This window comes from Mycobacterium alsense (genome assembly GCF_002086635.1).
Taxonomy (GTDB): Bacteria; Actinomycetota; Actinomycetes; order Mycobacteriales; family Mycobacteriaceae; genus Mycobacterium; species Mycobacterium alsense.
On record NZ_MVHD01000007.1, the window covers coordinates 57,672 to 115,342 of the forward strand.

At 65.0% G+C, this 57,671-nt stretch carries 48 protein-coding genes, 1 tRNA gene and 4 pseudogenes (2 of these 53 cut by a window edge); 27 read left to right on the forward strand and 26 right to left on the reverse strand.

The features are described from left to right. A protein-coding gene (locus BST11_RS06780) for a cytochrome P450 (RefSeq protein ID WP_207544293.1) crosses the window boundary here: on the reverse strand, positions 1-109 show its start. The gene continues 1,112 nt to the left of window position 1, outside the view; the window shows 109 of its 1,221 coding nt (coding positions 1-109); its start codon is at positions 107-109; its stop codon lies beyond the left edge, outside the window. Between the two features lie 324 nt (positions 110-433). On the opposite strand from BST11_RS06780, the gene BST11_RS06785 reads away from it, so the two are divergent. From BST11_RS06785 to BST11_RS06810, 6 genes are all read left to right on the forward strand, one after another. Further along, positions 434-1,123 (forward strand): TetR/AcrR family transcriptional regulator, encoded by a 690-nt coding sequence (locus tag BST11_RS06785; RefSeq protein WP_068214359.1) that lies wholly within the window; start codon positions 434-436, stop codon positions 1,121-1,123. 217 nt (positions 1,124-1,340) lie between these two features. Next, positions 1,341-3,689 (forward strand): CaiB/BaiF CoA transferase family protein, encoded by a 2,349-nt coding sequence (locus BST11_RS06790; protein ID WP_083137207.1) that lies wholly within the window; start codon positions 1,341-1,343, stop codon positions 3,687-3,689. A gap of 5 nt (positions 3,690-3,694) precedes the next feature. Beyond that, a complete protein-coding gene (locus BST11_RS06795) occupies positions 3,695-3,895 on the forward strand; it encodes a ferredoxin (RefSeq protein WP_082958428.1) in 201 nt (66 codons plus the stop codon). After that, complete coding sequence (locus BST11_RS06800) at positions 3,892-5,007, forward strand: NDMA-dependent alcohol dehydrogenase (protein WP_083137208.1); 1,116 nt, start codon at positions 3,892-3,894, stop codon at positions 5,005-5,007. Before BST11_RS06795 ends, BST11_RS06800 begins: the two co-directional genes overlap by 4 nt. A 1-nt stretch (position 5,008) precedes the next feature. Continuing rightward, positions 5,009-6,091, forward strand: a complete 1,083-nt coding sequence (locus BST11_RS06805) for an NAD-dependent epimerase/dehydratase family protein (RefSeq protein WP_068214403.1) — start codon at positions 5,009-5,011, stop codon at positions 6,089-6,091. Positions 6,092-6,158: 67 nt separating this feature from the next. Further along, complete coding sequence (locus tag BST11_RS06810) at positions 6,159-6,545, forward strand: nitroreductase family deazaflavin-dependent oxidoreductase (RefSeq protein ID WP_083137258.1); 387 nt, start codon at positions 6,159-6,161, stop codon at positions 6,543-6,545. Between the two features lie 208 nt (positions 6,546-6,753). On the opposite strand, the gene BST11_RS06815 is transcribed toward BST11_RS06810, so the two are convergent. Next, positions 6,754-7,173 carry a limonene-1,2-epoxide hydrolase family protein gene (locus tag BST11_RS06815; protein WP_082958429.1) on the reverse strand — a complete coding sequence of 140 codons (420 nt, stop codon included), beginning with the start codon at positions 7,171-7,173 and terminating at the stop codon, positions 6,754-6,756. Between the two features lie 62 nt (positions 7,174-7,235). Continuing rightward, entirely contained in the window at positions 7,236-7,886 is a 651-nt protein-coding gene (locus BST11_RS06820; protein WP_068214408.1) for a TetR/AcrR family transcriptional regulator, read from the reverse strand. A 112-nt stretch (positions 7,887-7,998) separates the two neighbouring features. Here BST11_RS06820 and BST11_RS06825 point away from each other — a divergent pair, with 112 nt between their 5' ends. The 6 genes from BST11_RS06825 (at position 7,999) to BST11_RS06850 (ending at position 13,997) form a co-directional block, all read left to right on the forward strand. After that, the gene (locus tag BST11_RS06825) at positions 7,999-8,958 is read left to right on the forward strand and encodes an oxygenase MpaB family protein (protein ID WP_131806043.1); all 960 of its coding nucleotides are present in this window, start codon (positions 7,999-8,001) and stop codon (positions 8,956-8,958) included. Further along, a complete protein-coding gene (locus tag BST11_RS06830) occupies positions 8,959-9,765 on the forward strand; it encodes a CbbQ/NirQ/NorQ/GpvN family protein (RefSeq protein ID WP_068214365.1) in 807 nt (268 codons plus the stop codon). 124 nt (positions 9,766-9,889) lie between these two features. Then, the gene (locus BST11_RS06835; protein ID WP_068214367.1) at positions 9,890-11,026 is read left to right on the forward strand and encodes a spirocyclase AveC family protein; all 1,137 of its coding nucleotides are present in this window, start codon (positions 9,890-9,892) and stop codon (positions 11,024-11,026) included. Next, positions 11,019-11,900: an SDR family oxidoreductase gene (locus BST11_RS06840; protein ID WP_083137209.1), complete on the forward strand. Its 882-nt coding sequence runs from the start codon at positions 11,019-11,021 to the stop codon at positions 11,898-11,900. Before BST11_RS06835 ends, BST11_RS06840 begins: the two co-directional genes overlap by 8 nt. Before the next feature lie 37 nt (positions 11,901-11,937). Continuing rightward, complete coding sequence (locus BST11_RS06845; protein ID WP_068214370.1) at positions 11,938-13,149, forward strand: cytochrome P450; 1,212 nt, start codon at positions 11,938-11,940, stop codon at positions 13,147-13,149. A gap of 62 nt (positions 13,150-13,211) precedes the next feature. Beyond that, positions 13,212-13,997, forward strand: a complete 786-nt coding sequence (locus BST11_RS06850; protein ID WP_083137210.1) for a spirocyclase AveC family protein — start codon at positions 13,212-13,214, stop codon at positions 13,995-13,997. A 22-nt stretch (positions 13,998-14,019) separates the two neighbouring features. On the opposite strand, the pseudogene BST11_RS06855 reads toward BST11_RS06850, so the two are convergent. The 9 genes and pseudogenes from BST11_RS06855 to BST11_RS06895 form a co-directional block, all read right to left on the reverse strand. Further along, positions 14,020-15,269 (reverse strand): annotated as a pseudogene (locus BST11_RS06855) (cytochrome P450). A 168-nt stretch (positions 15,270-15,437) separates the two neighbouring features. Beyond that, complete coding sequence (locus BST11_RS06860; protein ID WP_068214375.1) at positions 15,438-16,550, reverse strand: ABC transporter substrate-binding protein; 1,113 nt, start codon at positions 16,548-16,550, stop codon at positions 15,438-15,440. A 111-nt stretch (positions 16,551-16,661) separates the two neighbouring features. After that, entirely contained in the window at positions 16,662-18,512 is a 1,851-nt protein-coding gene (locus BST11_RS06865; RefSeq protein ID WP_083137211.1) for a flavin-containing monooxygenase, read from the reverse strand. Next, on the reverse strand, positions 18,509-19,831 hold the full coding sequence (locus BST11_RS06870; protein ID WP_158086769.1) for a cytochrome P450: 1,323 nt from the start codon (positions 19,829-19,831) through the stop codon (positions 18,509-18,511). The genes BST11_RS06865 and BST11_RS06870 overlap by 4 nt, the downstream gene beginning before the upstream one ends. Positions 19,832-19,851: 20 nt before the next feature. Next, positions 19,852-21,435 (reverse strand): AMP-binding protein, encoded by a 1,584-nt coding sequence (locus tag BST11_RS06875; RefSeq protein ID WP_158086770.1) that lies wholly within the window; start codon positions 21,433-21,435, stop codon positions 19,852-19,854. Between the two features lie 101 nt (positions 21,436-21,536). Beyond that, positions 21,537-21,935 (reverse strand): nuclear transport factor 2 family protein, encoded by a 399-nt coding sequence (locus BST11_RS06880; protein WP_142276223.1) that lies wholly within the window; start codon positions 21,933-21,935, stop codon positions 21,537-21,539. A gap of 29 nt (positions 21,936-21,964) precedes the next feature. After that, the gene (locus tag BST11_RS06885) at positions 21,965-22,834 is read right to left on the reverse strand and encodes an enoyl-CoA hydratase/isomerase family protein (protein ID WP_082958433.1); all 870 of its coding nucleotides are present in this window, start codon (positions 22,832-22,834) and stop codon (positions 21,965-21,967) included. Positions 22,835-22,866: 32 nt separating this feature from the next. Continuing rightward, complete coding sequence (locus tag BST11_RS06890; RefSeq protein ID WP_083137215.1) at positions 22,867-24,039, reverse strand: acyl-CoA dehydrogenase family protein; 1,173 nt, start codon at positions 24,037-24,039, stop codon at positions 22,867-22,869. Further along, complete coding sequence (locus BST11_RS06895; RefSeq protein ID WP_068214387.1) at positions 24,023-25,021, reverse strand: acyl-CoA dehydrogenase family protein; 999 nt, start codon at positions 25,019-25,021, stop codon at positions 24,023-24,025. Before BST11_RS06895 ends, BST11_RS06890 begins: the two co-directional genes overlap by 17 nt. A gap of 276 nt (positions 25,022-25,297) precedes the next feature. On the opposite strand from BST11_RS06895, the gene BST11_RS06900 reads away from it, so the two are divergent. Then, complete coding sequence (locus BST11_RS06900) at positions 25,298-26,506, forward strand: FAS1-like dehydratase domain-containing protein (protein WP_083137216.1); 1,209 nt, start codon at positions 25,298-25,300, stop codon at positions 26,504-26,506. 118 nt (positions 26,507-26,624) lie between these two features. After that, positions 26,625-28,214, forward strand: a complete 1,590-nt coding sequence (locus BST11_RS06905; protein WP_244897554.1) for a class I adenylate-forming enzyme family protein — start codon at positions 26,625-26,627, stop codon at positions 28,212-28,214. 77 nt (positions 28,215-28,291) lie between these two features. On the opposite strand, the gene BST11_RS06910 is transcribed toward BST11_RS06905, so the two are convergent. Beyond that, positions 28,292-29,023, reverse strand: a complete 732-nt coding sequence (locus BST11_RS06910) for a TetR/AcrR family transcriptional regulator (protein ID WP_372509739.1) — start codon at positions 29,021-29,023, stop codon at positions 28,292-28,294. Positions 29,024-29,162: 139 nt separating this feature from the next. Then, complete coding sequence (locus BST11_RS06915; protein WP_083137219.1) at positions 29,163-30,188, reverse strand: RNA polymerase subunit sigma-70; 1,026 nt, start codon at positions 30,186-30,188, stop codon at positions 29,163-29,165. A gap of 182 nt (positions 30,189-30,370) precedes the next feature. Between BST11_RS06915 and BST11_RS06920 the strand changes: the two genes are divergently transcribed. Together BST11_RS06920 and BST11_RS06925 are read left to right on the forward strand one after the other, a co-directional pair. After that, complete coding sequence (locus BST11_RS06920; protein WP_083137220.1) at positions 30,371-30,664, forward strand: YciI family protein; 294 nt, start codon at positions 30,371-30,373, stop codon at positions 30,662-30,664. A 78-nt stretch (positions 30,665-30,742) separates the two neighbouring features. After that, positions 30,743-31,153, forward strand: a complete 411-nt coding sequence (locus BST11_RS06925) for an SRPBCC family protein (RefSeq protein ID WP_083137221.1) — start codon at positions 30,743-30,745, stop codon at positions 31,151-31,153. Positions 31,154-31,325: 172 nt separating this feature from the next. Here the strand turns inward: BST11_RS06925 and BST11_RS06930 are convergent. Both BST11_RS06930 and BST11_RS06935 read right to left on the reverse strand, forming a co-directional pair. Next, positions 31,326-32,343, reverse strand: a pseudogene (locus BST11_RS06930) (IS256 family transposase); the annotation flags it as partial. Positions 32,344-32,346: 3 nt separating this feature from the next. Beyond that, a tRNA-Ile gene (locus BST11_RS06935) sits at positions 32,347-32,423 on the reverse strand. A 351-nt stretch (positions 32,424-32,774) separates the two neighbouring features. Here BST11_RS06935 and BST11_RS06940 point away from each other — a divergent pair. Then, positions 32,775-33,848 (forward strand): PE family protein, encoded by a 1,074-nt coding sequence (locus BST11_RS06940; RefSeq protein ID WP_082958434.1) that lies wholly within the window; start codon positions 32,775-32,777, stop codon positions 33,846-33,848. Between the two features lie 13 nt (positions 33,849-33,861). On the opposite strand, the gene BST11_RS06945 is transcribed toward BST11_RS06940, so the two are convergent. Genes BST11_RS06945 through BST11_RS06955 form a run of 3 tightly spaced genes read right to left on the reverse strand, consistent with a single transcriptional unit; the run spans position 33,862 to position 37,649 of the window. Then, positions 33,862-34,698 carry a carboxymuconolactone decarboxylase family protein gene (locus tag BST11_RS06945; RefSeq protein WP_083137222.1) on the reverse strand — a complete coding sequence of 279 codons (837 nt, stop codon included), beginning with the start codon at positions 34,696-34,698 and terminating at the stop codon, positions 33,862-33,864. Positions 34,699-34,705: 7 nt separating this feature from the next. Further along, positions 34,706-36,079, reverse strand: a complete 1,374-nt coding sequence (locus tag BST11_RS06950) for a TldD/PmbA family protein (RefSeq protein WP_083137223.1) — start codon at positions 36,077-36,079, stop codon at positions 34,706-34,708. 49 nt (positions 36,080-36,128) lie between these two features. Next, positions 36,129-37,649 carry a TldD/PmbA family protein gene (locus BST11_RS06955; RefSeq protein ID WP_083137224.1) on the reverse strand — a complete coding sequence of 507 codons (1,521 nt, stop codon included), beginning with the start codon at positions 37,647-37,649 and terminating at the stop codon, positions 36,129-36,131. Between the two features lie 46 nt (positions 37,650-37,695). Here BST11_RS06955 and BST11_RS06960 point away from each other — a divergent pair, with 46 nt between their 5' ends. The 4 genes from BST11_RS06960 (at position 37,696) to BST11_RS06975 (ending at position 41,815) form a co-directional block, all read left to right on the forward strand. Beyond that, a complete protein-coding gene (locus BST11_RS06960) occupies positions 37,696-38,580 on the forward strand; it encodes a carbohydrate ABC transporter permease (protein ID WP_083137225.1) in 885 nt (294 codons plus the stop codon). Continuing rightward, entirely contained in the window at positions 38,567-39,391 is an 825-nt protein-coding gene (locus tag BST11_RS06965; RefSeq protein ID WP_083137226.1) for a carbohydrate ABC transporter permease, read from the forward strand. The genes BST11_RS06960 and BST11_RS06965 overlap by 14 nt, the downstream gene beginning before the upstream one ends. A gap of 82 nt (positions 39,392-39,473) precedes the next feature. Further along, positions 39,474-40,811 carry an ABC transporter substrate-binding protein gene (locus BST11_RS06970; protein WP_083137259.1) on the forward strand — a complete coding sequence of 446 codons (1,338 nt, stop codon included), beginning with the start codon at positions 39,474-39,476 and terminating at the stop codon, positions 40,809-40,811. Between the two features lie 38 nt (positions 40,812-40,849). After that, positions 40,850-41,815 (forward strand): SPFH domain-containing protein, encoded by a 966-nt coding sequence (locus BST11_RS06975; RefSeq protein ID WP_083137227.1) that lies wholly within the window; start codon positions 40,850-40,852, stop codon positions 41,813-41,815. Between the two features lie 28 nt (positions 41,816-41,843). On the opposite strand, the gene BST11_RS06980 is transcribed toward BST11_RS06975, so the two are convergent. Continuing rightward, positions 41,844-42,722, reverse strand: a complete 879-nt coding sequence (locus tag BST11_RS06980; protein WP_083137228.1) for a universal stress protein — start codon at positions 42,720-42,722, stop codon at positions 41,844-41,846. After that, positions 42,719-44,158 (reverse strand): amino acid permease, encoded by a 1,440-nt coding sequence (locus tag BST11_RS06985; protein ID WP_372509738.1) that lies wholly within the window; start codon positions 44,156-44,158, stop codon positions 42,719-42,721. Before BST11_RS06985 ends, BST11_RS06980 begins: the two co-directional genes overlap by 4 nt. 125 nt (positions 44,159-44,283) lie before the next feature. On the opposite strand from BST11_RS06985, the gene BST11_RS06990 reads away from it, so the two are divergent. Next, on the forward strand, positions 44,284-45,435 hold the full coding sequence (locus BST11_RS06990; RefSeq protein ID WP_142276225.1) for an alpha/beta fold hydrolase: 1,152 nt from the start codon (positions 44,284-44,286) through the stop codon (positions 45,433-45,435). On the opposite strand, the gene BST11_RS06995 is transcribed toward BST11_RS06990, so the two are convergent. The 4 genes from BST11_RS06995 to BST11_RS07010 are packed head-to-tail and all read right to left on the reverse strand — an operon-like array spanning position 45,399 to position 50,570. Continuing rightward, positions 45,399-47,207, reverse strand: a complete 1,809-nt coding sequence (locus tag BST11_RS06995; protein WP_083137230.1) for a sulfatase-like hydrolase/transferase — start codon at positions 47,205-47,207, stop codon at positions 45,399-45,401. The genes BST11_RS06990 and BST11_RS06995 overlap by 37 nt on opposite strands. Further along, entirely contained in the window at positions 47,200-47,652 is a 453-nt protein-coding gene (locus BST11_RS07000) for an SRPBCC family protein (RefSeq protein WP_083137231.1), read from the reverse strand. The genes BST11_RS06995 and BST11_RS07000 overlap by 8 nt, the downstream gene beginning before the upstream one ends. 21 nt (positions 47,653-47,673) lie before the next feature. Further along, on the reverse strand, positions 47,674-48,525 hold the full coding sequence (locus tag BST11_RS07005; protein WP_083137232.1) for a CbiQ family ECF transporter T component: 852 nt from the start codon (positions 48,523-48,525) through the stop codon (positions 47,674-47,676). After that, complete coding sequence (locus tag BST11_RS07010) at positions 48,522-50,570, reverse strand: ATP-binding cassette domain-containing protein (RefSeq protein WP_244897555.1); 2,049 nt, start codon at positions 50,568-50,570, stop codon at positions 48,522-48,524. The genes BST11_RS07005 and BST11_RS07010 overlap by 4 nt, the downstream gene beginning before the upstream one ends. A 118-nt stretch (positions 50,571-50,688) precedes the next feature. On the opposite strand from BST11_RS07010, the gene BST11_RS07015 reads away from it, so the two are divergent. The 3 genes from BST11_RS07015 to BST11_RS07025 all read left to right on the forward strand — a co-directional run bounded on the left by BST11_RS07015 (position 50,689) and on the right by BST11_RS07025 (position 55,661). After that, on the forward strand, positions 50,689-51,186 hold the full coding sequence (locus tag BST11_RS07015) for a MarR family winged helix-turn-helix transcriptional regulator (protein ID WP_067319900.1): 498 nt from the start codon (positions 50,689-50,691) through the stop codon (positions 51,184-51,186). Positions 51,187-51,290: 104 nt separating this feature from the next. Beyond that, positions 51,291-53,639, forward strand: a complete 2,349-nt coding sequence (locus BST11_RS07020) for an ABC transporter permease (protein ID WP_083137234.1) — start codon at positions 51,291-51,293, stop codon at positions 53,637-53,639. An 81-nt stretch (positions 53,640-53,720) separates the two neighbouring features. Then, positions 53,721-55,661 (forward strand): acyl-CoA dehydrogenase family protein, encoded by a 1,941-nt coding sequence (locus BST11_RS07025; protein WP_083137235.1) that lies wholly within the window; start codon positions 53,721-53,723, stop codon positions 55,659-55,661. 27 nt (positions 55,662-55,688) lie between these two features. Here the strand turns inward: BST11_RS07025 and BST11_RS07030 are convergent, their stop codons facing one another. Continuing rightward, positions 55,689-56,159, reverse strand: a complete 471-nt coding sequence (locus BST11_RS07030) for an LppP/LprE family lipoprotein (protein WP_142276228.1) — start codon at positions 56,157-56,159, stop codon at positions 55,689-55,691. Positions 56,160-56,512: 353 nt separating this feature from the next. Between BST11_RS07030 and BST11_RS29230 the strand changes: the two are divergent. Then, positions 56,513-56,572 (forward strand): annotated as a pseudogene (locus BST11_RS29230) (hypothetical protein); the annotation flags it as partial. Between the two features lie 84 nt (positions 56,573-56,656). Continuing rightward, a pseudogene (locus BST11_RS28385) lies at positions 56,657-57,671 on the forward strand (molybdopterin-dependent oxidoreductase) (its annotated part continues 206 nt past the right edge of the window); the annotation flags it as partial.

Below are 57,671 nucleotides of genomic sequence, written 5' to 3' on the forward strand. Positions count from 1 at the left end.
CGCTCTCCCGCATCACTTCGTAGACCTCATAGAGGAATTCTTGGTCGTTGAAATCCTCGTGACGAAGATCGAAATTCCGGGCGTGTTCCTCCGGTGATTTGCTCACCATGGGTAGTCCCTTCCGCACCCGGACGCGGGCATCCCGACCCCGGGACAACGCCAGCGGTCAGCCCGGACAGACAGCCTCCACCGAGGGACCGTCCACATTGCAGCTACACCGCAATCGTGCCACCGTCCACGTGCCATCTGCGCCGGCCCTCGGATTTCTCGCACACGCCGAAATTAGCTTTGGCAGCACAGTAAATCGTCGGCTACAGGGAGGTCAAGTCGCACTCGATAACTACCTGAGCAAGCCTACGATCCGCGCGCCGGCGTGGAACGGCGCGCGTGCGAGTTTTCCCTCAGTCGAAGGGTGCTCGCTAAAGTATGTGTGATGACTGCAGGCGCGCGGCGGCGAGTTCGCGATAAGGACGGCAAACAACGAGCCCTCCTTGAAGCGGCTGCTGAGGTCTTTGCCGAAGCGGGATACGCGGCCGCGGCGACAAAAGAGATCGCTCGTCGCGCCGACTGCTCGGAGGCAATGCTGTTCCACTACTTCGGGGACAAGCGAGGCATCTTCGAGCAAATCGTTTCTCGACAGATCGCGGACCTCGTCAGTGAGGCCGAAGAGCGAGTCGTGGCGGCCCTGCCTGCCCGCTTCGAGGAGTACATCGAGCAGCTTTTCTTTGCGAGACTAAGGATCGATGACCGGGACAGCGGTGTTCCCGGCTGGGACATCTCCGGTCGGGCGTTATCAGATCCGGACTTCTCGCTGCGGGTGCTGCAACCCAATCACGCACGTCGTACGGCCGTTATCGCCGAAGGCGTTCGCCACTACCAAGCCGCGGGACAGATCAGGGCCGACGTCGACGCCAACCTGTTCGCCGAACTGCTGGCTAATTTCATCATCTTCACAACGAGCCTCGGACCTCGCTGGTTTGGTACGGGCGAGTCAGACATCCGCGCGCAGATCGAACTAGGTTCGCAGATCCTCGCCAGAGGCGTAAGCACGTCAACTTCGAAGCCGCCCGCCAACCGAGGCGAGCGCCTCGCGCGGGCCCGTAAGGTGCGTGCTGCCGACTAAGGCTCCGGCGAACCCCGCGCGCGACCAAAGTTATCGAGTCACACTTGACACCCTAGCTTTCTCGTCGCTAGCGTCGTTCCCAGCCAGGGCGCAGCCATGCGGATGCAGAGCACCCCTGCTCGATCGGTACGAGCGTGAGGACAGAAGGTGGCGTGTGTGCACTCAGCGGCGCGAGTAACTCACTTTCGACAACATTGACTCGGAAAGTCGCACAGCGATGAACCCCCTGCGTGGGGTTCGCGTTGTCGAGCGGGCGACTGAAATCACCGGTCCGTACTGCACCAAGTTGTTTGCCGACCTCGGAGCAGAGGTCATCAAGATAGAAACCCCAGACGGGGATCCGTTCCGCCGCAGAACGTCTGGTGATCGAAGCGAAGACGGCGCGCTGTTCAATTTTTTGAACGCCGGCAAGCGTTCGGTCGTTGGCACTTCGCTGCCCGACCTGGAGGCGCTGATCGTTTCCGCCGATGTGTTCGTTGATTCTCTGGGCCCTGGGGCGCTCGACCATGAGGCCCTCCTACGGCGTGCGCCGCATCTGGTGATCGTGGCGTTGTCTGCCTACGGGTTGACCGGACCGTACCGGGACCGACCCTCGACGGAGTTCACGATTCAGGCCGAGAGCGGCACCCTGGCGCTGCGGGGTCGTCCGGACCAACCGCCCATTCAAGCGGGCGGTCGGGTCTTCGAATGGGTCATGGCCAGTTATGCCGCCGTCGGGGCGCTTGCCGCTTTGCGTCGGGCTCAACTCGGCGGACCGGGTGAAATCATCGACTGCTCGCTGTTGGAGACGTGTCACCTCAGCGCCAGCGGATTCGCTGAGCTCTACCACGAGCTGGCCGGTCGCCCCCCTTTGACCGCGCCGGCGCGACAGGTTGAAATCCCTTCCATCGAACCGACCGCGGACGGATGGGTGGGCTTCAACACCAATACCCGGCAACAATTCGAGTCGTTCCTGGCAATGATCGGCCGACTGGACCTGCTCGATGAGGACCAAGCCTGGGCAGTCGCCACGACGCGGTGGGAGCGCCGCGAGGAGTGGAATCAGATGGTGCGGGAATGGACGACGCGACGTTCCACCGACGAGATCGTCGCGTTGGCCTCCGATCTGCGGATCCCCGTCTCACCAGTCAACAATGGCCAGACCGTGTTGGACCACCCTCAGTTCGCGGCGCGCGGCGTGTGGGCCACGTACGCCGACGGCAGCTTTACCCACCCGCTGGCGCCCTACCAGATCAATGGCGAGCGGCCCGCCCCAACCGCCGGTGCTCCTCCACTCGGCGAATTGGCAATAGCCGGCGCCCACAACAGGATTGCGACCGCTGCCGACCGTGCACCGAGACTTCCGCTGGAGGGCGTACGGATCATCGACGCGACAGTATGGTGGGCGGGCCCCTCCTCCACCCACATTCTCGCCGCGCTAGGCGCTGACGTCATCCACCTGGAGTCGACGGACCACCCTGACGGCGCACGGATGGCGGCCGCAGCGTTCGCCAATCAGCCTCAGTGGTGGGAGCGGTCGGGGATGTACCTGGCGACCAACGCCAACAAGCGAGGACTCACTCTGGACCTGTCCTCACCCGAAGGACGGGAGCTGTTGTTCGGACTCGTCGAATGCTCGGACATTCTGGTCGAGAACTTCTCGCCCCGCGTCTTCGACAATTTCGCCATCACGTGGGAGGCCGTCAGCGAGCGGAACCCTCGACTAGTGATGGTCCGTATGCCTGCGTTCGGGCTGGACGGACCATGGCGCAACAACGTGGGTTTCGCGCAAACGATGGAACAGATGACCGGAATGGCGTGGGTGACCGGCCACGTGTACGACCAGCCGCGAATCCCTCGCGGCCCGTGTGACCCACTGGCGGGAATGCATTCCGCTTTCGCCATGCTCGCGGGACTCCGGCGACGCGACGAGACCGGCCAGGGGTGCTTCATCGAAGTATCGATGGTTGAGTCCGCGCTCAACGCGGCCGCCGAGCAGGTTGTCGAATTCACCGCCTACGGGAATCTGATATCGCGACTGGGAAATCGCAGCCGTGACGCCGCCCCACAAGGGCTCTATCAATGCGCGGGGACCGAGCGGTGGCTGGCGATTTCGGTCGCCACGGACGAGCAATGGGGCCTATTGAAGTCGGCTCTGGGTGAACCGGATTGGGCGAATGACTCCACGCTGGACAGTCACGAAGGGCGTGTGCGGGCACACGATGTTATCGACAAGCATCTCGAGCAATGGGCCGGCGACCACGATTCCGCGGCCGCGGCAGAGTTACTCGTTGAATATGGTGTTCCTGCCGCGGATTTGAAAGACGCCAGGGTCGGTTCGATGCACCCTCAGCTGGCCGCACGAGGCGTTTTCGAGAGCCTCGACCATCCCGTCGTCGGACGGCACCATGTGCCGGCAATTCCCTTCAAGTACCGCAGCGTCGACAAGTGGTATCGATCAGCAGCGCCGACATTGGGGCAGCACAACGCGAGCATCCTCGGCGACCTACTCGGCCTCGACGCCGCATCCATCGCAGTGCTCACAGAAAAAGGAGTCATCGGAACCAGGCCGGGCGGATTGGATTAGACAACGTGAAACTTCATGTCGACAGGGAAATGTGCCAGGGCCACAGCCGTTGTCACGCAACGTATCCCGAATTGTTCGACATCGATGACGAAGGGTACGCCTTCGTCACCATGGAAAATGTTCCCCCAGGATGGGAAGACCGGGCGCACAACGCGATTGCGAACTGTCCCGAGCGTGCCATACACATCGTCAAGGAGTCGCCGTGAAGACCAAGGGAGCAGTTCTTTGGGGGCTGAACGAGAAGTGGTCGGTGGAAGAGATCGAACTCGATCCGCCGCAGGAAGGTGAGCTGCTCGTCGAGTTCGAAGCCACCGGTCTATGCCATTCCGACCACCACATCCGCACCGGCGACATGTACGGGGTGAGTTTTCCCTTGATAGGTGGACACGAAGGGGCGGGCGTCGTTCAAGAGGTTGGCCCGGGAGTGCGCGATGTAGCGGTGGGAGACCACGTGGTCACATCTTTCCTGCCGGCGTGCGGCCGCTGCCGCTGGTGCGCCACCGGCCGTCAAAACCTCTGTGATTACGGGGCGATCATCCTCGCCGGAGTTCAAGCCGACGGTACCTTTCGGCGCCGAGCCAAAGGACGGGGCATCGGAGCTCTGTCAGGTGTCGGCAGCTTCGCGCAATGGGGCGTGTTATCGGAAGCCTCAGTAGTCAAGATCGACAACGATGTGCCGCTATCGCGCGCATGTCTTCTCGGCTGCGGCGTAACCACCGGCTGGGGTTCGGCCGTCAATACCGCGAATATCAGTCCCGGCGACGTGGTGATCGTGTTGGGCTGCGGAGGGATCGGCAGCGGCGCCATTCAGGGCGCGCGGCTGGCGGGAGCGGAGCACATCGTCGTGGTCGATATTGAGCCGAGCAAGCGCGACAAAGCGTTTCAGTTCGGAGCCACTCAGTTTGCCACCTCGATGGAGGAAGCAACGCAGTTAGTTGGCGAGATCACGCGTGGAGTCATGGCCGACTCGGCGATCCTGACGCCAGGCGTGCTCGAAGGGCCGATGATCAACGACGCGCTCAATGCGGTGCGGAAGGGCGGTGCCGTGGTGGTCACCGCCCTGGCATCGATGTCCGACGTGACGCCGACGCTGCCGCTGACGTTGTTCACGCTGTTCCAAAAGCGCCTCCTGGGCAGCCTGTACGGCGAAGCCAACCCGCGGGCCGACATCCCTCGGCTCATAAGCCTGTACCGAAGCGGCAAGCTTTTGCTCGACGAAACCGTCACCACCGAGTACAAGCTCAACGACATCAATGAGGCCTACGACGACATGCTCGCCGGCCGCAATATTCGAGGAGTAATAATCCATGAGCACTGAGCTGAATGGAACTGTCCTCGTCACCGGCGGCTTCGGCCTGGTGGGATCGGCAACCGTCCGGAGACTGGTCGAACTCGACCGCCGCGTGGTGGCGACGGACCTCGATACGCCCGCCAACCGGAAGGCGGCTCAGAAACTACCGCGCGGCGTCGAGTTCCGGTGGGCCGACCTCACCGATTCCGAGCAGGTGCAACGTCTCGTCTCCGAGATCGCCCCGGACGCGATCATCCATCTCGCAGCGATCATCGCACCGGCGATCTACCCGATACCCAAAGTCGCGCGACGGGTGAACGTGGACGCGACTGCAAATCTGGTTCGCGTCGCCGAGGGGCAACAGAAGCCACCGCGATTCGTCCACGCGTCGAGCATTACCGTGATGGGTCCCCGTAACCCGCACCGCACGACCCCGCCTCTGAGGGCGGAGGATCCGATGCGACCCTACGACGTCTACAGCGGACAGAAGTCTGAGGGCGAGGAGATTGTGCGGGGATCGACGCTGGATTGGGTGGTCCTGCGTTTGGGGGCCGTGGTCGGCCCGGACCTGGGGGCGCTACCGGTCAGCGCCGACATGGCGTACCTGCAATCCGTGGTGCCCAGCGACGGTCGGGTGCAGACAGTCGATGTTCGCGACGTCGCCTGGGCGTTGGCCGCGGCGACCACCGCCGACGTCGCTCGCGAGATCCTGCTGATCGGCGGCGACGATTCCCACCGATTGACCTACGCCGAGGTCACCTCAGACCTCGTCGCGGCTTTGGGTCTACCGGGCGCCATGCCACCGGGCCGGCCCGGGGATCCGAACAGCGACGACGATTGGTTCGTCACCGACTGGATGGACACCACCCGCGCCCAAGAGGCGTTGCAGTTCCAGAACCACTCGTGGCCCGAACTGCGGGCCGAATTGTCGAAGAAGTACCGATTGTTGCGCTATCCGGGCCCGCTCATGGCCCCGCTAGTGCGAGTGGTCATGGCGCGCCGGTCGCCGTATCGGAACGCACCGGGTCAGTACGCGGACCCGTGGGGGAAAATACGTGCCAAATTGGGCGAGCCGTTATGGGATCGGCCCAAAGAGGTTCCGGCGACGTAGGTTTCGCGCCAAGCCCACTACAGTCTTCCCGGGTGGACCAGAACTGCATGTGGTGAGAAAGGATTTCATGCGAGTGCCTCGTGCTGTCGCACAGTTCAATCGCCGTGTCACTAATCCTGTGGCTCGCTCGCTCACACCGTGGCTTCCATGCCTAGGCACGCTCGAGCACACCGGGCGCAAGTCAGGCAGGCATTATCGAACGCCCCTCTTGGTATTCAAGACCCGGGAGGGCTTCGTCATTCTCATCGGCTACGGGCCTGAAACGGACTGGCTCAAAAACGTATTGGCCGGCGGGCCGACCGTACTGCACAAGCGGGGCAACGCCCTCGCGTTGGGCAGCCCGCACATCGTCAGTAAGGCTGAGGCCGCGCCCCTTGTCACGCCGGCACCCCGACTGTTCTACCGTCTGTTTCCCTACAACGAAGCAGCATTGGTGTTGACGAAAACCGACTGAACGGACTGATTCAATCGCTCGTCGCGGGACGACGCAGGACCCCGAGTATTGCGGTGCGTCGTCCAAGCTCATCATCGCGGCGAACTCGTCGCGGACAAGCGGTTTTTGTTGTGCAGTCCTCAGCAGCCCGCTGGGCAGCAACAGTGAGTGCGGTTGCTCCGAGATTTGTTGTTATATCCCAGCTTTGCGAAACGCCGTCGCTCATCGTTCATGTCGCAGACGCGGATGGAACCAGCGCGCTGATGTCTTCACCTTGAAGGAGTTTGATTGTGAGGTTGAGATCGAAGTAGTCGGTCCACCTGGTGATCTTGCCGTCATCTCCGACCACGAAAGTTCCCATCACCGGAATGGCCGGCTTGGCTCCATCGGGGGTCTGGATGTAGTCGAGGCGTTCGGTCAGAACGACTGAACCGTTATTGGCGATGTTGACGATTTCGAATGCATAAGCGTCGGGAAACATCGAGAACTGGGCACCCAAGTTCTCCACGATGGCATCGACGCCGGTGCAGGCCGGCATACCGACATTTTGATAGACGGCGTTGTCAGCCAGCAGCGGGCGCAGAGCGTCGGGATCGCGACGTTCCATCAGGGCGCAGAACTCGCGGACCACATCAACGGGATTAGACACGGGGAAACCTCCAACTCGAACGGACCACACACCAATACGATCTTTTTCTTCACATCACGCGGCTATCTGGGCTGGCTCACCGATTCGGGGAGTGCTGTGGAGATGTCAGCCGTGGCCAACAGCAAGCCGGCGACAAGGTCAGCGACGTGTTCGCGGCTTGTGTCGAACTCACCGCGTAGCCATGCAGTGGTCACCTCAATTGCACCGCTCACGACTGCAAAAGCAGCAAGATCGGTGTTGAGCTGGCTGGCGGCGTTGTGACCGAGAAGTTCCCTGGTGCCTGCGGACATCGCGGCGGCGATCGCGCGGGTGCTTTCCAAGCGGGCGCGCTGTAGGGCGTCGGAGGTGTTGGACCCGATCAGTAATTTTGCGAGCCGGGGGTCGGCGGTCAGAAATTCGAGAGCCGCGTCCGCAGTGATGCGAATCTGCGCTCGAATGTCAGCCGGGGCCTCACGTGTGGCGGCGCCCACGGCCTCCAATCCCAACGCGGTGAGATCCCGCACGATAGCTTCTAGCAACGCATCTGAGTCGGTGAAATGCTCGTAGAAATAGCGATCATTGAGGCGTGCGCGTGCGCAAACCGCACGTTTCGAGACGGCTCGGACGCCACCTTCGGCAAACAGATCGAGCGCAGCCTCGACCAGGGCGCCGCGCCGAGTAGCGCGGCGCTCCTCGGCCGTGATGCCGCCGTAGCTGCGAGTCGCACTAGCCATCGACCGCATTGTGCCTCATCTTCTCTTGACCTAACCACGTTTTTGGTGCAGTCTGGCACCACAATAACTTCTGGGGCCGACATGCACCAGAACCAGGGCCTAGGAGGTGCTGATGTCGGTCGGTGCGATCGGCGAGGTCAACCCTGTCCTTATCGGCGACTCCGGGTACCAATGCGCCGGCTCGGTGGCTGATCGGTTCGAGCGCACGATGGGATCGCGCTTCCTTGTGCTGTTCGCCTCAGCCCTCTTCGACGAAATGATGCTGCCGGCCGTGTCGGCATCCCTAGTAGATACAGGGCGGATTCGAAAAGACCCGTTTGCGCGCGGGCGTCGCACGGCCGCATCCTTTCAACTCACGTTTGTCGCTAACGATGTCGATCGTCGCGAAGAGATGCAACGTCTCGTGCGCCTGCACCGCGACATCAAGGGCGTCGGGCCCGACGGAGTTCGCTACAGCGCGATGAGTCCCGAGCCGTGGAATTGGAATCTGATCAGCATCTTCTTCATGTACCGCGGGGCCTTCATGGCGATGACCGGGGAAAAGCTCAGCGCCGCTGACAACCAGGCAATCTGGGACCGGTACCGGGTGCTAACCGAAGATCTACAGATGCCGGGTCGTGCACGACAACTGGCAGATCGCTATGACGAGCTATCCGCGTATTACGACGAGATGGCGACCGAGAAGCTCACGCACACACAGGCTCTCGACATCGTCGTGAATGCCCTGCGGCGGCCGCGGCGACCCGAGCAAATGTCTGTTCTCACCGAACCGCTGTGGAGACTGCTAGGACCACTCGGAGGTCATGTTGCCGCAATCCTGGGGTTCGGCATCATGCACCCCCTTGTGCGGGCGATACTTCCGATGCGGTGGACACGCCGCCATGAGCTGGAATTTGCGGTCCTGACCAGGCTCCTGCAGATCGCCTACCGCTGGTTGCCCCGTGGCCTTACCGACGCGCCGCTTGCGCGGCCCAAGTGCGCCTACGCGCGAGTTATCAATCACTACAAGGGAATCGGCCTGACATCGTTCGCGCCGGGCGTCACGGAAACATGCGGACATTTGGCGGGGTAGATGACGCTGACTGATGGTGTGAAAGTCGACACCCGTCCGTACTACGTCCCTGTAAGCGACGAAGAACGGGTGTTCAAAGCTGCTTATCGCCAGGGTTTGTCGATCCTTTTGAAGGGCCCGACTGGGTGTGGGAAGACGCGGTTCGTCGAGGCAATGGCCCACGATCTCGACCGACCGCTGATCACCGTCGCGTGCCACGACGATCTGACTACCGCGGACCTTGTGGGCCGCTTCCTGCTGCGCGGCGGCGAGACTGAGTGGGTTGACGGGCCGCTCACCCGTGCGGTGCGTCAAGGTGCGATCTGCTACCTAGATGAGGTCGTCGAGGCACGCCAGGACACAACCGTCATACTGCATCCGCTGGGAGATTACCGACGCCAGTTGCCGGTCGAGCGGCTTGGCGTCACGCTCGACGCAGCGCCTGGGTTCTGCTTGGTGGTGTCGTACAACCCCGGCTACCAGAGTGTGCTGAAAGATCTCAAAGATTCAACTCGCCAGCGGATGGTCTCAATCGAATTTGGGTTTCCGCCAGTTGATGTCGAAGAGAAGGTCGTTGCGTGCGAGTCGGGGGTCGGGCCGGAGCGGGCTGGCGAGCTGGTCCGGTTCGCCCAAGCCATTCGTCGGCTGGAGACGGCACGGCTACGCGAAGTGGCATCGACGCGTGTGCTCATCGCGGCCGGCCGCCTGATTGCCGAGGGCCTTGAACCGCGCGTCGCCGCGCGTGCAGCTATCGCCGGCCCGCTCAGCGATGACTCGACGGTCACAAGCGGCTTGGTGGAGATGATCGATGTGTATCTGAGTGGCTAAATCCCACAACGCAATTGCAATCTTTCAGCGGGACAGATATTTGTGAGGATCGGTCGGTGACGACAGAGCAGGCAATGCGTGATCACACACATGCAAGTGAAACAAGAGATTGTGAGGATCGATAGTGACCGCCGAGCAGACAACCGCATCGTCCAAAGGGACGACGACAGTTCCGGCAGGCTCTAGGAAGGGCAATATTTGGACCTGGGTCTTTTGGGCCCTGGGTGCCATCGCGATCGCGGCTGTGGCATGGAATGCCCGCGACTATCCCGACGCGCGGGTCGGTAATCCGGAAGTGACGGGGATACCTCGTCCCGTCAGGCCCCTACTCGGCTTTCGCCACTGGCTCGCCGTTGAACAGGTTGGCACCCTCATCGCGATGATCATCATCGTCGCGGTCTGCGTATGGGGCTGGCGTCGTTATGGCCCGCACCCATACATACTCATGGCGATCGTGACCACGTTCATCGTCTGGCAAGACCCGATTATGAACTGGGCCCCGTACGCGGTTTACGACCCGCGACTGTGGCACTGGCCGGAGTCGTGGCCTTTGGTATCGCTCTCCCCCACTGTCGAGCCGTTCATCGTCTTCGGCTACGTGATGTTCCAATTCGGCCCGTACTTTCCGGCGGCCTGGGCTCTCCGCAAGATTCAGGCTCGACGGCCGGTCGACTCATTCGTCTGGCGCCATCCGCTGATCAGTCTTGGCATCTTGATCTTCGTGGTCGGGTTTATCGTCGACATGTTTCTCGAAGTCGCAGCGATCCGCACAGGTCTGTACAGCTACTCGCAGCTGATGCCGTTCGGCTCCATCTTCACCGGTACACCGCATCAGTTCCCGCTGCTGTGGGAATCCTCCTTGGTCACCCTGGTGATGATTCCCGCGGGGATCTTGGTCTACCGAGATGACACCGGTCGCACGGTGTCCGAGAAGTTGGCAAAGCGCGCACGCATCTTCCCCACCCGCCCGGCTCTCGGTTCATTCATGGTGATGATGGTCATTGTGAATGTCTTCTATTTGTTCTACGGAGGAGCGTTCGCTCTGATGAAGTGGTCACGTGCCACGACGTCCGTCGCGTGCCCCTGGCCGTTCCCGGACGCGAAAGTGTATGACCCACAGGGCTTCTACGAAGAGAACGGCCAGAAGGGGCCTTATTCCTCTGGCATCTGGTCGACATACATGATGTTCCAGCCCGACGGACGTCCGACGGTCACGCTCGGGTCCAAGAGTGATCGCTGTGCGGAGCACAACAATGGGTGAGCCGCGCACCGTCGTCATCACAGGGGCTTCACGCGGACTCGGGCTGGCCTCCGCCGCTCATTTGTACAGACTCGGGTGGCGCGTGGTTGGGGCGATGCGGAGCCCGGACGTCGGCCTGGAACGCCTCTGTGACGCAACTGGTGCACCGCCGGACGACCCTCGGCTGGTCGGGATTCAACTCGACCTCGCCGATAGGGCATCGATCGACGCGGCCGCAAAGAGCATCGAAACCGCAGTCGGCGCGCCGTACGCCGTTGTACACAACGCGGGAATTATGGCAGCCGGCTGTGTCGAGGAGATGGACGTTGATGTCTGGCAACATCTCTTCACTACCAACCTGTTCGGGCCGGTTGCACTGACCAAGGCCCTACTGCCGTCTATGCGCGCTGCCGGTCGCGGTCGAATCGTGGTGATCTCCAGCGAGGGCGGTGCGCGCGGAATGCCGACGATCGCCGCGTATTCCGCGGTCAAAGGTGCATCCGAGCGGTGGGCGGAAGCCATGGCCGGCGAGGTCGCGCCGTTCGGTCTCGGCGTAACCATACTCGTGGCGGGGACATTCGATACCGACATTCTCACCGATGCGGGAGTGCAGGACTACCGCTGCTTGGACGGACCCTACGGCCCAATCAACACCAACATCGACCGCCGAGGCCGCCTTGCTATCCGAATCGCAGGAACGCCACAGCGGTTCGCCCGTGGGCTGGCCAAAGCCCTCGACGACACCGCGCCCCTCACCCGTCACGCCGTCGGCCCCGACGCACACATGCTGCTGATCAGCAATCGGTTCCTCCCGAATCGGCTTCTTCAGCAAGTCACACGAGTCGCGATGGGAATCCCGCGTTTCGGTTCTCTACGAAGCGATTCGGTCGCTTAACCCCCCTGACTGTCAGCAAGATTAAGGAGTCTGCACGATGCAGTTGTTCGACGACCTGGACGATTTCGGATCCTTCGACGATGCGGTCGCTGGGGACGTACGCGATCCCTACACCGAGCTGGCTCGCATCCGGAAATCCGAACCGGTGCAACGGTTGGACTTCTCCGTGATGCCCGGCGAAGAGGGCAAACCGGTCTTCATGGTGTATCGACACGAGGATATTCACGAGATGTTGCGCGACAACGAGACCTACTCGTCGGCCATCATCAAGGACTTCTTCGGTATCGGCAAACACGTAATGGTCGGAATGGACGAGCCCGAACACGGCAGGTACCGGGCGCTCGTTTCCAAAGCCTTCACACCAAAGGCGCTGGGGCGCTGGGAATCGGACCTGGTGGCGCGGGTGGGTACCAGTCTAATCGACAACTTCGCCGGCAATGGCAGCGCAGATTTGGTGAACGAGTTCACGTTTCCCTACCCGGCCCAGATCATCGCCGGACTGTTGGGGTTGCCCGAAAAAGACTATGCGCAGTTTCAACGATGGTCGATATCGCAGCTAGCCTTCGGCATCAACCCTCAGCGTGCCGCGGAGGCGACCGAGGAACTCGGCAAGTACCTCGTGCCGATTCTCGCCGATCGCCGCCAACACCCTCGCGACGATCTGACCAGTGGGCTCGCCGAAGCGGAGATCGACGGCGAGAGACTGTCCGACGAAGAGATCTACTGCTTCTTACATTTGCTGATGCCAGCCGGAGTCGAGACCACGTACCGGTCCCTGGGCAACCTGCTGTTTGGCTTGCTGTCGAACCCCGATCAACTCGACGCGGTGCGTGCTGACAGATCGCTTCTGCCACAGGCAATCGAAGAGGCAGTGCGCTGGGAAGCTCCACTCCTATCAATCACCCGGGTCACCACACGCGACACGGAACTGGGCGGTGTGCAGATCCCAGCCGGCTGCTCAGTGATGCCGATGCTCGGCGCCGCCAACCGCGACGAAACCCGCTATGACAATCCCGATCGTTTCGACATCTTCCGCGAGCCGCGGACGCCGATCTCATGGGGCTACGGCGCACACGTCTGCCTGGGAATGCACCTGGCTCGCATGGAAATGCGGGTCGCGGTGAACCTGTTGCTCGATCGCCTCGACAACCTCCGTCTCGACCCTGATGCCGATGATCCCCACATCCGCGGGCAGGTATTCCGGTCGCCTACTGCTCTGCCTGTTCTCTTCGACGTTCCCAGAAGATAATTGTCCATCGGTGCGGTCGTGTATTTCGACCCGGAGGCGCGGCCCAGTAAAAGAGCGCAGTCGTGAGCACTGAGCTGACTCCATTGGTGACCGCAGGAGTGATCTTCGCCTGGGGAGGCGGCATCGCGTTTACGGCGACCGGTATGTATCTGAGTGTTCGCGGTCGCCGCCCGCACCCACTCCTACTTCTGTGCATCTCGGCGATCTCCTTCTCATGGATCGAGGCGCCCTACGACTGGGCAATGTATGCACAATTCCCGCCTGCGCTCCCCCGCATGCCGCCGTGGTGGCCGTTGAACATGACGTGGGGTGGACTGCCCTCAGCCGTGCCGGTCGGCTATATCTCCTACTTCGTGCTACCCGCCGTGGCCGGCGCTGCACTCGGGCGGTGGTTGAGTGCACGGTTCCGGTGGCGCATTCCGATCACACTTCTGACCGTCGGCCTGGCCGTTGGGTTCTGCTGGGCGTTGTTCTTCAACGCCGTCATCGGCGCGCGGCTCGGAGTCTTCTACTACGCCTACGTGATCCCCGGGCTCGGATTGTTCGAAGGGACTAAACACCAGTACCCGATCTACGACGCGCTCGCGATGGGCGTGCAGATGATGGTTTTTACCTACCTGCTCGGCCGCAGGGACTCCGAAGGACGAAACGTCATCGAGATGTGGTCCGACAAGGTCTCGAAGAGTCGTGCGCAATCGACAATCCTGTCTATCGTCGCTGTCGTCATCGTCGGAAACCTGGTCTACGGCGCCGTTTTCGCGCCTCATCTAATTACAAAGCTGGGCGGCTGGGTGACGTCGGGGACGACCGAGCAGCTGTTCCCCGGCGTACCCAACCAACCCCGTTAACGCAACGATCCTCCGGCTTGCATCAGGCAGGCTTGAATTGAATATGAAGCTCGCGCAGTCCGCGCAGGATGAAGGTTGGCTCAGGGCATCGGCTGGGCCGTGGTGCGCTTCGGAGATGCGCAGGTCGGTCATCCGGTCCAAGATACGGTTCAGCGAGATCCGCGCCTCAGCGCGGGCCAGCGGCGCCCCCGGGCATGAATGGTTGCCGCGGATGAATGCCACGTGTTCGCGCACGTTGCGACGGTCGGGGTGAAAAGCGTCGGGTTCGTCGAACTTGCGAGCATCGCGGTTGCAGGCCCCGGGGAGCAGCATCACGATCGTACCGGCCGGGACGGGTACGTCCCCGATGTGGGTCGATGTCCTGGCCATCCGAAAGTGTGCTTTGACAGGGCTTTCCAGTCGCAGCGTCTCTTCCAGGAACCCCGGGATGAGGCCGCGGTCCTCGCGGAGTGCGGTCTCGAAGTTTGGATTCTCGGCGATGATGCGAACCGCAGTGCTAACCAGTTTTGTGGTCGTCTCCGTTCCCGCTGCGAACAGAAAGGTCGACAAGTTCATTACGTCGACGATCTCCGGCGTAGATCCGTCGGGATATTTTGCCTGGGCCAGCTCGGTAAGCACATCGGCCCGAGGAGCGCGCCGGCGTTCCTCGATGTAGGCATGAAACTTTTGGGCGAGGAATTCCAGCGGATTATGGGAGCTGACTGACTCGTCGCCGATGGCACCGGCGAGTGATTTGTCGAACGTTGCCCGAAACTCGTCGTGGTCTTCGGCGGGGACGCCGAGGAGATCGGCGATGACCAACAACGCGAACGGGTTGGCGTAATCGTGAAGGAATTCACACTCGCCGCGATCGATGAACGTGTCGAGCTGCTGATCGGCCAGCTGCCACATGAAATCTTCATTCTCGCGCAACCTCTTTGGGGTGAGGAGCTTGCTGAGAAGTCCGCGGGTGCGGGTGTGCTCGGGTGGGTCTTGGACGGCGATGTGTTCTGCCATGGGCAGTTGATCGCGGTGTTGCTCGATCAGTTCGGTGACATCATCACCGCCCGGGCCAAAGGGCAGACCAGACAGGGGCCCCGCGAACGAGACGCAGGACGAGAAGGCCGGGTTCTTGTAGACCTCGAGTGCCTCCTCGTAGCCGGTAACAGCTAGGACGCCGAACGGCGTTGCGGTCGTGACAGGGCACTTCGACCGTAAGTAGTCAAAGTATGGGTATGGATCGGGCACAAGGGATTCGTCGGTGAGGAAGTCCACCGATTCGAAGTCGGTCACGAATCACTCCTCGCGTAATTCATGGACAATTGCATTTTGCACTCCTTAACCTGCGGGTAGCCCATCGTCTTAACCTCGGTGGTCGCCGAACCGCGGAAGCCGCAGCATCAACCGCCCACGCCGATCCATCGTGGCGTGGGGGCGCACCGGTGGAGCAGGCCCTCGTCGCTACTCCTCACCGAACCGACCGACCAGATGCGAATTAATCCCGTCTGAGTCAAGTTGCCGCGCAACGAGATAGCCCGCTCCCATCCAGCCTCGCCGAGTCCATTTGCCAAAGGACACTCTGGTACCCGGCGCGCCCGAAGCCGCGGGCATCATTTTCACTTTCTCAAGTGCCTCTTTGAGACCTCGTGGACTCAAGGGGTGAGCTAGGGTGATTGCGCGCACCAAAGTCGAGGCAACATCATGATTCACGACCGGAACGCAATACTGCGGGCGCCGCCCATACACAGCCTCATATTTATCGAGGAATCGCTGGCCTACCGGGTTTTGTTCGTCGTATTGATCAACCCCGGTCCAGTTCATAAAGGCGTTCCACATCACCGGATTCATCCACGCATTTTGAAAAGCAGTGCTGGTGAAACGTGGTGGATCCCACTTGAGCGCCTCAAGCGCTGCGTTGATGAAGACAATCCCGAAACCGAAGCCGCAGTGCACAAGTGCGCTGGGTTTGGCCTCGCACATCGCGTCCACGGCTTTGGTGACATCTTGGGCAGTCTGCGCCAATGACACTTCGGCGACGATACGTATTCCCCTGCGCCGACACTCGTCTTCAAAGTTTTTGCAGTAGTGGTGGCCGGACTCAGACTGCTCCACAAAGACTCCGACCTCCCGGTGCCCGCCCTTTTCGAGAAGATCGGCCCAAAAGATCGGCTCATCGGTGAGGGAGCCCTGCGGAAACGAAAAAGTCCACTCCCCCAGCCAGTCGTCGCTACCGGTGACACTCAACGCAGGAACCCGAAAACGCTCTTCGATAGCCTCCTTGGTCGGTACGCAATTATCGCTGATGTGCGGCCCGAACACGGCAAGGCATCCCTCGTCGACTAACTCCCCATAGGCATCGATCACAGCCTTCACTGAACCTTTGGGAAGGCCCTCGACCTCGCGGTAGATGATCTCGAGCGGGCGGTCGATGACACCCTGTTCGCGCGCCTCGTTGAACACCAAGTCGAACGGGTCGGTGAGGTCTTTTCGCATATCCTCCGGATATACATCCGGAAGGATGAAATCCATGATGTAGCCGATCTTTATGGGTTGAGCGGTGCTTTCGTAGGACATTTCAACTCCAGTAATGTGACGACATAAGTGCGGGTTTGGTGACTCACAGAGCTTGGGACGACGCAATCACCTCGCGTTCAATTTCGAGTCTTTGCGACAACGCTTCTTGGATCACGTTTCGACTACCAGACCCGACAGATCGTCGCTCGAACGCCAGTCTGCTAAAAGCTGCTCCCACGCGTAGTACCCGAGTCCGTAGGTCTCACCGGTATAGATCCGTGGCCGCAGCTCTCCTTGTTCGTCCGCCACTTCCTGACCGTCGTTGTTGAAGTATCCCGGCGTGCATTCCCGGAAGAACGCGGAGGTGTCGACAGCGACTTCGCGGACGTGGTTGACATACGCATCTTGCGCTTCCAGGCTGGGCTCCACCGTCCGAGCTCCGCGGCTGACCGCTTGGCTGATGATCCATGCGATATGACGGCCCTGGTAATTGAAGGTCTCAGTGGTTGAGGCGTTGAATCCACCTTGAAAGAAGCCCACGAAGAACTGATTTGGGAATCCGTGGGTCATCACACCGTGAAGCGTCCGGAACTCATGTGCCCAATGGTCGTACAGTGATTGACCACCCCGGCCCGATACTTTGTCGATCCCCCAACGTCGTTGGAGGTCGCTGGTCACTTCGAACCCGCTCGCGAAAATCAGACAGTCAACCTCGTATTCGGAGGATTCGTGCATGAAGCCGCGGGCCGTTATGCGCTCCACACCTCGCGTAGGAGAAACATCGAGGAGCCGCACATTCGGCCGATTGAACGTGGGATAGAACTCGTCGCTCGACGCGGGCCGCTTGCACATGTGCCGATACCAGGGTTTGAGGATAGCCGCGGTCTCTTTGTCCTTCACCACAGCGTCGACGCGTGCTCGCAAGCGCTCCATGACGCGGAAATCCATCGCCTCGCGCTTTGCCAGGAACTCCTCAGGCGATTGAGGCCAACCCGCTTCGTCGAATTCAGCCGCGAGGTTCCTGTTGATCTCTGTCCAGATGTCACAGATGCGGTCCTGTTCACCCGGTATCAACCCGTCGATCGCGGCATGGTGGAAGTTGATCTGTCGTTCGCGCTGCCAGCCCGGCTGTAGTGTCGCAACCCATGATGGGTCCGTCGGAGTGTTATGGCGTTCATCGACGGTCGAAGGTGTGCGTTGAAGCACGTACAACTGCTTGGCGTATCTGGCCAGGTACGGAACTACTTGAATGGCGGAAACGCCGGTACCGACGACCGCCACACGTTTGTCGTTCAGCCTATCGAGAACTGGTTCGCGCTGGTCCCCGCCGGTATATTCGTAATCCCAACGGGCAGTATGGAAGATCTTGCCCTGGAAGCCCTCGAGTCCCGGCACGTTGGGCACCTTCGGTGTATTGATCGGGCCCATCGCCATGATGATGAATCGAGCTCGTAGAGCGTCACCGCGATCGGTGCTGATACGCCAGCGTTTGATTGATTCATCCCATCGCAATGCGTTGACGCACGTGTGAAACAACGCACCCTTATACAGCCCGAATTTGCGTGCAACGCCTTGGCAATACTCGCGGATCTCGAGACCGTCGGCGAACTTCTTGGAGGGGAAGAACTGCATCTCCTCGAGCAGCGGAAGATAACAAAAAGCGTCGTTGTCACATGACAGGCCAGGGTATCTGTTCCAATACCACACTCCTCCGAAATCTCCTGCCTGCTCGATGATTCGGAAATCGGTCACACCGGCCCTACGCAAGTGGTAGCCGGCAAGGACGCCCGCCCAACCACCACCGAGTACGACGACATCCACGTCATCGCTTACCGCCTGGCGCGACACCCGAGGCGTGTACGGGTCGCTGTAGTCAAGTGCCTCAGCATCTTCGAAAGCAGGTGCGTACTGCTCCTGACCGTCGAGGCGGAGCCGGCGATCCCGCTCCTCGCGGTACTTGTTCTTCAGGGACGGGATGTCTACCGCATGTGGGGCAGGAACGTTAGTGGGATCGCAGTTCATCGGCTAAGTCCTTCGGCGGTCTGCGGCGCGAACCGTAGTGGAAGACGTTCCATTGCAAGCAGAGCGGCATTCGGTAGGTACCGGATGTCTTCGATCGGTATCGCCAGGCTGATGTTTTTCATCCGCCTCGCTGTTTGCTTCGCCGCCACCAGCAGTTGCATACGAGCCAGTGAGATGCCCAAACACAAATGTGCGCCAGCTCCGAATGTCAAGCTCTTTCGTATGTTGATTCGACTCGCATCAAACTGGCGCGGGCACTCGAAGACCGCTTCGTCATCGTTTGCTGAGGCGAACAGAATAAGTAGATGTGCGCCCTCGGGAAGCGGTGTGTCGCCCAAGGTCACCGGCTGGGTTGTCACACGCGATAATGCGCGTACCGGTGGCTCGAGCCGCATGAGTTCCTCGACGAAACGGCCCATCTGCGAATCGTCGTCGGCCGCGGCGTAGAACTGCTGGGCGATCGCGGTGTCCGTCGCGACCTTGAAAAGGATGTTGGTGAACGCCGTCGACATCGAGTCATGGGTGTTGATGAGAAGCATCCGCGCGGTTGCCACCAACTCTTCGAACGTCAGCGGCTCCTCGTCTGGTGTGTCGGCCCTGATGATGTCTGACAGCATGTCGTCTTCGGGTGTCTCCATTCGTTTTTCGACGAGTGCAATCAGATAGTTCTGCATCTCACAGAGCTCTTGAGCCGCCCGGATCATGTCATCACGCGTATTGGTCAGACTGAATTGCGACAGATAAGCGCTGCCCCAGCGCTTGATCGTGCCCATGTCGAGATCGTCAACCTGTAGTTGTTGCATGCTGAAGGCAATCGCCATCGGCAAAGCCAGATCGTGCAAACCGTCCGCCTCACCGCATTCGATGAACTTGTCGATCAGCTCGTCGACGAGCCGCTCAAATTGCGGTTCAAGAGCCTTCATGCGCCGCCTGCCGAATGCCTGCGACAGTAGACGGCGCACGCGGGTATGCCGCGGCGGATCGATGTTCGCCACGTCCGGGAAAAAGCCGCCGCCCTCGCGCGCGAGGATCTCTTTCATCTCATCAAGGTGGCCGTGGGCCATCTGCCGGTAATATCCCAGCTCCTGGGAGAAGACGACCGGATCTCGAAGCACCGCCATCAGGTCCTCGTGTCGCGAGACCAGGTACATCCCGAGGTCGGTTTCGTAGTGCACCGGGTCCCCGTCGCGAAGAGCCCGGTAGTAGGCGAAGGGCTTCACCTGAATAGCCGGGTCGATGAAGGAGACGCCCGCAAGGGATTCCAGTCGCTCTTGGCCTACCGGGCATCCGGCGGTCGAATTGGTGCCTCGTGTCGTCACAATCCTGTCCTTCAACATCACTAGTTGGACAGCGCGGTCGCTTGTCCGCGGTATCCCTGGGTCAGCCTGTCCCAGGTGCGAGGACCTATTCCTCGCTTCCGCAACTCGGCCTTGATGATGCGTAAAGTCGCCTGGGTCTTTGGTAGGTCGTCGACGAACTCGATATAGCGCGGCACCATGAAGCGCGCCATGCGCGACTCGAGGTCCGCGCACAACTCCTCGGGGTCGATGGACGATTCGGAGCGCTTCACCGCGAACAGTAGGATCTCGTCTTCGGCGGTGTCGGCCGGCACTCCCACGGCGGCACACTCGACGATTTCCGAATTGCGCAGCACGTCCGCTTCGACCTCGAAAGAGGAGATATTCTCACCCCGCCGCCGGATCACGTCCTTGAGCCGGTCGACGAACATGTAATCACCGTCCGCGGTGCGGACGAGCGCATCTCCCGTATGGAACCAGCCGTTGCGCCACGCGACCGCCGTGGCGCCGTCGTTGTTCAGGTAGCCCGCGTTCATCACCCACGGCACGGCTGCACGCACGATGCACTCCCCCGGTGTGCCGTCTGGAACCTCGTAGTCATGCTCATCCACCAGGCGAACCTCGAAACCGGGATACCCTTCGCGGAGGCGACCCACAGTGCGCTCGTTCGTAGGGTTCCACCCGGAGCAAATCGCGACACCGCCCTCCGTACTGTTGTAGACGGTGCAGATGCGGGTATTGAATCTCTCGCTGAATTCCTTATAGCAGGCGCCGAGCGGAGCCATGAAGAGATTCTTGAGTGACGTACCATCCGTTGGGCTTTCGGCAACCCTCAACAACAGATCCGCCATTGATCCGACGAGCATGCCAGTCGTTATGTTGAACTCTGAAACGTCCTGCCAGAACCTGGTGAGCGCAAATCGCGGCCTCATGACAACACGCGCGCCGACCATGGCCGCGTGATACGGGATTGACTTCGATCCAAAGTGAGCATGAGACGTGGTGCAATAGAAGATGTCTGACGAGTCGAGATCCTCGAAGGGGAACGTTCCCAGGTTGATCGAGTGCAACTGCGCCCATGGCAACTTTACCGCCTTAGAGGGGCCCGTCGTGCCTGATGTGTAGGTGATACAGGCAATGTCGTGCGGTTCGGGCTCCCGCATCCGTGTTCGCGCAAGGTTGACATCGGAATCGAGCGCATCCACCGTCACGACCGGCAGCTTCGCTCCAGGCTCGTGGTGGTATCCGCCACTGTCGATATTGTCGATTACGAGCACTCGCTTGACCGTTGTCAGTTCCGAGGCAACGGCGTCGACGAACGGCAGGTATTGCTCGGCAACGACGAGTAATTCGGGCTGGCAATTGTTGATCGCATATGCGAGCATGCGGCCCCGGAACTCGGGATTCGTTGCGGCATCTATAGCGCCGACGCTCGAGAGGCCCAGCCATACGACCAACGATTCGACGCCGGCGTCGAGGATGGTGGCAACAACGTCACCCGTTTCCACGTCCAGCGCGAGGAAGCGCGCCGCCCAGAGGATCATCGCCTGTTGGAACTGCTCCCAGGTTGCCGATGCGCCGTCCACCGTATGCAGGAACTCCCTATGGGGATCTGCTTCGGCCATGCGATTCACGATGGCGGGCAGCGTCTCTCGAGAACGCGAGTCAGAAGCCCAACGCATTGCGCACTCCTGCAATGATTCCGACGCGTACCTGCCCGATCGTTTCACGTGTATTTCCAGAAGGCCCGCATCATCGTGATCTTGCCTTCTTGGTTGAACGTGAAGTGATCCACGAGGGGGCCGACATGCTGCATCGCACCGTTGCGAGTCACTACGCCGTGCAGAATGGCAATGGCCTCATTGCCACACACGATCACTTCACGCTCAAGCCATAGCTTCATGGGAGTTAGATCCTCGACCATCTTCCAGAAGGTCGTTCCTATGGCCGCAATGCCGCGAAACGTATCGACTCCCACGGGATCTTCCAGGACGGCGTTGTCATCCCACAGGGCGAGCCAGCCATCTTTGTCGTGATCGCTGAGAGTCTGGCAGTGCGCGTTGATCGCCGCATTTATCGCTTCGGCATCTGGCATCTCTTCCTCGTTTCGGTCCTTCGTTGACACCTCAAAATCGGAACATGTTCGGGCGGAGCTCACACTTTGCTGACCTCGTCGTCCCAACCGGTATCGCGCTCGCGCACGGCGGCCCTAACCCCCTTTTCATGGATCAGCCGTAGGTGATGCTCCTTGGCCACTGCGGCCTCAGCGCTGGGAACGTATGGGTCTCGGCCGACGTCGACCATCGCTGAAAGCCCCGCCGCTTCGTAGAGGCGATGCGTTCCGCGCTTGTTCGCCACCAGGTCACCAATTTCCATGCGTGCGATCTGCTCGGCAAAGCACAGCGCTGTCTGTTCTTCCTGGCCCAACGGGACGACCCGATTGACGTAGAACAGTTGTCGGGCCGTTTGCGCATCCATCCAGCCGCCGGTCATCCACAGCTGCTTCATTACTCGGATGGGAAAATGAAAGGGCATCAACGCATAAGGACCGTAGGGCGCCCCGACCCCGACTCGAGATTCCTCCCAACTGAACCGCGAGTTATCGGCTGCGATCACGACGTCAGCGGCCAGGAGAATGGTATTGGCGTGGGGTCCTACATAACCTTTCGTTGCGACGACCAACCCCTTGGAGAAACGCCAGGGCGGAAGAAGATCTCCCGTGTGGACCCAGTACTTGCCTTGGATCGTCGCCGGCTCCTGACCGCCTATGGTCTCGGCAGCCACTTGTTGAACATCGTGACCAGAAGAGAAGTTTGCGCCCTCAGCAGTGAGCACGACGCAGCTGACATCGGCCATGCGATCACAATCCGCGAGGACCGAGTAGAACTCGTTCTCCATGGTGCTGTTGATCGCGTTCATCTTCTCGGGCCGATTCAGCCGAATCATCACGATGCGCGCGCGCCGTTCCACCTTGACGCACGTCATCGCGGCCCAGTGCGCTTCAGGCAATACGTGTTCTCCCATCGGTCTGTTCCATGCAATTGATGAGCTCTCAGTCAGCCACGTGGAAGACCGAGTACTTTCTGCGCGATGATGTTCCGCTGAATCTCTGATGTACCTCCGGCGATGGTGGCCGCGACCCCCCGGGTGTACCGCTCGAATCTGCTGGCGAAATACTCGTCGGGGTTCATCGGTTGGTATCGCTCGGTTACTGGATGCCGCAGCCCGTCGACGCCCGCTGTACTCAGAGTCAGCTCGGCAGCGCGCATTTCGGCTTCAGAGCCGAGGAGCTTAAGCACAGAGACGGAGAAGGTGTCGATCTCTCCGCGGGCGGCACGAGCCAATGCCGCCGATCCAATCGCCCGAAGGGCGTGGTAGTCGATGACTGTCGACGCGAACCGATCACGTTCGACTTCGGTGCGGGGGCGGCAGTCGGCGATGAGATTGTCTATCCGGTCGGCAAGCATCACCCACATCATCGTGCGCTCATGCCCCAGTGAGCCATTGGCGACTGACCATCCCTGGTTCAGCCCTCCTACGAGGTTCTCCGCTGGAACTCGGACGTCGGTGAAGAACACCTCATTGAAGTCGAGGTTGTCCTGACTGGCGATATCTGCGAAGGGGCGACACACCACGCCTTCGCTGCTCGTCGGAATTATCAGCGCCGAAATGCCCTTGTGCTTGGGGGCATCCGGATCTGTGCGAACAAAGGTCAGCAGAAAATCGGCATCATGCGCGCCAGACGTCCATACTTTCTGGCCGGTGACTACGAACTCGTCACCGTCTCGGACGGCCCGCGTTCGCAGGGACGCGAGGTCGGAGCCCGCGCTGGGCTCACTCATTCCGAGCGAAGCCGTCATTTCGGCGCGAAGGACCGGAACCGCCCAGCGCTGTTGTTGCTCGCGGGTGCCGAAAGTGATTATGGATGCCGCAACGATGTTGACGCCCTGCGGGTTGAAGCTGTGATAGATGCGTCGCCGGCACAGTTCATCTAGGTGGACGAATTGCTGAAGGACACCCGCGTTACGACCCCCGAACTCGGGGGGCTGTGCCGGCAGTAGCCAGCCGTTGTCAAACAGCAGGCGCTGCCACTTCCTCGCCCAGGTCGGCATATGCGAGACCGACCGCGGGCGCTCGAACGTTTCGGCTTCGGTCGGCAGGTTTTCGTCGAGAAATGCGGCGAACTCTGCCCGGAACGATTCGACATCTTGATCAAAAGTCAGCTGCACGATACTCCCTGGCGATGAGCGCGCGATGCTCTGAGGCATCGCCGAGCATCAGTTCCCCCGCCTTCGCGCGTTTAATGGCGAATTGCAGGTCGTTTTCCCATGTGAACCCCATAGCGCCGAAGCACTGCAATCCGTGCTGGACGACGAGCGACTGCGCCTCCCCCGCTGCAGCTTTCGCCATCGCGGCGAACAGGCGGCGACGCGGATCGTCAGCGACGATGGTGAGCGCCGAGAGGTATGCCAATGCTCGCGCCCGCTCGATGGCAACATGCATGTCCGCGGCCTTATGTTGGAGCGCTTGAAACGACCCGATCGGTACCCCGAACTGGTAGCGCTGCTTGAGGTGTTCCAGAACCATGTCGACTATGCGTTGACACGCGCCAACGATTGTGATCGCCATTCCGGTCAGCGCAATGTGCCATGCCCGCTCGGTGTCGGATGCGATCCGGTTCTCATCGCCGACATACACTTCGTTAAAGCGAAGGTCCGCGAGGTGCAGCACGGGATCGATTGCTGCGACCCGACGAGATATCACGGCTTTCGCCTCGACAACGAACACACCGGCGGGCGTCACCACGGCGAGTCGGTCTGCACGGTTCCCGTCGAGGACGTAACGAGCTGCACCGTCGAGAACCCAGCCGGCGCGATCCCTGTATGCCGTGACACCGCTGTACACCGCGGCGCCGGCGCCATCCTGCCCGACCCGGTCGCCAACCAAAGGCGCGAACTGCGTCATTGTCGCCAAGAACGGCGTCGGATCACTCGCGCGCCCAAGTTCTTCGAGGAGGAGTGTGAGCTCGACGAAGCTTTCAGTGCCGATGAGCTCCGTCCAGCCTTCGTCGATGTACCACTGCCATAGCGGGCCGGCGTCGGCGTCACCCTCCGCGATCGCCCGGACAAGGGACGGTGGGCACTGTTTGGTCAGCGCCCCCCGGACCGTTTCGCGCCAAAGACGCTGGTCATCGTCGAGCTCAAGAAGCAACTGGGCCCCATCTTGTCCGAAAACTTTCGACGAGAATATAATTCTCGTATCGCGCAAGTCTAGGTTGACGGATCTTGACAATCAAGATGTGCAGGATAGAACATCGGAAGTTATCCGATCTTGGCGATGACGCCGGGAAGAAGGGGACCACCACCCATAGGCCGTCGACAGGCCCCTTCCGTCGCTTCGGGCCTCCACGCGGCCCTAGGTGCGACGAGGACGGCAGGCGTGGGCCGCGGCGTCGTCAACGTCCATCGCTGAGCAGGAGCACACACAATGGCCAAGCAGTCGACCACAACAGGTCCCACCTCGACGAAAGTCGAGCTCGATCTGTCCGACGTCGACCACCGGGTCGGCAAACCCGTCGGGGGCGGCCAGTTGTGGGATCCCTGTAGTTCCTCCGACATTCGTCGCTGGGTGATGGCGATGGACTATCCGAATCCGATCCATTGGGATGAGGAATTCGCGCGGGCGTCCAAGTTCGGGGGCATCATCGCGCCGCAGTCGATGGCGGTCGCCCTCGACTACGGGCACGGCGCGGGACCCGCGTGCGTAGGGCACATTCCGAACAGCCATCTGATCTTTGGGGGTGAGGAATGGTGGTTCTACGGATGCCCCGTCCGGCCGGGCGACCAACTGTTCCAAGAACGACGGTTCCACGACTACAAGGTTGTGGAGACGAAATTCGCTGGGCCCACCATGTTTTCGCGCGGCGACACCACCCATACCAACCAGAACGGCGTCCTGGTAGCCCGCGAACGCTCGACGGGGATCCGCTATCTCTATGAAGAGGCCAGGAAACGCGGGATGTTCGAAAGCCAGCTCGGCGACATCAAGCAATGGACACAGCTCGAACTGGAAGAAGTCGACAGATTGCGCCGGGACTGGCTGGAATCGAACCGGATGGGCATCTCGCCGCACTTTGACGAGGTGAACGTGGGTGACACGCTACCGCGACGCGTGATCGGTCCGCACAGCATAGCGAGTTTCACCACCGAATACCGGGCCTTCGTCTTCAACATCTGGGGCGCATTCCGGTGGGTTGCACCGGTCGGCGTCGACGATCCGTGGGTCTATCAGGATCCTGGTTTTGGCAAGGATTTCGCGTTCGACGAGGAAGACGCGAAGGTCGATCCCCGCAAGCGCGACGGACTCTATCTCGGCCCGTCACGTGGTCATATCGACGCCGACCGGGCCACCGAGGTCGGAATGGCGCGCGCCTACGGCTACGGCGCAACGATGGGCGCCTGGTGCACCGACTATCTCGCCTACTGGGCCGGCAATGACGGAATGGTCCGGCACACCAAGGCAGACTTCCGCGGACCCGCGTTCGAGGGCGACGTCACCTACTTCGACGCCGAGGTCATCGGCAAGGAAACGGAATCCGCATGGGGGGTGCCACTGGTTCAGGTCAAGTTGCGCCTCAGCAACCAGAATGACGAGGAACTCGTCGCCTGCACGGCCGAGATCGAGCTACCGGTGTAGCGAGGCCAGTGAATAGATGAATTCTGGCGCTGCGAAATCCCTTTCGATCGCATATGGCCCGCCGCTGAGCGACGAGCCGGGACTTGGGCCTCTCACGCTTCCAGGCTTTCTGCGTGACGTGACATCGACCTACAGCGACCGAGAAGCACTCGTCTTGCGCACTGCCAACGACGAAATTCGCTGGACGTATTCCGAGCTGTGGGAGAGAGCAGTCGAAGTGGCATGCGCGTTGCGTGCCTGTGGCGTTGGCAAAGACACTCGGGTCGGCGTCTTGATGACCAACCGTCCCGAGTGGATTTCGGCCGTTTTCGGCGTCTCGCTCGCCGGTGGGGTGGCCGTGACACTTAGCACGTTCTCGACCGCGTCGGAGCTCGAATACCTACTCAGGTCGTCAAGTGCCGCCATGCTGCTGTTTGAGCGGAGCGTGCTGAAGACAGACTTCGTGACCGTCTTGTCCGAGCTGGATCCCGCGATTTGCACGATGGCACCAGGAGCGCTGCAGTCCAAAAGGTTCCCATTTCTCCGTCATCTCGCAACGGTCGGAGAAGCGCCGCCCGGCATCGACTCATGGGACACTTTCCTAGCCCGTGGTCGCGGCGAACCGCGCGAACTGGTACAGGCGACCGCTGAAGCAGTACGTCCGAGTGATGCGGCGGCGGTGTTCTTCTCGTCCGGATCCACGAGCAAACCCAAGGGCATCGTGAGCTCCCACCGCGGCGTAACCATCCAAATGTGGCGCTTCAGAACGATGTGCGGGTTCAGCCCCGACGACAACGTCCGTTGCTGGTCGGCTAACGGCTTCTTCTGGTCCGGCAATTTCGTGATGTCACTTGGCGCCACGCTCGCAGCCGGCGGGTCGCTGGTACTGCAACCAACCTTTGACGCCGCCGATGCGCTAGAACTGATGGTCGCGGAGCGCGTGAACTACCCGTTCGCCTGGCCACATCAGTGGGCGCAAATCGAAAGCTTGCCCAACTGGCTTGAGGCGGACTTGAGGAGCATGCGGTTCGCCGACTCCAAGACAGCGATCGCTCGTCATCCCGCGGTGTCCGCCGAAGTGTCCTTCCCGGAACACGCCTACGGCAACACCGAAACATTCACGTTCTCAACGGGATTTGGAGTCAACGCATCGCGCGAGGTGCACGCCGATAGCTGGGGAGTGCCGTTGCCGGGCGTGACGGTCAAGATCGTGGACCCTGCTACCGGCCGAGTGATTTCGCGAGGCGAAAGCGGCGAGATCTGCGTTAAGGGACCCACACTGATGCTGGGCTACCTGGGTACACCGCTGGACGAGACGCTAGACGCGGAGGGGTTCTTCCACACCGGTGACGGCGGATACCTCGACGACGCCGACCGTCTGTTCTGGGACGGCCGGCTCACCGAAATCATCAAGACGGGCGGCGCGAATGTCTCACCGCTGGAGGTCGACGATGCGCTGGCGAAGCATCCGGCGGTGAAGCTGACCAAAACTGTTGGCCTGCCGCATGACAATCTCGGCGAGATCGTTGTCGCGTGCGTCGTGCCGCACGACGGAGCCAGCGTCGAAGCCGACGAGATCCGCAAATACTTGCGAGAACGGCTGGCGAGCTACAAGGTACCGCGCCACGTACTCTTTTTCTGCGAAGCAGAGATCGCCCTGACAGGCAGCAACAAGATCAAGTCCGACGAGCTTCGAGAGCTCGCCGCAAAACGACTGTCGGTCATATGAGCCTAATGAAGCTGTGCCGGTAGCGTTTTGGTGAGCGGGGCGGGAATAGCCACGTACCGATGGCCCCGGTAGTGCACCTAGTTTATTGTCGACTGTTTGCGCGCGGCAGCGTCATCCGCACGCGTTGCCGCCGAGGGGAGGATTGCTTGGCGACACCAGGACCACACAACCTCTTCGGTCAGGGCAGTCTCATCCATCCCACCGTGCAACGCGTTGTACTGGCCCAGCGAAGTGAGGGTGGAGCCCAACAGCGACGTCAGTTGCTTCACGGTGAGGTCGTTTCGAACGAGGCCCGCTTGCGAACATGCGGTCAAAATCTCTGTCAACAGCTTGCGGTGCGGTTCCCATACCTTCGCAAACGCTTCCGGATTATCCAGTTCAAGGCTCAAGTTGTAAATCAGCACAAGACGACCGCCTACTTCTTGCGATGAGCCGGGACGGGACAGCACTCCTCTGCACCATGCCTCCAGCTGCCCCATCGGGCCTTCTGCCGCCTCGACTTTTTCCCTTATCGCTTCGGTGAATTGAGCAGTGACGTCTTCGTACAAGGCCAACAGAAGTTCGTCCTTGCCGGCGAAGTGCTGATAGAAGGTCCTTACGCTGAGGTTCGCACGATCGGCCAGTGTCTGTAACGTGAAACTCGCTTGCCCGGATTCTTGGACCAGCTCCAGCGCCGTCGCCATAAACCGCGTGCTCCGAGCAACCGCTAAAGCCCGCGCATCGCCGAGGCGACGCTCAATTGCTCGTTCCTGCCACGTGCGGCCCTGATGGCTGTCCTCGTTCGAGGTTCGCGGGCGACCGTTGTCGATTTTGTCGTTCACTGCAGGCAAATATACCGCCGATTCACCTGCGATCAGCCGTCTGCTCCTGACCCACATAGTCTTTTTTCGACGCGCAAAGGAGCAATTGTCAAGACCTGTGGATCGGTACTGCGGCTGGCGCGCGGTGTTATGTGCCGGCTGCCGGACGGGGCAGGATCCGTGACAGGCCGAAACTGGGCAGTACCGCGGCATCGAAGCGGGTGACTTCACGGACCAAGTCACCGGCGAGGGTCAGGACGACGATGCCCACTGATCGCCATACCCCCGCGGTTGGGTCTGCGACGTATGCAGCGAAAGCCGGCTGACCATTGGCACGGGTGTGAACCACGTGCATGGTTCGCCCGCGCGGTGGAGACATGGCGGTGAAAAAGCGTTCGGCCGCTGCGCGCCCTTGATATTCGAACGGCATCGGCGGCATCTTGACCCACGCGTCCTCGCTGAGCAGGGCAACGATCGCGGGAACATCGTGCGCGACGAATGCCTCGACGAACCGTTCGACCGTTTGGCGTTCGGTGGTCGAACCGGCACCCGGCGCTAACTCAAGACTGCCACGGTGCTCAAGCTTGTCGCGGAGCGTGGCACGGGCGCGCTTGAGCGCGCTGGTGACGGATTCCTCGGTGGTGTCGAGGGTGTTCGCGACCTCGCTGGCTCGGTAACCGAGGACGTCGCGCAGGATCAGCACCGCCCGCTGCCGGGGCGGTAGCAGTTGTAGCGCGGTGATGAACGCGAGTGAGATCGCCTCGCGTGTCGCCACCACGGCGTCGGGGCCCGGCGCGTCGTCGGGTAGGTCATCGAGCAAGACATCCGGGTAGGGTTGAAGCCAGCCCACCTCGCTGGTCCTCGTGGGCTCCGGGGGCTCCACACGCGGGACCGTCGTCATCGCAGCGGGTCGCCGGGCGCCTGCGCGCAACGCGTCGAGGCTACGGTTGGTCGCCACCCGGTACAGCCAGGTGCGGAGCGCCGCGCGCCCCTCGAAACCGGCCAATCCCTGCCACGCCGAGAGCAGGGTTTCCTGGACGGCGTCTTCGGCATCTTGAAACGAACCGAGGATTCGGTAGCAGTGCACATGCAGTTCACGCCGGTAGGGCGCGACCAGCGAGTCGAACGCCGTCGCGTCGCCGGCCTGAGCCCGCGCCAACAGATCCGCCGCCATCTCGTCACTATCGCATCGATTCACTCTCATGCCCCTCCGAACTTCACGGTCCCTAATACAGACGTCGACAGGCGAGCGAACTGGGCGACGAATAACCGACCAGTTTGGCATGCCCAGGAGGACTAGATAGAGGACCGCACGATGGATGCCCCGCAGCAGCGGATGGATGAAGGGATCGACCGATGGCTGAGTTTGTATTCGCGTATCGGATGCCGGAGAACTACCAAATGGGCGAAACGGACGTCAGGGAAGCGTGGCAGGCGTGGTTTGCCGGGATGGGTGAGGATCTGCTCGACATGGGCAAGCCTGCCGCGGCCGCCGAGACCGTCGGGCGCTGCGGCAACGCTACGTGGCTGGGCGGCTTCTCGATCATCCGCGCCAACAGCGCTGAGAAAGCCCTAGAAATCGCCCGCCGCTGCCCGGGCCTAGCCTCCGGCGGCGGCGTCGAGGTCGCCACCCTGCTCGACCTTCGCTGACCGCCCTCACAAACACGTCGATCGAAAGGGACATAACTCATGTACGACATCAGACATCGAGTCGGAATCAATACGCCCATGCCGGAAGTACTCTCGGCCGTCTGCACACCCGAGGGAGTCAGCAAGTGGTGGAGCAGTGACGTCCGCGACGCCGGCGACGACCGGCTCGCGATCTACTTCGGCCGACCCGACCCCTCGGCGGTTATGGCCGTCAAACGCAGCGCACAGACCGCAGTGGGGGAATCCTGCATGTGGACCTGCGTGCAAGGGCCCCCCGAATGGGTCGACACCACCATCACGTTCGACTTGCGTCGCGACGGCGACGAGACCGTCGTCGTTTTTACCCACACCGGTTGGCGCGAACCCGTCGAGTTCATGCACCACTGCAGCACCAGATGGGGCTACTTCCTCTTAAGCCTCAAATCGACCCTCGAAGGCGGCCCTTCGACGCGTTGGCCGGACGACATCGCGATCAGTTCATGGCGGTAAACGACGACCTGCGCGGCGCCCACCGAACCAGTCTCGAGAATGACAGAACGTAAAACGTGGCCCCCCGAGGAAGTGACCGGACCCGTGAACTGGTCCACATGGATCAACCGATCGGGGTCCGCCCATTGGCACGGGCGCGAGGAATTGTCGAGACCTGTGAATTGGGGGTGTTTCAGGCGACCTCCGTTCCGGTTGATTCGGTCGGTTCGGGCGGGGTGATATCGATGGGGCGTTCGAGCAATTTGCCTTTATGGAACACCGCCCCGGCACGGACGAGGGCGACCAGGTGTGGTGCGTTGACGGCACACCAGCGGGCTTGTGCGGCATCAATGAGCTTGTGAGCCATGGCAATCCCTGCTGCACGCGAGCCGGGTCCTTTGGTGACCTTCGTCCGCTACCGCACCGAGGCAAACATCGATTCGATCGGGTTGCTGGCGCGCAGATGAATCCAGTGCTCGGCCGGGTATTTGTAGAACTCCAAGAGGACATCGGCGTCGTCGACGATCTTGGCGACCGCTTTGGGATACTTGGCGCCGTAGTCGACCTCGAACGCTTTGATCGCGACCTGAGCATTGTCGACGTCCTCCGCGTTGTAGACGTCCTTGATTGCCGCCGACGCCGCGGGATGCGCTGAGTTCGGCAGAGCAGCAAGGACATTAGCCTGCTTGTGAAACCAGCAGCGTTGCTCACGAGTGGCTGGGAACACCTCGCGCCACCGCTTTCCAGAACCCCAGGGCGCCGTCGCCGACGGCGAGCACCGGGGCGGTCATCCCGCGGCGGCGGCAATCACGCAGCAGATCAGCCCACGACTCGGTCGACTCCCTGTATCCGTCGGTCAGGGCGACGAGCTCCTGGCGGCCATCAGCACGCACCCCAAGCATCACCAACAAACACAGTTTCTCCTGGTCGAGGCGAACTCTGAGGTGGATGCCGTCGACCCATAGGTAGACGTAGTCGGTACCGGAGAGATCCCGACCGGCGAAGGTGTTGGCTTCGTCCTGCCACTGCGCGGTGAGCCGGGTGATCGTCGCTGCCGACAGACCGGCACCTGAGCCAAGGAACTGCTCCAAAGCAGGCCCGAAGTCACTGGTCGACAGGCCGTGCAGGTACAGCAGCGGCAACACCTCGCTCAGCTGCGGTGACTTACGCGCCCAGGCCGGCAGGATCGCCGAGGAAGACCGTTGCCGCTCTTATGGTGGGGCGGGCGGGGCTCGAACCCGCGACCAACGGATTATGAGTCCGCGGCTCTAACCAACTGAGCTACCGCCCCTCGTTCCAACTCCTGCCGAGGGTCCTGCACGCCCCGGCACGACCTCGACATTAGCGCGCGCACCGATGGCCCAGAGCGTCCCGGTGCACGGAGCCCGGCCGGATGGTCCCACAGCAATGCATCGCCGTCGAATGCACTGCGCTATTCCCAGCAATCCCCCCGTGGGACTACCGCGTGCGCTATTAGACACACTAGTATGTCAGGTTTTGGTCGGGGGCCGGCCGCGATTGTCAATCCTCGAGTTGTCTCCGAAATTTTCGTCGCAATGACGCTTTTTGGTGTTAGCATCTGTGCGATTTCGGCTTTCTCCGTGATCGATGTTGTGGCCTTTTCGACGAAGAGGAGGGTGCTATGTCGTTAGTGAGCGTCACGCCGGACGTGGTGGGTGCGGCCAGCGCAAATCTCGAGGAAATCGGCTCTTCATTACGCGCGGCTCATGCGGCTGCGGCCGCCCAGACAACGGCGATCGCCGCGCCGGCCGCCGACGAGATATCGCAGGCGATCACGTCATTTTTCGGTACGGCCGCAAGGGAGTACCAAGCGCTGAGCTCACGAGCAGCGGTTTTTCACGAAACGTTCGTAAGCACCCTGAATGGGGGGGTCGTCCAGTATCTCACCGCTGAAGCCGCCAATGTGCAGCAAACGTTGATAAATGCGGTGAATGGTCCCGCCGAGGCCCTGTTGGGTCACCCGTTGATCGGACCAGCTCCACGTCCCATCGCAACGATGGCGGCCGCCGCCACCGCGGCCGAGAGCCTCAACACACCGTTCGGGCCCATTTCGTTCACGTTCGGCGGGACCCCACCCTCCGGTCCGGACATGACCGGCCCGTTCTCGGGATGGGTGAATGCCACAACACCACTGGGTGCCGCTCAGCTTTCGCTGAGCGGCATGGGATTGGGCAGCAACACGTACCAGGTCACCGGGGGGTCGCTCAACTGGCCCCTGCTGGCCACCCTGCTGAGCACTGCGACTTCGACGGGAGGACCGGCCGTCTCCGGCGGTGGAGCGCTCCTGTCGTCCCTGCAGACCGCGTTCACCGCCGCGGCCCACGGGGATCTGCTGGGCGCGGCGACCGCGGTTGCGTCGGCTCCCGGAAACGTCTTGAACGGCATACTGTTTGGCAGCCAATCCGTCACCATCCCGCTGGATACCTCCTCTTTGGGAGGCCCGACGGTCAACGTGAACGTTCCCTACCCCGGGCTTTTCGCGTCGCCCCAGCCGATAACGGTTTCGTGGCCGGAATTCAGCTACACGCCGACCGGCGGCCCCACCTACACCGTCCTGGGTGCCTCGAACCTTCCGCTTCAAGGCACCGAGGTGCCGGGCCTCGTTCCGTTGGCCGCAAACACCATCGGCGCCATCCCCGCGGGCATCGCGGCCCTCGTCGTTCAGGCCGCCACCGCTATCGTCGCCGCCGTCTAGCGCCCCGCGGCGTTCAGCTGAACACCGTCTGCCCGTCGGCATCGAGCAGGTACCGCTCGGTGCCGTGCTCGACCCGGGGGGCATCGGCACCCAACGAGACGGCGACCTTGTTGCTGGCGTTGCGCATGACGTCGAAGGTGAGCTCCACGGCCTCGGCCTCCGAGAACCGGGAGCGCACCTCGGCGGCGACGTCGGCGACGAGGTGCGCAGGGGTCCAAATTAACCCATCGGTGTAGCGCAGCGCTGCCTTAGCGCGCTGGGTCAGCGACGGCGAGTCCTCGTAGCGCTCGACGTCGCCGTAAAGCTCCTCCGAACCCCCGGCGTCCAGCGCGGTGCCCTCGCGCAACGACTTGCACAGCCGGCAGTTGTGCTGCGCCGCGCCGCGCAACCGGACCAACTCGGCGGTGATCGGATCCAGCGCGCGCATCCGGGCCACCGCCGGCAGGAATTCGTTGAACACCACGTCCGACGGCTCGGTGGTGTGGTCCCACGCGACGGGCCCGCGAACCCAACCGAGATGCTCCGAGCCGACGCCGAGCGCCTCCAGCCCGGCGCGCACCCGCGGCACGAAGTCGGCGATGTACATCTGCACCACGACGTTGAAGGTGCTGTCCCCCAGCTGCTTCCACAGCCGCGACCGCTGCTCGCCGGTGATCGCCGAGACGTCGACGCTGAACTGCTCGGCGAACTCGGCGACGACGGTCTCGGCCTCCGACTCGGGCTCGCCGACCTCCACGCACGCGGGCAACGGCGGCAACGACAACGTCTGCGCACACACCCGCCGGACCAAGCCCGCGATGCGTCCGTCGCCGGGCGACATGGGCGATAGCGCCACCAATTGATCGAGCATCAGAACATTATTGCGCCTGGCTCACCGACGACATGTAAAAGTCGGGTATCCGCAGCGACGGCATGGCCGCCCGGGTGGCCCAGTCGCCCCATTCCCGGGGCAGGGTCTTCTCGCTGATCCCGGCCTCGGTGGCCCTGCGCAGCAGGTCAAGCGGGCTCTCGTTGAAGCGGAAATTGTTGACCGCGGCGGTCACCTCGCCGTCCTCGATGAGATAGACCCCGTCGCGGGTCAGGCCGGTCAACAGCAGGGTGGTGGGGTCGACCTCGCGGATGTACCACAGCGTGCTGAGCAGCAGGCCACGTTCGGTGGCCGCGATCATGTCGGCGAGTTCGGTTGGTCCGCCGGTCATCACGAGATTGTCGGCGGCGACGGCGACCTTGGCGTCGAACTTGGCGGCCGTGGCCCGGGGGTAGGCCAGCGCGTTGATCACCCCGTCGCGGATCCAGTCCACCTGCGCGATCTCCATGCCGTTGTCGAACACCGACACCGTTTCCGAGGAGTTGCTCACCGCGACGAACGGCGTGCACGCCAACCCCGGCGCCATCGGATCGGAGAACAGCGTCAGCGGCAGGTCGGTCAGCCGCTCCCCCACCCTCGTCCCGCCGCCGGGGGCCGAGAAGGCGGTGCGGCCCTCCTGGGCGCCGCGGCCGCTCATCGACCAGGCCAGGTAGATCATCATGTCGGCCACCGTCGACGGCGGCATGATCGTCTCGTAGCGCCCCGCGGGCAGCTCGACGGTGCGCTCGGCCCAGCCGAGCCTCGTCGCCAACTGCTCGAGCAGTGAATCGGTCGGCACCTCAACGAAATCGGCGGTGCCCGTCCCCGCCCACGCGCTGGCCTCGCCGCGCTTGGCGTTGATCTCCACCGCGCCGGTGGGCTGGCTGTAGCGGCGCCGCAGCCCCGTCGACGACGCCAGGAACGTCGTCGAAACGCTGTGGTGGGCAAAGCCATACAGCCGATCGGCACCGCGGAAAGCCCGGCTCAACGAGTCGGCGACGTCGGCGAACACCAGCGGGCCCGTGCCCGGCACCGGCGCGTCCCAATCGGCGGGCTCGCCGGTATCGGCCAGCAGCGGCGCCGCGTCGCCGGCCTCGGGCGCCGAGCGGGCGGCCTCCTGGGACGCGGCCACCAAACCGGGGATCACCCGCGGATCCACCTCGGCGGAGACAACCGTACCGATGTGGGCGCTATCGCCGTGACGCACAACGGAAATCACGGCGATGTTGCGGCTCACCGAAACCCCGTTGGTGGTCATGGAGTTGCCGGCCCACCGCAACGTCGCCTCGACCTTGTCGGTGACCAGCACCATCGTCTCGGTGGCGCCGCCGAGCTTGGCTGCCTCGTCGAGAACAAGGTTGACGACGTGCTGCGCGGTGATCATTCGCGCCACTCCTCAGCATCGCTTCGCCCTGCATCGTCGCCGGCGCGGATCATTGGCGGCCACCCTCGGTGCGCGTGTTGAGCACGTTGACGCCCCGAAACAGCGCCGACGGGCAGCCATGGCTGACCGGCGCGATCTGGCCGGGCTGCGCCTTGCCGCAGTTGAACGCGCCGCCCAGCCGCCAGGTCGACGGGCCGCCCACCGCCTCCATGGAGTTCCAGAAGTCGGTGGTGGTGGCCTGGTAGGCGACGTCGCGCAGTTGGCCGTCCAGCCGGCCGTTGCGGATGCGGAAGAAGCGCTGCCCGGTGAACTGAAAGTTGTAGCGCTGCATGTCGATTGACCAGGATTTGTCGCCGACGATGTAGATGCCGTCCTCGACGTGGCCGATCAGCTCGTCGGTGCTGATGTCCTCGGCGGCGGGCTGCAGCGAGACGTTGGCCATCCGCTGGATCGGCACGTGATGCGGCGAGTCGGCGTACGAACACCCGTTGGAGCGCGGTTGCCCCAGTCTCAGCGCGAAGACGCGGTCGAGCTGGTAGCCGACGAAGATGCCGTCGCGTACCAGGTCCCAGCTTTGGGCCGCCACCCCTTCGTCGTCGTAGCCGACGCTGGCCAGGCCGTGTTCGACGGTGCGGTCGGCCGTCACGTTCATCACCGGCGAGCCGTACCGCATGGTGCCCAGCTTGTCGGGGGTGGCGAACGACGTCCCGGCGTAGGCGGCCTCGTAGCCGATCGCGCGGTCGTATTCTGTTGCGTGGCCGATGGATTCGTGGATGGTCAGCCACAGATTGGTCGGGTCGATCACCAGGTCGGTGGGCCCGGCGGCCACGCTGGGCGCCTTGACCTTCTCGGCGAGCAGCACCGGCAGCTGCACGAGCTCGTCGGTCCAGTTGAACACGTCGTCGCCGGCCACCGCTTCCCAGCCTCGGCCCATCGGCGGGGCGAGCGTGCGCATCGATTCGAAGCTGCCCGCCGCGGCGTCGACGGTCACCGCCTGCAGCGTCGGCTGCACCCGCACCCGCTGCTGGGTGATCGACGACCCGAACGTGTCGGCGTAGAACGTCTGTTCCTTGACGGCGGTGAGCACGGCCGACACGTGGTCGATGCCGTCGGCGCCCAGCAGCCGCCCGGAGTACTCCTCGAGCACGGCGATCTTGTCGGGGCCGGGGATTTCGAAGGGGTCGATTCGGTAGTTCGACACCCAGGTGGCGTCCGCGTATACGGGCTCCTCGGCGAGTTCGACGCGGTCGGTGTTGAGCACCGCCAGCGTGGTGGCCACGTGCACGGCGCGGCGCGCCGTCTCGGCGGCGACTGCGGGGGCCAACTCCGCGTGCGACGCGAATCCCCAGGTGCCGTCGACGATCACCCGTACGGCCAGGCCGACCTCGCGGCTGACGACGGCGTTTTCCAGCTCGCCGTCGCGCAGCTGGATGATCTCGGTGCTGATCCGGTGAAGGCGCAGGTCGGCGTGGCTGGCGCCGGCCGCTGTGGCGGCCGCCAGCGCGGCTTCGGCGAGCTCCTGGCGGGGAAGGTCCAAAAAGTCGGCATCGATCCCCCGGTTCGGTGTCACGGCTCCACCGTATCGACTTCCTGCCCCGGCCCGCTTTAATACCTCCATGGCCAGCGCCGTGTCGAGCAAGCCGCCTCGATCCGCCGCGCTGGGCTACGCCCTGCTGGCGCCGAGCCTGTTCGGGGTGGTCGCCTTTTTGCTGCTGCCGATCCTGGTGGTGATCTGGCTGAGCCTGTACCGGTGGGATCTGCTGGGCCCGCTGCGCTACGTGGGCCTGGCCAACTGGCGGTCGGTGCTGGGCGACCCGGGGTTCGGCAACTCGCTGGTGGTCACCGCGGCCTTCGTGGCGATCGTGGTTCCCGCGCAGACCATCCTGGGGCTGGTCGCCGCGACGATGCTGGCCCGCCGGCTGCCCGGCACCGGGCTGTTTCGCACCGTCTACGTGCTGCCGTGGATCTGCGCCCCGCTGGCGATCGCGGTGCTGTGGCGCTGGATCCTCGCGCCCACCGACGGCGCGGTCAGCGCCGTCCTCGGCCACAGCATCGGGTGGCTGTCCGACCCCGGCTTCGCGCTGCCGCTGGTGTCGGCCGTCGTCGTGTGGACCAACGTCGGCTACGTGTCGCTGTCGTTGTTGGCGGGACTGCTGGCGATCCCCGGCGACGTGTATGCGGCCGCGCGTACCGACGGCGCCAACGCGTGGCAGCGGTTCTGGCGCATCACCCTGCCCATGCTGCGCCCGACGATGTTCTTCGTCATGGTGACCGGGATCGTCAGCGCCGCACAGGTTTTCGACACGGTCTACGCGCTGACCGGTGGCGGGCCCGCGGGCAGCACGGATCTGGTGGCCCACCGCATCTACGCCGAGGCCTTCGGGTCGGCGGCGATCGGGCGGGCGTCGGTGATGGCGGTGGTCCTGTTCGTCATCCTGATCGGGGTCACCGTCGTCCAGCATCTGTACTTCCGGCGGCGGATCAGCTATGACCTCGTCTAGCCGCCACTTCAACGCGATCGTCTACACCGGGCTGGCGCTTGGCGCGCTGATCACATTGGCGCCCTTCGTGCTTGGCCTGCTGACCTCGTTCACCTCGGCGCACCAGTTCGTCACCGGCACGCCGCTGCAATGGCCGCGCCCGCCGACGCTGGCCAACTACGCCGATCTGGGCGGCGCCGGATTCGGCCGCGCCGCGGCGGTGACCGCGCTGATGACGGCCGTGATCCTGGTGGGTCAGCTGACGTTTTCGGTGCTGGCCGGATACGCGTTCGCGCGCTTGCAGTTTCCCGGGCGCGACGCGCTGTTCTGGGTCTACATCGCGACGCTGATGGTGCCCGCGACCGTCACCGTGGTGCCGATGTATCTGATGATGGCGCAGCTGGGCCTGCGCAACACGTTCTGGGCGTTGGTGTTGCCGTTCATGTTCGGCTCCCCCTACGCGATCTTCCTGCTGCGCGAGCACTTCCGCATCATCCCGAACGATTTGATCAACGCCGCGCGCCTCGACGGGGCCAACACCCTGGACGTGATCGTGCACGTGGTGGTCCCGTCCAGTCGCCCGGTCTTGGCCGCCCTGACGCTGATCACGGTGGTCTCGCAGTGGAACAACTTCATGTGGCCGTTGGTGATCACCAGCGGGCACAAGTGGCGGGTGCTCACCGTCGCGACGGCCGATCTACAGTCGCGGTTCAACTCCCAGTGGACGCTGGTGATGGCGGCCACGACGCTCGCGATCGTCCCGCTGATCACGCTTTTCGTGTGCTTCCAGCGCCACATCGTGGCCTCGATCGTGGTCTCGGGGCTGAAATGAGCGGGTTGAGCGCCGAGATCGCCGGCAGCGCCGCATTTTGCGCCGGATCGCGACCACCACGGCAATCTCGGCGCGGCACACCATGACCCGCCCCCGCTCCTCCACGGTGGTCGCCGGTTCGCTGGTGCTCGTCGCGGCGCTGCTGGCGCTCATGGCGGTGGTGCTGGACTACTCCGGCGAGTCCCACGGCGGCACGATCGTCGTCAAGGTGCGGCTGTGGGGCGAGCAGATCGCCGCGGCGTACCGCCGGTCGTTCGAGGCGTTCCACCGCACGCACCCCGGCATCGAGGTGCGCACCGACATCGTCGCGTACTCGACGTATTTCGACACGCTGCGCACCGACGTCGCCGGCGGCGGCGCCGACGACATCTTCTGGCTGTCCAACGCGTACCTGGCCGCCTACGCCGACGACGGCCGCCTGCTGGACATCGGCAAGACCCTGGGCCCGGCTGCCGCCGCCGACTGGGAGCCGGCCGTGGTCGACCAGTTCACCCGCGGCGGGGTGTTGTGGGGCGTGCCGCAGCTGACCGACGCCGGAATCGCGCTGTACTACAACGCGGACCTGCTGGGGGCGGCCGGGGTCGACCCCGCGCAACTCGACACCCTGCGCTGGAGCCCCGACGGCGGCGACACGTTGCGCCCGCTGCTGGCCCGGCTGACCGTCGACGCCAACGGAAACGCCGCCGGCACTCCGCGTTTCGACCCCCGACGGGTGCGCCAGTGGGGCTACAACGCCGCCAACGACCCACAGGGGATCTACCTGAACTACATCGGCTCGGCGGGCGGGGTGTTCCAGCGCGACGACGAATTCGCGTTCGACAATCCGGCGGCGGTGGCGGCGTTCCGCTACCTGGTCGGCCTGATCAACGACGACCACGTGGCGCCGCCGGCCGCGGACACCAACGACAACGGCGACTTCTCCCGCAACCAGTTCCTGGCCGGCCGGATGGCGCTGTTTCAGTCGGGCACCTACAACCTGGAGCCGGTCGCCCGCGACGCGCGGTTCCGCTGGGGCGTGGCGATGATGCCCGCCGGCCCCGCCGGGCGGGTGAGCGTCACCAATGGCATTGCCGCGGCGGGCAACTCAGCAACCCGGCACCCGGACGCGGTGCGCCAGGTCCTGGCCTGGATGGGCAGCCGCGAGGGCAATGAATACCTGGGCGATCACGGCGCGGCCATCCCCGCGGTGCTGTCGGCACAGCGGGCCTACTTCGACCACTGGGCCGCCGAGGGCGTCGACGTCACGCCCTTCTTCGCCGTGCTCAAGGGCCCCCGCATCCCCGCCCCCGGCGGCGCCGGGTTCCCCGCGGGGTACACGGCACTGCAAAGCTACTTCGACGAAATGTTCCTGGGCCGAGGCGATGTCGCCGAAACCCTGCGCAAGGCCCAGGCGGCGGCCAACGCCGCGGCTCGCCGGTAGGCGAAATGTGATTCACGGATTCCAAGGAAAGGAATGGCATGCCTGGTTGGTGGATTGTGGCGATCCTGTTTTTCCTGCTGGCGATTGGGCTGCTCATCGCCAGCGTGTTCCTCGACAAGCCGGCCCGGACGACGTGGTGGGGCATCTGTGGCGCCGCCGCGTTGTTCGGCGTGATCTTCACGCTGAGTAGCGCCTACGACCGGGTGGACACGCGAAACGTCGGCATCATCACCGAGTTCGGCAAGCCGGTTGGTGTCCACGGCGCCGGGATTGTCTGGCATGCGCCATGGCGCAAGGTCTCCGAGCTGTCGGAGGCGATCCAGTTGCAGGCGTTCGAATCGAACAACTACGACGACGCCAGCCAGGGCAAGGGCGCCAACAACAACCCGGCGGCGATCAACGTTCGGCTGGCCAACAACTCCAACGCCTACGTCGACGAGAACCTGAGCTGGCGGTTGCGGGAGGGCGCGGCCCCGAAGCTGTTCCAGGATTACGGCGGGGCCAACGTGTTCCAGACCATCAAGGAGCAGTTGGTGGACCGGCAGGCGCAGGTGGCGTTGTCGAAGGTGTTCGCGACGTTCAACCCTCAGGTCATGCTGGCGGCCGCCGCGAACGCGCCCGGCGCGCAGCCGCAGATGCCCTCTCCCGCGCAGGGCGCGGACTTGCCCGCGATGGCCGCACAGGTGAAGAAGGATCTGCAGGAGGCGGTGGGCTCCGAGATCGAGATCCTCGATGTGCGGATCCCGCGGATCTTTTACGACCAGCCGACGCAGCAGCGCATCGACGCCTACAACCAGAAGGTTCAGGAGACCATCAACGCCCAGCAGGATGTCAAGACCGCGGAGCAGAACCGGTTGGCCGCCGAACAACGCGCCAACCAACCGCCACCGGATCTGCGGATCGCGATCTTCAACTGCCTCAACGACCAGGTGAAGAACGGGCGCGACCCCGCCGGATGCTGGGGCCAAATCGGTGGCCAGCCGCTGGTGCAGGTGCCGCGCTGAACGCCACCCGCTCGAGCGCCGAAACGCGCTAGCCCGGCAGCACCAGCACCGGCACCGGGCTCTCGCGGATGATCTTGGCGCCGCGGGAACCGAGGAACACCCGGCGGATTTCGTCGCGTGGGCGGGTCCCCAGCGCAAGGATCTCGCCGTCCTGCCAGTCCACCTTGTCCAGCGCGTCATGCCAATCGTGGCCGGTAACCACTTGCAGCGCAACGTCTTCGCCGACCACCCCGTCGACCCTCAACGTGGCCATGATGTCGCGCGCCTGCGACGCCCACGCCTCGAGGATCTCGTCCTCGACGGCCAGCCCCACCTCGGGGGGATACATCGTCTTGCCCCGCACGGCGAAGGTCACCACCCGCAGCGGCAACCCGAATCGCTGCGCGGTGTCCGAACACCGGCGCACCACCTCGACCGCGTCGGGTGTGGCCGCGAAGGCGCAGGTGATCCGCGTCAATCTGCCCGCGTGCGCGCGATATCCGCGCGGGCTGATGGCCACCGGCACGCGCGACGCGTGCAGCAGCCAATTGGCGGTCGTGCCGATCACCACGTGCCCGCGCCCACCGCTGGGCAACGACCCGAGCACCAGGACCTCGCCACCCACTTCGTCGACCACCTCGATCAAGCCACCCGACACCGAACGGTGCGCGCGATGCAGGTAGCCGACGTCGATCCCCCCGGCGATATCGCGGAGAAACCCCGCGGCCTCCCCGGCCGACTCGGCGCCCAGATTGTCCGCCCACTGCTCGTATTCGGCGTCGACGCGCGCAAGCGACGGGGTCGGCCACGGCTTGGGCACGACGGTCGCCACGACGAGCGAGGTGCCCAGTGTCCGCGCGGCGCGGACGGCCAGGTGCAGCCCGGACAGGCCGACTTCGCCGGCGCGGTAACCGACGACGACGGTCACACCGTGTCCTCGGTGTCCGCGGTGTCCTCGGTGTCCTCGGTGTCATCGGTGTCATTCAGCGCGCTGTGATGGCGGCCCCAGACGAAATAGAAGATCAGCGCGAGCGAAATCCATCCGGTGAACGCGATCCACGTGTACCAGTGCAGGCTGAGCAGGATGTACCCGCACGCCAGCACCGAAAGGGCCGGCGTCACAGGGTAACCCGGCACCTTGAACGCCCGCGGCAGCTCGGGCTGGCGCACCCGCAGGACGATCACGCCGACGGAGACGACGATGAACGCCGTCAGCGTGCCGATGGACACCATGTCCGTCAGCTTGTCCAGCGGCACGAACGCGGCCAGCCCGCCCGCCGCCGCCGCGACGATCGCGGTGTTGCTCACCGGGGTCATGGTGCGCGGATTGACCGTGGCGAACCTCGACGGCAGCAGCCCGTCCCGGCCCATGGCGAACAGGATGCGGGTCTGGCCGTACATGGAGACGAGCGTGACCGTGAAGATGGAAATCACCGCGCCGGCGGCCAGAACCGTGCTGGCCCACCGGCCATGGGTGACGTTGTCGAGGATCGTGGCCAGGCCCGCCTCCTGCTGCCCGGCGAACTCGCGCCACGGCTCGGTGCCCAGCGCGGCCAGCGCGACAAGCAGGTACACGGTGGTGACGGTCGCCAGCGCGGCGATGATGGCGCGCGGCATGGTCTTCTGCGGATCCCTCACCTCGTCGCCCGCCGTGGACACCGCGTCCAGGCCGATGTAGGAGAAGAAGATGGTGCCGGCCGCCGAGCCGATCCCGGCGACGCCGAACGGCGCGAAGTCCCGGAGATGGTCGGCGTCGAAGGCCGTGAACGCCAGCACCACGAACATGGCCAGCACGCCGAGCTTGGTCAGCACCATGATCGTGTTGACCCTGGCCGATTCGCTGGCCCCGCGGATCAGCAGCAGCGCGCACATCACGATCAGGACGACGGCCGGCACGTTGACGTAGCCCGGTTGCGCATCCCACGGCGCCGCCGACAGGGCGTGCGGCAGCCGGTATCCGAACAGATTGCTCAGCAGCTTGTCGAGGTAGCCGCTCCAGGTGACCGAGACGGCCGCGGTGGACACCCCGTATTCGAGCAACAGGCACGCCGCCACACCCATCGCGACGACCTCGCCCAGCGTGGTGTACGCGTAGGAGTACGACGAACCCGAAACCGGCACGGCGGCGGCCAATTCGGCGTAGCAGATGGCCGCCAGTCCCGCCGCGATGCCCGCGACGAGGAACGAGACGATCACCCCGGGGCCGGCCTCGGGCACCGCCTGGGACATGACGAAGAAGATTCCGGTGCCGATCGTCGAGCCGACGCCGAACATGGTCAGCTGGAACGCGCCAATGCTGCGCTTGAGGTGGTCCGCGGCGCCGCGGGCGACGTGCGCGCCCGTTACGGGACGACGCCGCATCATCTGGTCGGTCAGGCCGATCGGGGTGGATGGCAAGGGCGCGCTCCTGTTGGTCGGGTCAGCCGATTATCACTTGGCCCGCTTTCACCGTTTCGGCGCCCCGCCGCCCGGGAATCCCCGCTGTGCCAATGACGGAGACATCACCAAGCCGTATCCGCTTGAGCCATCACATCGTGCAACTCGACGACGGGCGGCGGATCGGCCTTTCCATCGGCGGCCGCGGAGTGCCGTTGCTGTTCATGCACGGGCTCCTGCTGAGCCGCCGGGCGTATTTGCGCATGCTCAGCCGGATCGCCGGGATGGGATTTCTGGTCGTCGCCGTCGACGCCGCCGGTCACGGCGACACCTGGCGGCTGCCCGGCGATGCCTGCGGTTTCACCGATCGCGCCGATTCGGTGTTGCGCACGTTGGACGCCCTCGGCATCGGGCAAGCCGTGTTCGTCGGCCATTCGATGGGTGGGCGAATGACCATTCAGCTGGCCGCACGCGCGCCCGAGCGGGTGATTGCGGCCGTGCTGTTCGACCCGGCGGCGGGGTCGCGGTTCGACACCGCCATGCCGAATCTGGTGAAGTCTCCGACCAAGGCGCTGGGCGCGGCCTACACCGCGGTCCGCGACACGCTGGGCGACCCGACGCAGCTCTCGGCGGGCGAACAGCTCGGATACTTCCGCGTGCTGGCGGCGGTGGCGGTGCCCAACCTGCGGTATCCGATCGGAGCCGTCCGCACGATCAGGGCCATCATCGAGTCGGGCGACTACACGCCGATGCTGCGCACCATGCGCGACGAGGGGATGCCCACCATGGTGGTGCACGCCGAAAAGGACATGATCGTCCCCTTCCCCTACGCGCGCGAAATCGCCAACGAGTCCGACGCCACGCTGTACAAGGTGCCCAGCGCGTACCACTCATGGATGATCGCCAACCCGCGCCAGGGCGCCGACGCCTTTCGGCAACTGCTGGGCGGCGAGCTGGGCGAGGTGCTGCGCGACGCCGCCGACGCGATGGGCATCGCCGACCTCGACGACCACGAGGCCTGGGAGCGCGAATTGCTGGACCCCGACGCGCTGGTGCTCGAGTTCATCCACGGTCGCGACCGGATCGAAATCGGGGCCGAGGAGCCCGACCATGTCGAACTCGAGCTGGTGCGGAGTACGGAGCGCTCGCACGAGCGGATGTCGTGGGCGCAACGCATGTATCGCAAGTGGGCGGCCAAGCACCTGCACCAGGCGCGGTCGAAGATCCGTCAGAACACCCGCATCGAACGGGACCGCCGCGAATAGCCGCCTCGACGCTCCGGTGGCCGGCGAGATGCGTAGGGCCACGGCCGGTTTCGCTCCGGGACGGAGCTGGCCCGGGCCTGCTTCAGCTGAGCGCGCAGGTGCGCGCGCAGGTCGTGCAGATCAGGATCGGCCCACCGGTTGGCGGCTTCGATCGGGTCGGCGGTCAGGTCGTAGAGCTCCCACTGGTCGTCCAGCGGGGACGTGCGGTAGGCGTCGCCGCCGAGCCCGTTCGCGGCGAGGTGGCGCACGCCGGGTTCGGTCCAGGTGGCGGGGTCGTCGAAGGTGCGGACCAGCTTCCACAGGTGCCCGGCGCCGCCGGGTGCGGCCGCGTCGTCGACGCGGACGACCAGCCCCTCGAAGTTGGTCGCGGTGTGGGCGGGCACCCGAATCCGCAGCGGCGCGGGCGGATTGACCGTCCGCTTCAGGCGGCGCGCCAGGCCGGAGGCGCCGCTGTCGCCCTCGAGCACGTTGTCGCGGGTCATCAGGTATACGGCCCGCGTCGGGTCGGCGGGCGCCCCGTCGACCACCGGCATCAGGTCGCGGCCCGGCAGCTCGTGCACCTCCGAGAACGACTCGGCCAGCGTGGCGGCGACCGCCCCGGCGTCGACGCCCGCGGCCGACAGCAGCGTCGGGACCAGGTCGACGTGGGAGGTGGGTTCGGTGACGACGCGAGGCGCCGTCGGGCGCTCGCCGATGCGCGCGATCACGAAGGGAACGCGGGTGGCCTCGTCGTAGAGGTTGAACCATTTCTGGTGCAGCCCGCCGTGGGCGCCGAGCAGATCCCCGTGATCGGCCGTCCGCACCAGCACCGCATGGGCCGAGCCGCCCTCGGTGACCGCGCGCCGGACGCGGTCGATCGGCCCGTCGACCTCGGCGTGCAGGCGGTAGTAGAGGTCGCGGTAGCGCTGGGCGTCGCGCTCGTAGGTCCGGTTGATCAACGGCGCCGGGCCATATCCGGAGTAGTAGGCCTCGCGGAAGCCGATCTGCGCGGCGGGCTTGGCCGACAGGTCCTCGTCGGCGGTGGGCGCCGGGGGCACCGGCGGCGGATCCAGCGGCGACGGTCGCACCGGGCCCCGGCGCGACCACGCGGGGAACAGCACGATGTCGTGCGGGTTGACGAAGCTGGCCACCAACAAAAACGCGCGCAGCGCCGCGGGATCGCCGGCGCGGCGGCGGGCGTAGCGATCGGCGAGCCAGGCGACCACGCGGTCGGCGATCAGGGGGTCCCGTCGGATGCCCGCGTTGGCCAGCAGCGCCCCGTGCGGCTCGGGACCCACCCAGCCCGAAAAGCCGTACGGCCCAAGCGGATCGGCGTCCAAGTAGCGCCGCACCGCGGCCGCATCGACGACACCGTCGTCGTCGTTGGTCGCCAGCGTGCCGCCGGTCGCCGGGTCGACGAGGTCGGCGTGCGAGATGTGCCACTTGCCGTCGTAGTGCGTGTCGTATCCCGCCGCGCGGAACCAGTTGCCCAGTGTCGGCACCTCGCCCCGGCGCAACCACCGCATGCGGGAGTCGTCGGCCGTCTTGCCGATGCCGTCGGTCTGGGTGACGCCGTGCAGGTCGGGGTAGTGGCCGGTGAAGATCGTCGGGCGGCTGGGCACGCAGGCCAGCGAGCCGGTGTAGTGCCGGGCGAAGCTGACGCCGTTATCGTCAAACCACTTGCGGCCGTGCAGCGTTCGATCGCGCCATGCCATCACCTCGGGGGCCTCGTATGGGGGCACCGCGCGTTCCTCGTCGGTCATCACGATGATCACATCGGGGCGATCAGACACGGGTGTTCTCCAATCGTTTCGCGAGCCCGGCGAGCATCACGTCGGACTGTCGGGCCAAAAAGCGGCACAGGATGCGTTCGGCCAGTCGTTGGGCCGTGCCGGAGCCGATGTGGACCGTGCTGGTCAGGGTCACGACGGCCGCGTCGGGCGCGTCCGCGGCCAGCGTCCAGCGGTTGGCTATCCGGCGCACCCGCCTGGGCAGGCCCTCGATGTCGTAGGCGAGTGCGCGCGGCGGGTCGAATTCGGTGATCGTTTCCACGAGGGCGTCGCGCTTGACCTGGACTCGTCGCGCGGTGCCGACGGCTCCCCCTTCGGGCCCCGCATGCAGGATGCACGAGTGGTCGACGTTGCCGGCCCACGAGGCGATCGATGCGAAGTCCGCGAGAACATCCCAGACCCGTTGCGGGCGGGCCGCAACGCGGCGGCTGCGGTGGATGTCGGCCACCCGCCCACGCTACGTGAACGTTCAGGGGATCGTGTGGAAGACCGTCTCGATCACCACCGCCAGGGCGCTGACCGCGATCGTGATGGCGATCGTCACCCAGTCGGCGAGCCTGGGCCGCGCCGGGTTGGCCGAGAGCTGACCGGTGCCGCCGCGGGCGGTGATGGCGTCGCCCATCTCGTCGGCGCGCCGCAGCGTCACGGTGATCGCGGCCGCCAGCAGGTCGATCAGCTCCAGGGCGTGCCTGCGCCGGCGGGCCTTGCGGCTGCGCGGAATCCGTTTGGGCCGCAGCCGGCGGGCGGCGTAGAGCACCTGGAATTCGTCCATCAGCATCGGGAAGGCGCGCAGGGCCAGCGCCAAGGCCGCCGCCCACTCGTCGACCGGGATCCGCAGCAGTTTGAACGGCCGGCCCAAAGTCGCCAACGCAGGCCCTATTTCGGCGACGTTGGTGGTCCAGGACACCATCGCGCCGAGCGCGAGCAGCACGACCGACAGCGCCGTGATGCGCAGGAAGTTCAGGCCTCCGCCGAGCCCGACCTCGAGCCCCCATATCGAGACCTTCGGTCGGCCGCCGGCCAGCGCCGCGGTGATGCCGCCCAGGGCGATGACGACCCACAACCACCGCGGCATCGACGGCAACACCCCGCGCGGGATGCGCGCGAGCCTTGCCGCCGCCAGCACCAGGGCCGCGACCAACCCGATCGTCACCCAGCCCGGGTAAAAGGTCAGCAGCACCGAAACGCCGAAGACCACCACGAGTTTGGTGCCCGCCCACAGGTCGTGGATGGTCGAGGTGCCGGGCACCGGGACGAGCAGCACGACGGGCCGGGTGGTGCGGCGGGTCGGGCCGCGCGAGGGGGCGGACGTCGCGGTCATGCCATGCCTCCCGCCGTGGCCGGCACGGGTTCCAGCGTGCCGTTGCGCAGATGCAGCGTGCGCGGGCACAGGTCCTCCAGCCCCACGAAGTCGTGCGAGATGACGACCACCGTCAGGTCCTGCTCGCGGCGCAGGTCTTCCAGCAACCGCAGCAGGCCGCGCTGGCTGGCGGCGTCCAGCCCGGCCAGCGGCTCGTCGAGGATGAGGGCCCGCGGGGAACGGGCCAACAGTCCGGCCAGCACCACGCGCCGCATCTGGCCGCCGCTGAGCTGGTCGATGCGCCGCCTGGCCAGCGTGGAATCGAGTCCGACGACGGCCAGGGCCGCGGCGACGCGATCGGTCTCGCGGTGCGAAAAGCCCGCCGCGGAGGCCACTTCCAGGTCGACGCGGCTGCGCATCAGTTGCAGCCGGGCCGCCTGGAACGACAGCGCCACCGCGCCCACCTGCTCGTGGGTGGGCCGGCCGTCCATGAGGCAGGTGCCGGTGGTCGGGATGGTCAGCCCGGCCATGATCCACGCCAGTGTCGACTTGCCCGAGCCGTTGCCGCCGTGGATCAGCACGCCGTCGCCCTGCCCCACCGCGAAGCTGACGTCGCGCAGGGCGGTCTTGGCCCACGGGGTGCCACTACCGTATTCGTGACCGACGTTGCGAAGTTCGATCACCGGCGCGTGCGGGCTGTGGTCGACCGGGACGGGCCTGGCCGGAGCGGCCGCGGTCTCGACCATGCCGGTATTGTCGGGCGAATCGCTGAGATCGATTGTGCGGTCGGCTGAATCGGCCTCGTTGTTGTAGTGCGTGATGTGCACCAGGGCGGTGCGGTGCCGCTTGGTGAGCCCCGACAACACGCCCAACAACGCGTCCCGTCCCTCTTGGTCGACCATGGTGGTGACCTCGTCGGCGATGAGCAGCGCCGGTTCGCGGGCCAGGGCCGCGGCGAGCGCGAGCCGCTGCAGTTCGCCCCCGGACAGGCTGCCCGTGTCGCGTTGGGCGAGCCCGTCGAGGCCGACCTCGCCCAGCAGCCGGTCGACGTCGATCTTGGTGCCCGGTGGCAGGCCCCAGACCACGTCGTCGGCGACCCGGGTGCCCAGCACCTGGCTTTCGGGGTGCTGCAGTACCAGGGCGGTGCCGCCCAGCTTGCCCAGGCCCACCGCGCCCGGCCGGTCGACGGTGCCCGACGTCGGTTCCCGCCCGGCCAAAATCAGCATCAGCGTGGTCTTCCCGGAACCGTTGGGCCCGGTGATCGCGACGTGTTCGCCGACCCGGAACTCCAGGCTGATCTCGCGCAGCGCGTCCTGGCGGGCGCCGGGGTAGCGGAAACGCACCTTGTCCAGCCGCACCGGGACCGGTCCGACATCGCCCCGCTCGCCCTCGCTTCCGTCCCAGGCGTCCAACTTGTGCACGTCGGGAAGGCCGCGCATCCGTTCCAGCAGGCGCGACAGCGCCCACCAGCCGATCAGCGACACGACCATGATCCCGATGCCGTAGTAGGCCAGCACCAACCACTGCCAGTAGTGCAGCGCGACAGCGAAATAGCGCTTCAGGTCGCCCGCGGCGCCCTGCATGTGCACCCGGCCCAAGAACCTGGCGACGCCTTCCACGTTCGCGGTGGCCACCTCGAAGATCAGGTGGCGCAGCCGGGTCATCACGGTCAGCGCGCCGACGTTCGCGGCGCCGAAGGCCAACCCGGCGACCAGCGACGAGATGATGACGGTGAACGCGCCCCGTCCCTTGCGTTTGATGAACCCGGTCAGGCCGCCGATGTAGACGCAGTGGACGACGGACATGAACCCGCCGAGGCCGGCGATCAAAAAGGCGATCACCCCGGCGGCGACGGTCGCGGCCGTAAGCACCCGGAGCCGGTAGCGGTAGGCCAACAGCCCGGTGGGCACGGTGCCCAGCAGGGCCAGCCCGGCCGCGAAGGGAACCACGACGGAGATGATGGCGATCACCGCGCACAGCGCCCCCATCACTGCCGCCTGCGCCAACTCGACCGGCCGCAGCGCGCCACCCCGGTGAGGTGAACGGCGGGGTCGGGGGACGGTCACTTTATCGATTCTGCCAGGCCGCGGCGGTGACGACCCGCGCCACACCACGCCGGCCGGGTTTTCCGGGCGGGCCGTGTGGCACTCGTCTCGCTTAGCAAAGCTATGCAAGCATGGACACATGAATGCATCCGCCGCCAACCACAACGATGTCGTTGACGCCGCCACCAACGAGCCGCAATCGGGCCTGGGGGCCGACCTACTCGCCGTGGTCGCGCGCCTCAACCGGCTGGCCACCCAGCGCATCCAGATGCCGTTGCCCGCGGCGCAGGCCAGGCTGCTGGCCACCATCGAGGCGCACGGGGAAGCCCGGATCGGCGACCTCGCGGGCGTCGACCACTGCTCACAACCCACGATGACCACGCAGGTGCGCCGGCTCGAGGACGCCGGCCTGGTCACCCGGACCGTCGACCCCGGTGACGCCCGGGCGGTCCGGATCCGGATCACCCCGCAGGGGATACGCACGCTCAACGCCGTCCGCGCCGACCGCGCCGCGGCGATCGAACCGCAATTGGCCCTGCTCGATGCCGCCGAGCGCAAGGTCCTCAAGGAAGCGGTCGACGTGCTGCGACGCCTTCTCGAGAACGCCGCGACGACGCCGCGGCGCCATACCCTGTGATCGCCCACCACGGTGGCCACACCGCCGCCGGCGGGTAGACACTGGGAATCACCCGACAGCCCGGAAGAGCGCTGTGGTCTGACCGACGACGAAAGGCGGGGACGATGCCGACGCAGGCTTCCTCGCCCTTGACCGTCTGGGTGGGGCCGACGAGGTACGTCTTCTCCCCCGGCCGCGACGTGCTGGTGGGCTACGGCGGCGAGGTCGACATCCCGCTCGAGGCCGCGGCCGCAGGCGCCGACCCGGCGCCTCGCCCCGAGGTGGTGCTGCGGTTCACCGGGAACAACTGGGTGGCCATCGACACCGGCCCCCACGGCATGTACGTCGACGGGTCGCGGGTGTCGACGCTCGACATCCGGTCCGGTCAGGCGATCGCGATCGGTGACCCGCAGCGGGGCCCGCGCCTGGTCTTCCAGGTCGGTCCGCCCGTACCGCCGCCCGGTCCCCCGCACCGCGCCGACCCCAATCTGCTGGCCCCGACCGAGCGACCCACCCAGCGCATGCGGGTCCCGGCGCCGCCGCCCGCGGCGGAGCCGCCCGTGGAGCCCGCGCCGCCGCCGGCGGCACCGCCCGTTCCGGCTTCGCCCGCGCCGCCGCCCGTCCCGCCCGCGCCGGCGCCGGCGCCCGTCGCGCGGGAGGAGCAGACGGAGGGCCCGGGGCTGATCGAGCGGATGATCACGCGAAAGCTGCGGGCCCCCCGCGAGGCCGTCCGCGCGCCGGACGGCAACTCCACCTTCCGGCTGCCGCTCGCGTCGGGGGCGCGCACCAGCGGCGTCGTCGCCTACCGGTTGGGGCTGACGGTCGACGGGCGCGACGTGCTCACGGACGTCTCGTTCACCGCGGGGCTGGGGACGTTGACCGCCGTCGTGGGGCCGTCTTCTGCGCGCGGCTCGGCGCTGCTCGAATTGCTCGCCGGCAGGCGCGAACTCGGCTCCGGCCGAGCCACCGTGGACGGGCACGACGTGCACGCCGAGCCCGAGTCCATGCGCACACGCATCGGGATCGTGCGGCGCGACGAGTGCGTCCACCCGCGGCTCACCGTCGAGCAGGCCCTGACGTACGCCGCCGAGCTGCGCCTGCCGCCGGCAACCGCGCCCGAGCACCGCCACCGCGTGGTGGATCAGGTTCTCGAGGAGGTCGGGCTGGCGCCCCACCGCGCGACCCGGATCGGCAGGCTCCCGCCCGAGCTGCGCCGGTGCGTGTCGATGGCGGTCGAGCTGCTCACCCGCCCGACGCTGCTCGTGGTCGACGACCCGGGCGCCGGCCTGGATCCGGCGCAGCAAGACCACGTGATGACCGTGCTGCGCCGCCAGGCCGACATCGGCTGCGTCGTGGTGGTGGCGGTGCCCCCGCAGGCGTCGCCGCGCAACCTCCACATCTGCGACCAGGTGGTGGTCCTCACGGCGAGGGGCACCGCCGCCTTCGTCGGGGCTCCCCGACAACTCGAGCCCGAGATGGGCAGCGCCGACTGGGCGACGGTCCTCGAGCGGGTCGGCGCCGATCCCGACGGCGCGCACCGGGCATACCTGGACCGTCGACCGGCGCCGCCCGCGCCGCCCGAGGTCGCCGCGCCGTGGCCCCGCCCGGCCGGGCTCTCCGCGAACCGGCAAATCCGGCTGCTGGCCCGCCGTCAGCTCCGCCTGATGTTCGCCGACCGCACCTACGTGCTGTTTTTGGCCATCCTGCCCTCACTGCTGGCGGCGCTGACCCTGCTGATCCCCGGCGATTCCGGCCTGGGCCGGCCCGAGCCGGGGGGCCCCAACCCCCACGAGGCCATCGAGATCCTGGCCGCGCTCAACATCGGCGCGGTGATCCTGGGCACCGCCCTGACCATCCGGGCGGTGGTCGAGGAGCGTCGCGTCTTCCGGCGCGAGCAGGCCATCGGGCTGTCGACGGCGGCGTACCTGGCCGCCAAGGTCGCCGTCTTCGGTCTGGCCGCACTCGTCCTGACGGCGGTCTTCTTCGCGATCGTGATCGTCGCCAGGGGCGGGCCCGTGCACGGCGCCGTGCTGCTGGGCAATGCGACGGTCGAGCTCTACGTGGCCGTGGCGTTGACGGCCGTCGTCTCCGCGGTCGTCGGGCTGATGCTGTCGACGCTGGGCAACCGGCTGCGAGAGGTGCTGCCGCTGCTCGTGCCGGTGATCCTGGCCTCCCTGCTGTTCAACGGGAGCCTCGTTCAGCTGGTGGGCCAGTGGGGCTTTCAGCAGGTTTCGTGGTTCGTGCCCGCCCAGTGGGGCTTCGCGGCATCGGCGTCGACCGTCGACCTGCGCCGCGTCGACGCGCTCGCCGCCAACACCTTGATGTGGACCCATTATTCGGGCTGGTGGTTGTTCGATGTGGTCATGCTGGCGGTCCTCGGCACGGTCGCGGCCGGTGTCGCGGCCTATCGGCTGCGTCGGGTGAGCCCAGTCCGTCGCGCGCGAGGCGATTTTCCCGCCGCCGCTTCACGCTGAAAGTCGTCAGCGCGCACTCGACGCGACCAAAGCGCTCGTTGACCTGTTTGCGGGGCCCCGCGGGGGGATACCGTCCTGTTTATGGCGCCAGAGATTTCCAGCACTGCCCAACACCTGCGCAACGCCCTGGACGGGCGGTGGCGCGACATGAAGAACCGGATGCGCGACACGCTCACCGAGGACCTGTTCCGCCCGCACTACACGCCCAACACGGTGATCGCCCGCACCAAGGTGGCCGAGCAGATGCGGATCATGGCCGCGTTCGGCGCCGCCGCCGACTCGTTCCGCAAGGAGCACGGCGGCACCGGCGACGTGGGCGCGGCCATCTCGATGATCGAGATGCTGGCGATGTCGGACCTGTCGCTGATGGTGAAGGCCGGGGTGCAGTGGGGGCTGTTCGGCGGGGCCGTCGAGAACCTGGGCACCGAGCGCCACCACGAGACCTACGTGCCGAAGATCATCAGCCTCGAGCTGCGCGGCTGCTTCGCGATGACCGAGACCGGGCACGGCAGCGACGTCCAGTCGCTGGAGACCACCGCGACCTACGACCCCGAGACCGAAGAGTTCGTCATCGACTCCCCCACCCCGACCGCCCGCAAGGACTACATCGGCGGCGCCGCCGAAACCGCCACCATGGCAGCGGTTTTCGCGCAACTGATCACCACCGAGGACGGCAAGCCGGTCAACCATGGCGTGCACTGCGTCCTGGTACCCATCCGCGACGCCGACGGCAACGACCTGCCCGGGGTGACCACCTCGGACTGCGAATACAAGGGCGGCCTGCCCGGCGTCGACAACGGCCGCATCGTCTTCGACCACGTCCGCGTCCCGCGGGTGAACCTGCTGAACAAATACGGCGACGTCGCCGCCGACGGCACCTACAGCTCCCCGATCGACAACCCGAATCGCCGGTTCTTCACGATGCTGGGCACCCTGGTGCGGGGCCGGATCACCGTCGGCGGCAGCGCGGGCGCCGCCGCGCGCGTCGCGCTCGACATCGCCACCCGATACGCGTTGGAGCGCAGGCAATTCAGCGCCCCCGACGGCGGCGGCGAGGTGCTGATCATGGACTACCTGGTGCACCAGCGGCGGCTGTTCCCGCTGATCGCCAAGTCGTACGCGCTGCAGTTCGCCCAGAACGAACTGGTCAGCAGGTGCCACGACGTCCAGACGGCCGACGCCCCCGACGCCGAAGAGCAGCGCGAACTGGAGGCCCGCGCCGCGGGGCTGAAGGCCGCCAACACCTGGCACGCCTCGCGCGCGATCCAGGAGGCCCGCGAGGCCTGCGGCGGCGCGGGTTACATGGCCGAGAACCGGCTGATCGCGCTGCGCGGCGACACCGACGTGTTCACCACCTTCGAGGGCGACAACCACGTGCTGACCCAGCTGGTGGCCAAGGAGCTGCTGACGGCCTACGCCGACGACATCCGCAGCATGAGCCCGGTCGAATGGGTGCGCTTCGCCGCCAACACCGTCGGCGAGCGGGTCATGAAACGCACCGCGGCCGAAGCGATCATGCAGACGATCGTCGACGCCCGCCAGGACAGCGAAGAAGAGGGCAGCCTGTTCAACCGCGGCACCCAGGTGACGATGTTCGAGGACCGCGAAAACTATCTGCTGTCCTCGGTCGCGCGCCGGCTGCAGGGCAAGTCCAAGGAGATGTCGGAATTCGACGCGTTCAACGCCGTGCAGGACCACGTGCTGCACGCGGCGGGCGCGCACATCGACCGAATCGTGTTGGAGGCCTTCGTCGCCGGGATCGACTCGTGCAAGGACGAGGAGGCCCGCAACCTGCTGGAACTCCTCTGCGACCTGTATGCGTTGTCGGTGATCGAGGACGACAAGGCCTGGTACATCGAGCACGGCTACCTGTCGAGCGGACGGGCCAAGGCGGTCACCCGCGGCATCAATGACCGGTGCCGCAAGCTGCGCCCGCACGCCACGACGCTCGTCGACGGGTTCGGCATCCCGGAGCCGCTGCGCTACGCCGAGATGCTGCACCCGGAGAACCTGCCGGACTGATACCCCGAAAGGGGTTGCGCGCGAACGCTATTGGTGGGGGATCTTGCCCTGCGCCTGCAGTTTGCCGTCCGGGCCGATCTGGAACTTCACCGTGCCCGTCCCGGTTGGACAGCAGGGCTGGTCCTTGCCGACCTGCCACCGGTACTGCACCGTGACGGTGTCGTCGGCCGGCGGCAACACGGTGATGTAGGGCTTCGGGTTGGGGGTGGGTGTGCCCAGCGGGGTGTTGTGGTCGAAGAACACCAGCTGCTGGGGGGTCGACTCGCTGGCGATGGTCGGAATGATTTGCACCCAATACAAACGGCAGTTCCTCGTGTGCCCGCGGGCGATCTCGACCCAGCGCGTGCCCGGGGTCGTGACGGGCACCGCGGAGATGGCCCGGCGCACCGTGTCGGCCTTCGGCCCGTCGGAGTCCTTGCACTTGTCGGGCGGCATGGCGGGCGGGGCCGGCGCCTTCGAGGCGCAACCGGCGGCCAGCAGGATCGCCAGGATCACCATCAGCCGACGCACGCCGTGAGCTTAGCGAAGGCGGGGAAACTCCGACTCGCGGCCACGCGGGCATTCGTGTCCCGGTCGCGCAGTCGGCGTCGACCCACCCTGACCTGGGAGATTGAGGTCCTCTGGCCACCTCACCGCCGCATCGGCCGCGGTGAGAGGAACCCGTAAAACGCGAGAAACGCCGCATATCCGGTGCCGAAACATGCTCACCGCACCATTCACCGCAAGCCCGTTGCGCGCGAAGGAGGGACGTAGGCGTGACTGCCGAGCCCGCTGCGGCCCCCGGAACCTCTGAGTTCTCCGACGCCGGCGCCGTGAAAACCATGTGCGCTTACTGCGGCGTCGGCTGCGGCATGCTGCTACAGGTCGCCACCGACCCCGTAAGCGGGCGCCGCCGGGTGGCGAAGGCTCTTGGCAACAAGCAACACCCGGCCAACTTCGGTCGGGTGTGCACCAAGGGGGCAACCACCGCCGACATGCTTGCGGCCCCGGGCCGGATGGACTCCGCATACGTTCGCGACGACCGCGGCGAACCGCTCCAGCCCGTCGACACCGACACCGCGATCACCCGTTGCGCCAAGCGGTTACGGGCCATCATCGACGAGCACGGCCCGGACTCGTTCGCGATGTACGTCTCGGGCCAGATGTCCATCGAGGCTCAGTACCTCGCGAACAAGTTGACCAAGGGGTTCATCGGCACCAACCAGATCGAGTCGAACTCGCGGCTGTGCATGGCCAGCGCGAGTTCCGGTTACAAGCTGTCCCTGGGTGCGGACGGACCGCCCGGCTCGTATCAGGACTTCGACCGCGCCGACGTCTTTCTCGTCATCGGCGCCAACATGGCCGACTGCCACCCGATCCTGTTCCTGCGCATGATGGACCGCGTCAAGGCGGGCGCCAAGCTGATCGTGGTGGACCCGCGCCGCACGGCGACCGCCGACAAGGCCGACCTGTTCCTGCAGATCGCCCCCGGCTCCGACCTCGCGCTGCTCAACGGGCTATTGCACCTGATCGTCGAGGATGGGCACATCGACGCGGATTTCATCGCCGAGTTCACCGAGGGCTGGGAGGTGATGCCCGGCTTCCTGCAGCAGTACACCCCCGACGCGGTCAGCGAAATCACCGGCATCCCACCCGAAGACATCCGCGCGGCGGCCCGCATGCTCGGCGCGGCCGACAACTTCATGAGCTGCTGGACGATGGGCCTCAACCAGAGCACCCACGGCACCTGGAACACCAACGCCATCTGCAACCTGCACCTGGCCACCGGCGCGATCTGCAAGCCCGGCAGCGGCCCCTTTTCCCTCACCGGGCAGCCCAACGCCATGGGCGGCCGCGAAATGGGTTACCTGGGGCCGGGTCTGCCGGGCCAGCGGTCGGTGGCATCGGCCGACGACCGCGAGTTCGTCGAGGACCGCTGGGGCGTCCCGCGCGGTACGCTGCGCACCGAGGCCGGCGCCGCCACCGTCGACATGTTCGCCCGCATGGCCGACGGCCGGATCAAGGCCTGCT

Coding starts and splice junctions, on each gene's coding strand:
- BST11_RS06785 (WP_068214359.1), top strand. CDS start 434: ATGACTGCAGGCGCGCGGCGGCGAGTTCGCGATAAGGACGGCAAACAA.
- BST11_RS06790 (WP_083137207.1), top strand. CDS start 1,341: ATGAACCCCCTGCGTGGGGTTCGCGTTGTCGAGCGGGCGACTGAAATC.
- BST11_RS06810 (WP_083137258.1), top strand. CDS start 6,159: ATGCGAGTGCCTCGTGCTGTCGCACAGTTCAATCGCCGTGTCACTAAT.
- BST11_RS06820 (WP_068214408.1), bottom strand. CDS start 7,886: ATGGCTAGTGCGACTCGCAGCTACGGCGGCATCACGGCCGAGGAGCGC.
- BST11_RS06825 (WP_131806043.1), top strand. CDS start 7,999: ATGTCGGTCGGTGCGATCGGCGAGGTCAACCCTGTCCTTATCGGCGAC.
- BST11_RS06830 (WP_068214365.1), top strand. CDS start 8,959: ATGACGCTGACTGATGGTGTGAAAGTCGACACCCGTCCGTACTACGTC.
- BST11_RS06840 (WP_083137209.1), top strand. CDS start 11,019: ATGGGTGAGCCGCGCACCGTCGTCATCACAGGGGCTTCACGCGGACTC.
- BST11_RS06845 (WP_068214370.1), top strand. CDS start 11,938: ATGCAGTTGTTCGACGACCTGGACGATTTCGGATCCTTCGACGATGCG.
- BST11_RS06860 (WP_068214375.1), bottom strand. CDS start 16,550: ATGTCCTACGAAAGCACCGCTCAACCCATAAAGATCGGCTACATCATG.
- BST11_RS06865 (WP_083137211.1), bottom strand. CDS start 18,512: ATGAACTGCGATCCCACTAACGTTCCTGCCCCACATGCGGTAGACATC.
- BST11_RS06875 (WP_158086770.1), bottom strand. CDS start 21,435: ATGGCCGAAGCAGATCCCCATAGGGAGTTCCTGCATACGGTGGACGGC.
- BST11_RS06885 (WP_082958433.1), bottom strand. CDS start 22,834: ATGGGAGAACACGTATTGCCTGAAGCGCACTGGGCCGCGATGACGTGC.
- BST11_RS06900 (WP_083137216.1), top strand. CDS start 25,298: ATGGCCAAGCAGTCGACCACAACAGGTCCCACCTCGACGAAAGTCGAG.
- BST11_RS06915 (WP_083137219.1), bottom strand. CDS start 30,188: ATGGCGGCGGATCTGTTGGCGCGGGCTCAGGCCGGCGACGCGACGGCG.
- BST11_RS06920 (WP_083137220.1), top strand. CDS start 30,371: ATGGCTGAGTTTGTATTCGCGTATCGGATGCCGGAGAACTACCAAATG.
- BST11_RS06925 (WP_083137221.1), top strand. CDS start 30,743: ATGCCGGAAGTACTCTCGGCCGTCTGCACACCCGAGGGAGTCAGCAAG.
- BST11_RS06940 (WP_082958434.1), top strand. CDS start 32,775: ATGTCGTTAGTGAGCGTCACGCCGGACGTGGTGGGTGCGGCCAGCGCA.
- BST11_RS06945 (WP_083137222.1), bottom strand. CDS start 34,698: ATGCTCGATCAATTGGTGGCGCTATCGCCCATGTCGCCCGGCGACGGA.
- BST11_RS06950 (WP_083137223.1), bottom strand. CDS start 36,079: ATGATCACCGCGCAGCACGTCGTCAACCTTGTTCTCGACGAGGCAGCC.
- BST11_RS06960 (WP_083137225.1), top strand. CDS start 37,696: ATGGCCAGCGCCGTGTCGAGCAAGCCGCCTCGATCCGCCGCGCTGGGC.
- BST11_RS06965 (WP_083137226.1), top strand. CDS start 38,567: ATGACCTCGTCTAGCCGCCACTTCAACGCGATCGTCTACACCGGGCTG.
- BST11_RS06970 (WP_083137259.1), top strand. CDS start 39,474: ATGACCCGCCCCCGCTCCTCCACGGTGGTCGCCGGTTCGCTGGTGCTC.
- BST11_RS06975 (WP_083137227.1), top strand. CDS start 40,850: ATGCCTGGTTGGTGGATTGTGGCGATCCTGTTTTTCCTGCTGGCGATT.
- BST11_RS06985 (WP_372509738.1), bottom strand. CDS start 44,158: ATGATGCGGCGTCGTCCCGTAACGGGCGCGCACGTCGCCCGCGGCGCC.
- BST11_RS06990 (WP_142276225.1), top strand. CDS start 44,284: ATGACGGAGACATCACCAAGCCGTATCCGCTTGAGCCATCACATCGTG.
- BST11_RS07005 (WP_083137232.1), bottom strand. CDS start 48,525: ATGACCGCGACGTCCGCCCCCTCGCGCGGCCCGACCCGCCGCACCACC.
- BST11_RS07015 (WP_067319900.1), top strand. CDS start 50,689: ATGAATGCATCCGCCGCCAACCACAACGATGTCGTTGACGCCGCCACC.
- BST11_RS07020 (WP_083137234.1), top strand. CDS start 51,291: ATGCCGACGCAGGCTTCCTCGCCCTTGACCGTCTGGGTGGGGCCGACG.
- BST11_RS07025 (WP_083137235.1), top strand. CDS start 53,721: ATGGCGCCAGAGATTTCCAGCACTGCCCAACACCTGCGCAACGCCCTG.
- BST11_RS07030 (WP_142276228.1), bottom strand. CDS start 56,159: ATGGTGATCCTGGCGATCCTGCTGGCCGCCGGTTGCGCCTCGAAGGCG.